Source organism: Cryobacterium cheniae, from assembly GCF_004403395.1.
GTDB classification, from domain to species: domain Bacteria; phylum Actinomycetota; class Actinomycetes; order Actinomycetales; family Microbacteriaceae; genus Cryobacterium; species Cryobacterium cheniae.
The window spans coordinates 113531-169222 of sequence record NZ_SOGN01000044.1; the positions used below are offsets into that span (position 1 = coordinate 113531).

56 protein-coding genes, 1 tRNA gene, 1 other RNA gene and 3 pseudogenes (2 of these 61 only partly in view) are annotated in these 55692 nt (G+C 66.6%); 24 read left to right on the forward strand and 37 right to left on the reverse strand.

What is annotated here, in order from left to right:
* Positions 1-529, reverse strand: the 5' end (the start) of a protein-coding gene (locus E3T23_RS09950) for a bifunctional [glutamine synthetase] adenylyltransferase/[glutamine synthetase]-adenylyl-L-tyrosine phosphorylase (protein ID WP_134370214.1). Its footprint begins 2507 nt before the window's first position; the window shows 529 of its 3036 coding nt (coding positions 1-529); the start codon lies at positions 527-529; its stop codon lies beyond the left edge, outside the window.
* A 20-nt stretch (positions 530-549) separates the two neighbouring features.
* Positions 550-1887, reverse strand: a complete 1338-nt coding sequence (locus E3T23_RS09955) for a glutamine synthetase family protein (RefSeq protein ID WP_134370215.1) — start codon at positions 1885-1887, stop codon at positions 550-552.
* 101 nt (positions 1888-1988) lie between these two features.
* On the opposite strand from E3T23_RS09955, the gene panB reads away from it, so the two are divergent.
* Positions 1989-2861, forward strand: coding sequence for a 3-methyl-2-oxobutanoate hydroxymethyltransferase (gene panB / locus E3T23_RS09960; RefSeq protein WP_134370216.1), 873 nt, complete (start codon positions 1989-1991; stop codon positions 2859-2861).
* A gap of 35 nt (positions 2862-2896) precedes the next feature.
* On the opposite strand, the gene E3T23_RS09965 is transcribed toward panB, so the two are convergent.
* A complete protein-coding gene (locus tag E3T23_RS09965; protein WP_134370217.1) occupies positions 2897-3085 on the reverse strand; it encodes an SPOR domain-containing protein in 189 nt (62 codons plus the stop codon).
* Between the two features lie 12 nt (positions 3086-3097).
* Here E3T23_RS09965 and map point away from each other — a divergent pair, with 12 nt between their 5' ends.
* Together map and ppgK are read left to right on the forward strand one after the other, a co-directional pair.
* Complete coding sequence (gene map / locus E3T23_RS09970; protein ID WP_134370218.1) at positions 3098-3964, forward strand: type I methionyl aminopeptidase; 867 nt, start codon at positions 3098-3100, stop codon at positions 3962-3964.
* A 31-nt stretch (positions 3965-3995) separates the two neighbouring features.
* Positions 3996-4748 carry a polyphosphate--glucose phosphotransferase gene (gene ppgK / locus E3T23_RS09975; protein WP_277612463.1) on the forward strand — a complete coding sequence of 251 codons (753 nt, stop codon included), beginning with the start codon at positions 3996-3998 and terminating at the stop codon, positions 4746-4748.
* A gap of 277 nt (positions 4749-5025) precedes the next feature.
* On the opposite strand, the gene rnpB is transcribed toward ppgK, so the two are convergent.
* The 6 genes from rnpB to E3T23_RS10005 form a co-directional block, all read right to left on the reverse strand.
* An RNA gene (gene rnpB, locus E3T23_RS09980) (RNase P RNA component class A) lies at positions 5026-5403 on the reverse strand.
* A 44-nt stretch (positions 5404-5447) separates the two neighbouring features.
* Positions 5448-6185, reverse strand: a complete 738-nt coding sequence (locus E3T23_RS09985) for a zinc ribbon domain-containing protein (protein ID WP_134370220.1) — start codon at positions 6183-6185, stop codon at positions 5448-5450.
* A 69-nt stretch (positions 6186-6254) separates the two neighbouring features.
* Positions 6255-7076, reverse strand: coding sequence for a Nif3-like dinuclear metal center hexameric protein (locus E3T23_RS09990; RefSeq protein ID WP_134370221.1), 822 nt, complete (start codon positions 7074-7076; stop codon positions 6255-6257).
* Positions 7077-7291: 215 nt separating this feature from the next.
* The gene (locus tag E3T23_RS09995) at positions 7292-7795 is read right to left on the reverse strand and encodes a DUF427 domain-containing protein (protein ID WP_134370222.1); all 504 of its coding nucleotides are present in this window, start codon (positions 7793-7795) and stop codon (positions 7292-7294) included.
* Positions 7792-8475 (reverse strand): response regulator, encoded by a 684-nt coding sequence (locus E3T23_RS10000; RefSeq protein ID WP_134370223.1) that lies wholly within the window; start codon positions 8473-8475, stop codon positions 7792-7794. The genes E3T23_RS09995 and E3T23_RS10000 overlap by 4 nt, the downstream gene beginning before the upstream one ends.
* Positions 8472-9734 (reverse strand): sensor histidine kinase, encoded by a 1263-nt coding sequence (locus E3T23_RS10005; protein ID WP_166806265.1) that lies wholly within the window; start codon positions 9732-9734, stop codon positions 8472-8474. Before E3T23_RS10005 ends, E3T23_RS10000 begins: the two co-directional genes overlap by 4 nt.
* Before the next feature lie 140 nt (positions 9735-9874).
* Between E3T23_RS10005 and E3T23_RS10010 the strand changes: the two genes are divergently transcribed.
* Both E3T23_RS10010 and E3T23_RS10015 read left to right on the forward strand, forming a co-directional pair.
* Positions 9875-10789, forward strand: a complete 915-nt coding sequence (locus E3T23_RS10010; protein ID WP_134370225.1) for a universal stress protein — start codon at positions 9875-9877, stop codon at positions 10787-10789.
* Positions 10786-11613 carry a universal stress protein gene (locus E3T23_RS10015; protein ID WP_134370226.1) on the forward strand — a complete coding sequence of 276 codons (828 nt, stop codon included), beginning with the start codon at positions 10786-10788 and terminating at the stop codon, positions 11611-11613. The genes E3T23_RS10010 and E3T23_RS10015 overlap by 4 nt, the downstream gene beginning before the upstream one ends.
* A 14-nt stretch (positions 11614-11627) precedes the next feature.
* On the opposite strand, the gene E3T23_RS10020 is transcribed toward E3T23_RS10015, so the two are convergent.
* The 8 genes from E3T23_RS10020 to E3T23_RS10055 form a co-directional block, all read right to left on the reverse strand.
* Positions 11628-12521 carry a universal stress protein gene (locus E3T23_RS10020; RefSeq protein ID WP_134370227.1) on the reverse strand — a complete coding sequence of 298 codons (894 nt, stop codon included), beginning with the start codon at positions 12519-12521 and terminating at the stop codon, positions 11628-11630.
* A 103-nt stretch (positions 12522-12624) separates the two neighbouring features.
* Complete coding sequence (locus E3T23_RS10025; RefSeq protein WP_134370228.1) at positions 12625-12963, reverse strand: hypothetical protein; 339 nt, start codon at positions 12961-12963, stop codon at positions 12625-12627.
* Positions 12964-13042: 79 nt separating this feature from the next.
* Positions 13043-13759, reverse strand: coding sequence for a GAF and ANTAR domain-containing protein (locus E3T23_RS10030; protein WP_134370229.1), 717 nt, complete (start codon positions 13757-13759; stop codon positions 13043-13045).
* A gap of 9 nt (positions 13760-13768) precedes the next feature.
* Complete coding sequence (locus E3T23_RS10035) at positions 13769-14479, reverse strand: GAF and ANTAR domain-containing protein (RefSeq protein WP_134370230.1); 711 nt, start codon at positions 14477-14479, stop codon at positions 13769-13771.
* A gap of 200 nt (positions 14480-14679) precedes the next feature.
* Positions 14680-15405: a 5'-methylthioadenosine/S-adenosylhomocysteine nucleosidase gene (gene mtnN / locus E3T23_RS10040; RefSeq protein WP_134370231.1), complete on the reverse strand. Its 726-nt coding sequence runs from the start codon at positions 15403-15405 to the stop codon at positions 14680-14682.
* Entirely contained in the window at positions 15402-15854 is a 453-nt protein-coding gene (locus E3T23_RS10045; protein ID WP_134370405.1) for an S-ribosylhomocysteine lyase, read from the reverse strand. The genes mtnN and E3T23_RS10045 overlap by 4 nt, the downstream gene beginning before the upstream one ends.
* An 89-nt stretch (positions 15855-15943) precedes the next feature.
* Positions 15944-16016: transfer RNA gene (locus tag E3T23_RS10050), tRNA-Val, on the reverse strand.
* Positions 16017-16089: 73 nt separating this feature from the next.
* Entirely contained in the window at positions 16090-16557 is a 468-nt protein-coding gene (locus E3T23_RS10055; RefSeq protein ID WP_134370232.1) for a peroxiredoxin, read from the reverse strand.
* Positions 16558-16812: 255 nt separating this feature from the next.
* Between E3T23_RS10055 and aceE the strand changes: the two genes are divergently transcribed.
* From aceE to E3T23_RS10085, 6 genes are all read left to right on the forward strand, one after another.
* A complete protein-coding gene (aceE, locus tag E3T23_RS10060; protein WP_134370233.1) occupies positions 16813-19539 on the forward strand; it encodes a pyruvate dehydrogenase (acetyl-transferring), homodimeric type in 2727 nt (908 codons plus the stop codon).
* A gap of 8 nt (positions 19540-19547) precedes the next feature.
* Positions 19548-20753, forward strand: a complete 1206-nt coding sequence (locus E3T23_RS10065; RefSeq protein ID WP_134370234.1) for a PucR family transcriptional regulator — start codon at positions 19548-19550, stop codon at positions 20751-20753.
* Between the two features lie 105 nt (positions 20754-20858).
* The gene (locus E3T23_RS10070) at positions 20859-21785 is read left to right on the forward strand and encodes an ACP S-malonyltransferase (protein ID WP_134370235.1); all 927 of its coding nucleotides are present in this window, start codon (positions 20859-20861) and stop codon (positions 21783-21785) included.
* 12 nt (positions 21786-21797) lie between these two features.
* Positions 21798-22802, forward strand: a complete 1005-nt coding sequence (locus tag E3T23_RS10075) for a beta-ketoacyl-ACP synthase III (RefSeq protein ID WP_134370236.1) — start codon at positions 21798-21800, stop codon at positions 22800-22802.
* A gap of 64 nt (positions 22803-22866) precedes the next feature.
* Entirely contained in the window at positions 22867-23118 is a 252-nt protein-coding gene (locus E3T23_RS10080) for an acyl carrier protein (RefSeq protein WP_134370237.1), read from the forward strand.
* A gap of 90 nt (positions 23119-23208) precedes the next feature.
* A complete protein-coding gene (locus tag E3T23_RS10085) occupies positions 23209-24444 on the forward strand; it encodes a beta-ketoacyl-[acyl-carrier-protein] synthase family protein (RefSeq protein WP_134370238.1) in 1236 nt (411 codons plus the stop codon).
* A 91-nt stretch (positions 24445-24535) separates the two neighbouring features.
* Here the strand turns inward: E3T23_RS10085 and E3T23_RS10090 are convergent, their stop codons facing one another.
* Positions 24536-25057 (reverse strand): DUF3145 domain-containing protein, encoded by a 522-nt coding sequence (locus E3T23_RS10090; protein ID WP_134370239.1) that lies wholly within the window; start codon positions 25055-25057, stop codon positions 24536-24538.
* Between the two features lie 220 nt (positions 25058-25277).
* Between E3T23_RS10090 and E3T23_RS10095 the strand changes: the two genes are divergently transcribed.
* Positions 25278-25892 carry a PadR family transcriptional regulator gene (locus E3T23_RS10095; RefSeq protein WP_166806266.1) on the forward strand — a complete coding sequence of 205 codons (615 nt, stop codon included), beginning with the start codon at positions 25278-25280 and terminating at the stop codon, positions 25890-25892.
* Positions 25893-25928: 36 nt separating this feature from the next.
* Here E3T23_RS10095 and E3T23_RS10100 read toward each other — a convergent pair whose 3' ends face one another.
* Both E3T23_RS10100 and E3T23_RS10105 read right to left on the reverse strand, forming a co-directional pair.
* Entirely contained in the window at positions 25929-27668 is a 1740-nt protein-coding gene (locus tag E3T23_RS10100) for a bifunctional 3'-5' exonuclease/DNA polymerase (RefSeq protein WP_241977819.1), read from the reverse strand.
* A 53-nt stretch (positions 27669-27721) separates the two neighbouring features.
* Positions 27722-28411: a phosphoribosyltransferase gene (locus tag E3T23_RS10105; RefSeq protein ID WP_134370242.1), complete on the reverse strand. Its 690-nt coding sequence runs from the start codon at positions 28409-28411 to the stop codon at positions 27722-27724.
* A 328-nt stretch (positions 28412-28739) separates the two neighbouring features.
* Between E3T23_RS10105 and E3T23_RS10110 the strand changes: the two genes are divergently transcribed.
* Positions 28740-29042 carry a hypothetical protein gene (locus E3T23_RS10110; RefSeq protein WP_134370243.1) on the forward strand — a complete coding sequence of 101 codons (303 nt, stop codon included), beginning with the start codon at positions 28740-28742 and terminating at the stop codon, positions 29040-29042.
* Positions 29043-29261: 219 nt separating this feature from the next.
* Here the strand turns inward: E3T23_RS10110 and E3T23_RS15250 are convergent, their stop codons facing one another.
* The gene (locus E3T23_RS15250; RefSeq protein WP_166806267.1) at positions 29262-29405 is read right to left on the reverse strand and encodes a hypothetical protein; all 144 of its coding nucleotides are present in this window, start codon (positions 29403-29405) and stop codon (positions 29262-29264) included.
* Between E3T23_RS15250 and E3T23_RS16090 the strand changes: the two are divergent.
* A pseudogene (locus E3T23_RS16090) lies at positions 29340-31182 on the forward strand (helix-hairpin-helix domain-containing protein); the annotation flags it as partial. The gene E3T23_RS15250 and the pseudogene E3T23_RS16090 sit on opposite strands and share 66 nt — an antisense overlap.
* A 190-nt stretch (positions 31183-31372) precedes the next feature.
* Here E3T23_RS16090 and E3T23_RS10130 read toward each other — a convergent pair.
* Positions 31373-32314 carry an aggregation-promoting factor C-terminal-like domain-containing protein gene (locus E3T23_RS10130; protein WP_134370247.1) on the reverse strand — a complete coding sequence of 314 codons (942 nt, stop codon included), beginning with the start codon at positions 32312-32314 and terminating at the stop codon, positions 31373-31375.
* Positions 32315-32514: 200 nt separating this feature from the next.
* Between E3T23_RS10130 and E3T23_RS10135 the strand changes: the two are divergent.
* Positions 32515-33176: pseudogene (locus E3T23_RS10135) on the forward strand (5'-3' exonuclease H3TH domain-containing protein).
* A 47-nt stretch (positions 33177-33223) separates the two neighbouring features.
* Here E3T23_RS10135 and E3T23_RS10140 read toward each other — a convergent pair.
* The 4 genes and pseudogenes from E3T23_RS10140 to E3T23_RS10160 form a co-directional block, all read right to left on the reverse strand.
* Positions 33224-33661 carry an SRPBCC family protein gene (locus E3T23_RS10140; protein WP_420898316.1) on the reverse strand — a complete coding sequence of 146 codons (438 nt, stop codon included), beginning with the start codon at positions 33659-33661 and terminating at the stop codon, positions 33224-33226.
* 14 nt (positions 33662-33675) lie between these two features.
* Positions 33676-35139: a phytoene desaturase family protein gene (locus E3T23_RS10145; RefSeq protein ID WP_134370407.1), complete on the reverse strand. Its 1464-nt coding sequence runs from the start codon at positions 35137-35139 to the stop codon at positions 33676-33678.
* 284 nt (positions 35140-35423) lie between these two features.
* On the reverse strand, positions 35424-35828 hold the full coding sequence (locus tag E3T23_RS10150) for a VOC family protein (RefSeq protein ID WP_134370248.1): 405 nt from the start codon (positions 35826-35828) through the stop codon (positions 35424-35426).
* Between the two features lie 387 nt (positions 35829-36215).
* Positions 36216-36389 (reverse strand): annotated as a pseudogene (locus tag E3T23_RS10160) (manganese catalase family protein); the annotation flags it as partial.
* Positions 36390-36766: 377 nt separating this feature from the next.
* Here E3T23_RS10160 and E3T23_RS10165 point away from each other — a divergent pair.
* Positions 36767-37747, forward strand: a complete 981-nt coding sequence (locus E3T23_RS10165) for a diacylglycerol/lipid kinase family protein (RefSeq protein WP_134370249.1) — start codon at positions 36767-36769, stop codon at positions 37745-37747.
* Between the two features lie 602 nt (positions 37748-38349).
* On the opposite strand, the gene E3T23_RS10170 is transcribed toward E3T23_RS10165, so the two are convergent.
* Together E3T23_RS10170 and E3T23_RS10175 are read right to left on the reverse strand one after the other, a co-directional pair.
* Positions 38350-38574, reverse strand: a complete 225-nt coding sequence (locus tag E3T23_RS10170) for a hypothetical protein (protein ID WP_134370250.1) — start codon at positions 38572-38574, stop codon at positions 38350-38352.
* A gap of 359 nt (positions 38575-38933) precedes the next feature.
* Positions 38934-39206, reverse strand: coding sequence for a hypothetical protein (locus tag E3T23_RS10175; RefSeq protein WP_134370251.1), 273 nt, complete (start codon positions 39204-39206; stop codon positions 38934-38936).
* A gap of 125 nt (positions 39207-39331) precedes the next feature.
* Between E3T23_RS10175 and E3T23_RS10180 the strand changes: the two genes are divergently transcribed.
* Together E3T23_RS10180 and E3T23_RS10185 are read left to right on the forward strand one after the other, a co-directional pair.
* Positions 39332-39880, forward strand: coding sequence for a hypothetical protein (locus E3T23_RS10180; RefSeq protein ID WP_134370252.1), 549 nt, complete (start codon positions 39332-39334; stop codon positions 39878-39880).
* An 85-nt stretch (positions 39881-39965) separates the two neighbouring features.
* Entirely contained in the window at positions 39966-40754 is a 789-nt protein-coding gene (locus E3T23_RS10185; RefSeq protein WP_134370253.1) for a hypothetical protein, read from the forward strand.
* A 73-nt stretch (positions 40755-40827) separates the two neighbouring features.
* On the opposite strand, the gene E3T23_RS10190 is transcribed toward E3T23_RS10185, so the two are convergent.
* The 5 genes from E3T23_RS10190 to pdhA form a co-directional block, all read right to left on the reverse strand.
* Positions 40828-41205 carry a transferase gene (locus tag E3T23_RS10190; RefSeq protein ID WP_166806270.1) on the reverse strand — a complete coding sequence of 126 codons (378 nt, stop codon included), beginning with the start codon at positions 41203-41205 and terminating at the stop codon, positions 40828-40830.
* A 150-nt stretch (positions 41206-41355) separates the two neighbouring features.
* Positions 41356-42141: a (S)-acetoin forming diacetyl reductase gene (locus tag E3T23_RS10195; protein WP_134370255.1), complete on the reverse strand. Its 786-nt coding sequence runs from the start codon at positions 42139-42141 to the stop codon at positions 41356-41358.
* A 65-nt stretch (positions 42142-42206) separates the two neighbouring features.
* The gene (locus E3T23_RS10200) at positions 42207-43535 is read right to left on the reverse strand and encodes a dihydrolipoamide acetyltransferase family protein (protein WP_134370256.1); all 1329 of its coding nucleotides are present in this window, start codon (positions 43533-43535) and stop codon (positions 42207-42209) included.
* A complete protein-coding gene (locus E3T23_RS10205) occupies positions 43532-44545 on the reverse strand; it encodes an alpha-ketoacid dehydrogenase subunit beta (protein ID WP_134370257.1) in 1014 nt (337 codons plus the stop codon). The genes E3T23_RS10200 and E3T23_RS10205 overlap by 4 nt, the downstream gene beginning before the upstream one ends.
* A complete protein-coding gene (gene pdhA / locus E3T23_RS10210) occupies positions 44542-45678 on the reverse strand; it encodes a pyruvate dehydrogenase (acetyl-transferring) E1 component subunit alpha (protein WP_134370258.1) in 1137 nt (378 codons plus the stop codon). Before pdhA ends, E3T23_RS10205 begins: the two co-directional genes overlap by 4 nt.
* 133 nt (positions 45679-45811) lie before the next feature.
* On the opposite strand from pdhA, the gene E3T23_RS10215 reads away from it, so the two are divergent.
* On the forward strand, positions 45812-46423 hold the full coding sequence (locus E3T23_RS10215) for a TetR/AcrR family transcriptional regulator (protein WP_134370259.1): 612 nt from the start codon (positions 45812-45814) through the stop codon (positions 46421-46423).
* A 3-nt stretch (positions 46424-46426) separates the two neighbouring features.
* Entirely contained in the window at positions 46427-46864 is a 438-nt protein-coding gene (locus E3T23_RS10220) for a DUF488 domain-containing protein (RefSeq protein ID WP_134370260.1), read from the forward strand.
* An 84-nt stretch (positions 46865-46948) separates the two neighbouring features.
* Here E3T23_RS10220 and E3T23_RS10225 read toward each other — a convergent pair whose 3' ends face one another.
* Positions 46949-48385, reverse strand: a complete 1437-nt coding sequence (locus E3T23_RS10225) for a DUF2252 domain-containing protein (RefSeq protein WP_134370261.1) — start codon at positions 48383-48385, stop codon at positions 46949-46951.
* A 287-nt stretch (positions 48386-48672) separates the two neighbouring features.
* Here E3T23_RS10225 and E3T23_RS10230 point away from each other — a divergent pair, with 287 nt between their 5' ends.
* Together E3T23_RS10230 and E3T23_RS10235 are read left to right on the forward strand one after the other, a co-directional pair.
* Positions 48673-49131: a DUF6325 family protein gene (locus E3T23_RS10230; protein WP_134370262.1), complete on the forward strand. Its 459-nt coding sequence runs from the start codon at positions 48673-48675 to the stop codon at positions 49129-49131.
* Positions 49132-49150: 19 nt separating this feature from the next.
* Positions 49151-49501 (forward strand): SHOCT domain-containing protein, encoded by a 351-nt coding sequence (locus tag E3T23_RS10235; protein ID WP_241977821.1) that lies wholly within the window; start codon positions 49151-49153, stop codon positions 49499-49501.
* 710 nt (positions 49502-50211) lie between these two features.
* Here E3T23_RS10235 and E3T23_RS10240 read toward each other — a convergent pair.
* Positions 50212-51219: an arsenic resistance protein gene (locus E3T23_RS10240; protein WP_134370264.1), complete on the reverse strand. Its 1008-nt coding sequence runs from the start codon at positions 51217-51219 to the stop codon at positions 50212-50214.
* 107 nt (positions 51220-51326) lie between these two features.
* On the opposite strand from E3T23_RS10240, the gene E3T23_RS10245 reads away from it, so the two are divergent.
* Both E3T23_RS10245 and E3T23_RS10250 read left to right on the forward strand, forming a co-directional pair.
* On the forward strand, positions 51327-51713 hold the full coding sequence (locus tag E3T23_RS10245) for an ArsR/SmtB family transcription factor (RefSeq protein ID WP_134370265.1): 387 nt from the start codon (positions 51327-51329) through the stop codon (positions 51711-51713).
* Positions 51710-53662 carry a heavy metal translocating P-type ATPase gene (locus E3T23_RS10250; RefSeq protein ID WP_134370266.1) on the forward strand — a complete coding sequence of 651 codons (1953 nt, stop codon included), beginning with the start codon at positions 51710-51712 and terminating at the stop codon, positions 53660-53662. Before E3T23_RS10245 ends, E3T23_RS10250 begins: the two co-directional genes overlap by 4 nt.
* Positions 53663-54085: 423 nt before the next feature.
* On the opposite strand, the gene E3T23_RS10255 is transcribed toward E3T23_RS10250, so the two are convergent.
* Positions 54086-55216 carry a sensor histidine kinase gene (locus E3T23_RS10255; RefSeq protein WP_134370267.1) on the reverse strand — a complete coding sequence of 377 codons (1131 nt, stop codon included), beginning with the start codon at positions 55214-55216 and terminating at the stop codon, positions 54086-54088.
* Positions 55213-55692, reverse strand: the 3' portion of a protein-coding gene (locus E3T23_RS10260; protein WP_134370268.1) for a response regulator. 213 nt of this gene lie beyond the right edge of the window; 480 of the gene's 693 nt are visible here — the last part of the coding sequence; its start codon lies off the right edge, out of view; its stop codon occupies positions 55213-55215. The genes E3T23_RS10255 and E3T23_RS10260 overlap by 4 nt, the downstream gene beginning before the upstream one ends.

Below are 55692 nucleotides of genomic sequence, written 5' to 3' on the forward strand. Positions count from 1 at the left end.
CGAGCGTGCGGGCGACGGCGTCGAGGCCCGCGACCGGGTCGGCCTGTTCGAGGTCGAAGGCGGCCAGCTGCGCCAGACGGCGTCGGTAGCGCACCCGCAGGGCGACCCAGCCCTCGTCGTCGACGAGGCGGGAGAAACCGTCCACGGCACCGACCGACTCGAGCAGGTCCTTCGTCAGTTCCGAAAGGGCGGGAAGGGTCGTGACGGGTTTGGCGAGAACCGTCAACTCCTCCGGATGACGCAGGAAGAAATCGGTCAGACCGCTCGACGCCCCGACGACCCGCAGCAGCCGCTGGGTCGGATCCGGGGCCTGCAACAAGGCCCGCACCTTGTTCGGCGCCTGGCGAAGCAACGACACGAGCGCCGCGAGGGCGGCATCCGGGTTGGCCGTTCTGGCGAGCATCGGGAGAAGCGCCGCCGGTTCTGGACCGCCCAGGTCATCGACTTCCGCCAGCCGGACCCGCACCTCTTGCAGCTCGACAAAGCCCGCCCGAGCGAGCTCGGTCAGGGTCAGCTGTTCCCGTGCCATCGGGTCTCGTCTTTCCGGTATCAGAGCATCTGGAGGTTCTTGTCGAGCTCGAAGGGAGTGACCTGCGAGCGGTACTCCTTCCACTCCTGGCGCTTGTTGAGCAACACATAGTTGAACACGTGCTCGCCCAGCGTCTCCGCGACCAGTTCGGACTCCTCCATGTACTGGATCGCGTGGTCGAGGCTCGCCGGAAGCTGCCGGTAGCCCAGAGCGCGACGTTCGGTGTCGCTCAGGCCCCACACATTGTCTTCGGCCTCCGGGGGGAGCTCGTAGCCCTCTTCGATCCCCTTGAGCCCGGCGGCCAGCATGAGCGAATACGCGAGATACGGATTCGCGGCCGAATCGATGGCCCGGTACTCGACGCGGGCGCTCTGGCCCTTGTTGGGCTTGTAGAGCGGCACTCGGATCAGGGCGGACCGGTTGTTGTGACCCCAGCAGACGAAGCTGGGTGCCTCGTCCCCGCCCCACAGCCGCTTGTAGGAGTTGACGAACTGGTTCGTGACGGCGGTGATCTCCGGGGCGTGCTTGAGCAGCCCGGCGATGAACTGGCGGCCGGTCTTGGAGAGCTGGTACTGGGCGCCCGCCTCGAAGAACGCGTTGGTGTCGCCCTCGAACAGGGACAGGTGAGTGTGCATGCCTGACCCGGGGTGCTCCGACATCGGCTTCGGCATGAACGTCGCGTAGACGCCCTGCTCGATGGCCACCTCTTTGATGACGGTGCGGAAGGTCATGATGTTGTCAGCCGTGGTCAGCGCATCCGCGTAGCGCAGGTCGATCTCGTTCTGACCGGGACCAGCCTCGTGGTGGCTGAATTCCACTGAAATGCCGAGGTCTTCGAGCATCCGCACCGACCGACGCCGGAAATCGTGGGCCGTGCCGCCGGGGACGTTGTCGAAGTAGCCGGCCTGGTCCACCGGGACGGGGCCGTTCTTGCCGTACTTGGAGGACTTGAGCAGGTAGAACTCGATCTCGGGGTGGGTGTAGAAAGTGAATCCGCGATCGGCCGCCTTGGCCAGCGTGCGCTTGAGCACATTTCGCGGATCGGCGACGGCCGGCTGGCCGTCGGGCGTCATGATGTCGCAGAACATGCGGGCGGTCGGGTCGATCTCTCCCCGCCAGGGCAGGATCTGGAACGTGGTCGGGTCCGGGTGCGCGAGCACATCCGCCTCGAACGACCGGGTGAGACCCTCGATCGCCGAGCCGTCGAAACCGAGCCCCTCAGCGAATGCGCCCTCAACCTCTGCGGGTGCGATGGCCACCGATTTGAGGGTGCCGACGACATCCGTGAACCAGAGTCGGATGAACTTGATTCCCCGTTCCTCGATGGTCCGAAGAACGAAGTCGCGCTGCTTGTCCATTCACGCCCTTTCTTGTCGCTCCCTAGGCTACTGTCTGACGTCGATTCTCGGGCGAAACCGGCCGCCGATCGGCGCGAACGCGCCTTGACTACACTTGAGGCATGCCAGAGTCGACCGTTCCGGATGCCCCCCAGCCCGTCAGCGAGCTGAATCCCTTCGTTCCCGTGCAGTCCGGACCCAAACGGGTGCGGACGCGCCATTTTCACAACGCCAAGCAGCAGGGCATCCCGATCACGGGACTCACCAGCTACGACATGCTCACGGCTCAGATCTTCGACCAGGCCGGCATCGATTTCCTGCTGGTGGGCGATTCCGCCGGAAACAACGTGTTCGGCTACGAGACCACCCTGCCGGTGACGGTCGACGAACTCATCCCGCTCACTCGGGCCGTCGCGCGCGCCGTCACCCGCGCGCTCGTCGTCGCGGATATGCCCTTCGGTTCATACGAGACCGGCCAGAGCGAGGCCCTGCACACCGCCGTGCGTTTCATGAAGGAAGCGCAGGCCCACGCGGTCAAGCTCGAGGGCGGGGTGCGCAGCCACAAGCAGATCAAACGCATCGTGTCTTCGGGGATCCCCGTGATGGGGCATGTCGGCTTCACCCCGCAGAGCGAGCACGGCCTCGGCGGGCACATGATCCAGGGGCGCGGCGAGGCCGCGGACCAGCTGATCGAAGACGCCCTCGCGGTGCAGGACGCCGGCGCGTTCGCGGTCGTCCTCGAGATGGTCCCGGCGACGGTGGCGGCACTGGTCACCGCACGCCTCGAAATCCCCACGATCGGCGTGGGCGCGGGACCCGACGTCGACGGCCAGCTGCTGGTGTGGACGGATTTCGCCGGCATGACCGAGGGGCGGGTGCCCCGGTTCGTGCGGCAGTACGCGAATCTGCGCGGCGTGCTGACGGATGCCGTGCACCGGTTCAAGGACGACGTCAGTTCCGGCGCCTACCCGGCGCCGGAACACAGCTACGAGTAGTCCCACAGCTACGGGCAGTCCCGCAGCGATCGGACCTAGCGCTCGTTCTCGGCCTCTTCGGCGGCCCATTTGGCGCTATTCGCGCGCAGTTTCGCCAAAGCGTGGACGGCCTCCTCCCGGGTGGTGAACGGCCCGACACGGTCCGTGGAGGGGGACTGCATCCCCTGCTCGACCGCGCCCGAGCGCATGTTGTACCAGAACTGGTGATCGATGTTTTCGGACATAAGCTTGATCTTATGCCTAAGGATTCTGTCGGTCACCTCCTCCCCGGAGCGGTTTCTCCGCTCCGGTCCGTTCCCCGCCACATCGTGCGCCCGGAGTACGTCGGGAAGGACATGCCGTCGCCCTTCACGGGATCGGATGTGTACTCCCCCGAGCGCATCCAGCTCATCCGCGAATCCGGCCGGATTGCCGCTTTGGCCATTGAGGCGGTCGGACGGGCCATCCGGCCCGGCGTGACGACGGAGGAACTCGACCGGATCGGCCACGAGTTCATGATCGAGCGAGACGCCTACCCGTCGACGCTCGGCTATCGCGGGTTTCCCAAATCGCTGTGCAGCTCCGTGAACGAGGTCATCTGCCACGGCATCCCCGATGACACCGTCCTCGAGAACGGGGACATCGTCAACATCGACATCACCGCCTATAAGAACGGCGTGCACGGCGACACGAACGCCACCTTCATCGTCGGGGAGGCCCGGGACGAGGTCAAACTCCTCGTCGAACGCACCCGGGAAGCCCTCGCCCGAGGTATCAAGGCCGTTGCTCCCGGGCGCCAGGTGAACGTGATCGGCCGCACCATCGAGTCCTACGCCAAGAGGTTCGGCTACGGCGTCGTGCGCGACTTCACCGGTCACGGCGTCGGCGAGGCCTTCCACTCCGGCCTGATCATCCCCCACTATGACTCCGCTCCCGTCTACGACACCGTGATGGAGGTCGGCATGGTCTTCACGATCGAACCGATGCTCACCCTCGGCGGCAGCGACTGGGACATGTGGGCGGATGACTGGACCGTGACGACCAGGGACAAGAGCATCACCGCCCAGTTCGAGCACACCCTCATGGTGACCGAGCGCGGCGCCGAGATTCTCACCCTCCCCTGACAACCGGTAGGTTTCTTCTATGAGTTCAACCATGGCTATCGGCATCGACATCGGCGGCACCGGCATCAAGGGAGCGGTGGTCGATCTGTCCACCGGCCAGCTCTTGTCCGCTCGGGTGAAGCTGCCCACGCCCAAAGGCGGCCGCCCGGCCGACATCATCGAGACGACCAGAAACCTGCTGGCCACGATTTCCGCTGAGGAGGGTGCCGGCGCGTTGCCGGTGGGCATCTGCTTCCCCGCGGTTGTGAAGAACGGCCACACCATGTCGGCCGCCAACGTGTCGGACAAGTGGATCGGCCTCGCTGCCGAGAAGCTCTTCGAGAAGGGTCTCGGCCACCCCATTCATTTCGTGAACGACGCGGATGCCGCCGGTTATGCGGAAGCGCAGTTCGGTGCGGCAAAGGGTGTGAGCGGGGTGGTCATCATGACCACCCTCGGCACCGGAATCGGTACGGCACTGCTCAACGACGGAGTGCTCGTGCCGAATACCGAACTCGGTCATTTGCAGATCGACGGCGTCGACTACGAGACGAAGGCTGCGTACTCCGCCAAGGAACGCGAAAACCTGAGCTGGGAGAAATGGGCCGGTCGGTTGCAGAAGTACTATTCGACCGTGGAAGCGCTGTTCTCGCCTGACCTCTTCATCGTCGGTGGCGGCGTGTCCAAGCACCACCAGGACTTCCTGCCACTGCTCCGGCTGAAAACGGCCATCATCCCGGCCGTGCACCGCAACAATGCGGGAATCCTCGGCGCCGCCGCCCTCGCCGTCAAGCACCGGGACTGACCCGGAGCGGCTCGAGTGGTCCGGCGAATCGTGGACCTTCCCGTTCTCGAACCGGCTGATCGGTACGAGGACGCCGTGGAAAAGGCCGTCTGCTTCGGCTGGTTCGACAGTGTCCCGCACCGCCTCGACGCGGACCTATTCCTGCGGCTCATGACCCCCCGCAAACCGGGAGGCGGCTGGGCCCCGAGCAACAAAGAACGTGTCGAGCGGTTGGGCAAGGCAGGCCTGCTTGCTCCGGCCGTGATCGGTGCGGCGCGGCGCCCTGAGGCTGGAAAGTGGAATGGGCCGGCTATTACGCCGGGTTCTGTCCCGGTGCCGAAGCACCCTGGACGGCCATCTATCTTGGGACTACGTTGCCGCAGCCCTCTAGCGGTCTACCCGGAAACTCGGCGAGCCGCCTTGGCGTTTCCTGTCTGACCTTGCTCCGGACGAGGTTTACCTAGCCGACCAGGTCACCCTGGTCTCTGGTGGTCTCTTACACCACCGTTTCACCCTTACCGCCGGCCGAAACCGGAGGCGGTTTACTTTCTGTGGCACTGTCTCGCGGGTTACCCCGGGTGGGTGTTACCCACCATCCTGCTCTGCGGAGCCCGGACGTTCCTCGGCATCCGCTGACCCGAGGGGCAACGGATGACGCGACCGTCTTGCCGACCCATTCCACAGTCCAGAATACAGGCCGCAGGCAGGGGCGGATTCCACCTAGATCCCGGATTCCTCCGTACGCACCAGGATCGCCCCGCAGTCCGGGCAGAACAGGACCTCGTCCGCCGGCGAGGAACGCACGGCGTCGAGGTCGCTGCCGGTGAGCGTCATCGTGCAGCCGCTGCAGGTGCGCGCCCGCAACAGCGCCGCGGCGTTGCCCCGGCCCGTCACGAATCGCTTCTCATAGAGGGCGGCGAGGTCCTCGGTGACGCTGCCGGCGACGGCGGCCCGGTCCCGGCGGATTTCGCCGAGCTGCCGGGTCAGATCGGCGAGGCTCGCGTCCCGCGACTGCTCGGCCTCGTGGATCCGGCCCGCGATGGCATCCCGCTCCGCCTCCACCGCTGCTACCGCCGCATCGCTCTCCTCGAGCCGCTCCATGACCGCGATCTCGATCTCCTCGAGCGCCAGAAGGCGCTTGCGCAACGCAGCGAGCTCAGTCTCCAGTGCCTGCACGTCTTTAACCGAAGACGTGTGCTGTACCCGGTCGCTGTCCCGAGCGATGCGCTTCTCGACCACGTCGACGTCGGATTCGATCCGCGCCAGCTCGGTGCGAACGTCATCGCGTTCACCGGCGCGGGTGCTCAGTGCCATCCGGGTGGTGTCGAACAACTGGGTGAGTTCCCGGAGCTCGGCGTGCTGGGGCAAGGCCTTCGACTGGTGCCCAACCTGCTGCAGTCTGATGTCGAGTGCCTGAAGCCGGAGAAGCTCCTTCTGTTCTACTGGGGATGCCTTCACGTTGTCCTGACCTTTGCGAATAGTGAATCTGAGCGTGCGGTGGGGGCGGATCTGAACTCCATCGGCAGGCTACTGCACGATCGCGAAGTCCCAGGGATCCGTGCGCAGGGAACTGCAGGTGATGCGCACACCGGGCAGGGCGGCCCGGAGCTGATCGGCGGCCGGCTCGATCCAGAGCCATTCACTGGCCCAGTGCGACACGTCGATCAGGGCGGGCGTGCCGCCGGTCAGTCCGGCCTGCTCGCGAGCTTCCGAGGCCGGGTGGTGCCGGAGATCGGCGGTGATGTAGACATCCGATCCCTGGACGGCGGGATGGCCGAGGAGAGAATCGCCGGCGCCGCCGCAGAGTGAGACGGTTTCGACGACGCTGCCGTACTCCCCCGAGACCCGCACGCCGCCGGCGGTGGCCGGCAGGAGCTGGGCGAGGCGGTGCGCCAGCTGGCCCAGGCTGGTCGGCTGCGCGAGCCGGCCGACCCGGCCGATTCCCGTTCCCGGCGCGGAGCCCGCAGTGATGGGTGCGGCGTCGACAAGGCCGAGGCGGGTGGCGAGGATGTCCGAGACCCCATCGACGACGACATCGGCGTTGGTGTGCGCCGCGAGAAGGGCGCAGTCCGCCCGGATCAGCCGACCGAGCAGGGCTCCCTTGTAGCGGTCTTCGGCGACCGACGTCACCCCGCGCAGTAACAGCGGATGATGCACCAGGAACAGGTCGGCGCCGTGTCCGACGGCCTCGTCCACGGTCGCGGAGACCGCGTCCACGGCCAGGTGGATCGATTCAACCGACCGGCCGGGGTTGCCGCACACCAGCCCCGGGGCGTCCCAGGATTCGGCACCGGACAACGGCCACAATTCATGGATGATCCGAGTTACATCGGCGAGCGAGACTGACACCTCGCAAGCCTACCGGTGCCGGAGCTGCGCCGACGTTAGCCAAAATGACACCCTGCCAGCCCGGCTGCCAGGTCGTCGCCGGGGCGTCCTGGGGTGTCGGAGCCGTCGAGGCCCGTCTGGTTCAGGTCGGGCAAGCCGCGAATCCAGCGAGAAATTCTCACCGTGGGTCCGAGGCGTGATGACCGGGCCGCCGAACGGTGGCGCGTGGAAGAGCCTCACCAGCCGAGACTGCCTGGAGCCCCCTTGAACGGTCCGACCACCCGGGAGGTGATCCAGCCGCCGTAGAAGTCGCCCGGCTGCGGCAGCACCCGTTCCCCATTCACGGTGACTTCGTCCATCCGTCCGGGGTACAGGGCGACGCGCTCGACAAGGTCTTCGAAGCCACGCGTCGGCGACGGGTAATACCATCCGGCCGCCACCTCCAGGCGTCCCGGGGCAAACACGCTCAGGTAAGACGCCGCACCCTTGAACTCGCAGTAGGACTGTCCGGGTGCCGGTTCGAGGCTTCCCGCGCGGAACGCGGAGCGCGGCAGGTAGTAGACCGGCGGATGGCTGGTCTCGAGCACCCGGACGGCGTCGTCCGTGTCGACGATGACCAGGCCGCCGATGGTGACGACGACCCGGTCGGTACTCTGCTCCACGCGGGGTGGTCGCGGGTAGTCCCAGACCGATTCCTGGCCCGGTCCGGGCACGACCCGGTTGACACGATGCGGTTTCATCCGGCCAGCGTACCGGGAGAGCCCGGTCGAAATCGAGCGGAGGGCTCGCCCTCGCGGCGGTGCAACTCCGCCCCGAAAACGGCGGCCTGGGTTCGGCGCTCCATGCCGAGTTTGCTGAGCACCCCCGACACGTAGTTCTTCACCGTTTTCTCGGCCAGGTCGAGGTGCACCCCGATCTGCCGGTTGGTGAGTCCCCGGGAGATCAGATCGAGGACCTGCCGTTCCCGCGTCGTCAGCGCGCGGGCGGCAGAGTCACCCCGGTCCAGCCCCAGCGAGGCTGCGACCCGGCCGTCCAGCAGCGGGGTGAGCAGCGACTCCCCCTGGGCCACCCGCCGGATTCCCGCCACCAGACGTTCGCCGCGGATGTCCTTCAGCACATACCCGGACGCCCCGGCGAGGACGGACGCGCGGCTTGCCTCGTCGTCGTCGAACGCGGTGAGCATCAAACACCGGATGCCGGGATCCCTCGAGCGAATGTCCCGGCAGGCGTCGATGCCGCTTCCATCAGGGAGCCGCACGTCGAGGACCACGACGTCCGGCCGGGTCGCGGCGACCCTGGCCAGGGCCTGCCGCTTCGTTGCCGCCTCCCCCACCACCTCCAGATCGCCTTCGGCGTTGATCAGCCCGGCCAGTCCGACGCGGACGATTTCGTGGTCGTCGACCACGAACACGCGCGTCATCGGTCGCTCCGTACCGGAACATCGGCCAGGCGGGCGGTCCAGCGAAGCAGGGCGCCGCGAGGCACCCGGTCGGTGAGGGACACCATCCCCTGCCAGCGTTCGGCACGGAAAGACAGATTGGCGACGCCGCTGCGACGCTCGGAGCCGCCCAGGCCGACCCCGTTGTCGCTGATCTCAATCGTGACGGTGTCGGCCGCGACGCAGACGCTCACCTCCGCATCCCGGGTCCGCGCGTGGCGGACCACGTTGGTCAACCCCTCCCGCACCACGGCGACCAGATCGTCGGCCAGCGGGGCGGTGACGAGCAGATCGATCGCACCGGAGAAGAGCATCTGCGGCGGGTGTTCGAAGAGAGGCCCGAGTTCGTCGAGCAGGTCGAGAATACGGCGCCGGACGGACGGACGGACGGGGTGCGCCTGGAACGACAACGCGAAGATCGCAGTGCGGATCTCGGTGATGACGGCGTCGAGGGCTCCCACCTCATCGGTCAACCGCTGCCCGAGCACCGGGTCCGTCGTCATCCCGCCGAGCGCCTGCACGGCGAGCCCCGCAGCGAAGACCCGCTGGATCACCCGGTCGTGCAGCTCACGTGCGATCCGGTCGCGGTCGGCGACCACCGCCAAGCGCGCACGGTCCGAGCCGTTCCGCTCGAGCTGGAGGCCCGCGTCTACCAGACGGGCGAAATCACCGGCCGATTCGAGGTCCCCAGCCGTGAACGGGGGTGCCCCGCACGACCGGGCGGCAGTCAGAGCCAGGGCGGGCCGACCGGATATCCCGGATCCCCCGACGGGGACGACCATCGTCGGCCCGCCGATCAGGAGCAACTCCGAGCCCGTAGCCTCGCGGTCTCCCCTGCCGACGAGGACGGGTCGGCCTGAGGCGATCGCCCGCCCGCACAGGCTCCCTCTCGCAGGGAAGGCCAGGCCCTGCAGTTCCCCGGCGGGCCCGTCGTTCACCGCGTGGACGACGACAACCTCCTCAGCGTCCGCGTCGCCGCCCGGAACGACAACCCCCGGAGCAACAACACGCGTCCCGACCAGACAGACCAGTTCGGCGTCCGCTGCCAACGCGAAAATATCTGTCAGCAATATCAGCGGGTCGTTGGTCGTCTCTCCGCGCAGACCCTCGATGAAATCCGCGGATGCGGCCGCCCACCGCGACGTCCGAGGGCCGTGCAGGCGCGCGCGGGGGTTGAACACCGTCCCCGGGGCAAGCTCTGGAGGTTCGTTCAGGGTGAGTGGGATACGTTCGTGGGACATGGCCGGGGATCGCCTCTCGTCTGGTAGCGGGGATACTACCCGCACGGGACCTTCGGCCCTGTCCCGGACACGCCCGCACTGCCACCCTGACGTGGATCGGACTGTCCGGTGCGATTCCATCCAGAGCAGGGGTCACCTCCATGGTCGAAAAAGTGATCGTCGCCATCGACGGCGGCGCAGCCAGCAAGACGGCCCTCGAGTGGGCCCTCGACAGGGTCGTGACGCTCGAACGGCTGCAGGGCACACCCGTCAGCCTGGAACTCACCACGGTGGTGGATCTGGGCTGGTACCCCGCCGAGGGATCGGACTACTCCAGTCAGCCGGCCTACGAGCGCGCGCTCGCGGAAGCCATTCGACGGGTCGAGCAGGTGGCCCCCACCTGCCGGAAGACGGGATACATCCGCCATGGCGTCCCGCTCGACGAACTGGCCCGGGCATCGGCGACCGCCGACCTCCTGGTCGTCGGCACCAGGAAGACCGGCGTCCTCGCCGGGACCGTCTTCGGCACCCTTCCCCTTCGCCTCGCAGCCCACTCCCGGTGCCCCGTCATCGTCGTCCCCGTCACCTGGCAGGCGCGTGGCGGCAGCATCGTCGTGGGGATGGAGGACGACGTGACGGCTCTCGTTGCCGTCGACTTCGCGGCTCGCGAGGCCGAGCGTTTCCATTCGCCTCTCGAGATCGTCCACTCCTGGACGATCCCCGCGACGGTGGCCGTCGAATTCGGCGCCGTCCTGCCCTATGAGGAGATGCGGGATGCCCACGCGCACATCCTCTCCGGGGCCACGCGGAGGGTTCGCGACACGCATCCCTCCTTGCATATCACCGAGGTGCTGGAGCAGGGCACCGCGGCATCCGTGCTCGTGGACGCGTCCCGGGCGGCCTCCCTCGTCGTCGTCGGCACGCACGGCCGCGGGGCCGTCGGCAGCCTCTTCCTCGGTTCGGTCAGCCACGACGTGCTGATGAACCTGCCGTGCCCGGTCGCGGTGGTGCCCCGCCCCGCCGGCGAACGCGCCGAGTCACAGCCGCATTCCGCGGAAGGCACGGAGAAGCGATGAGCACCTACTACATCGGTTTCGACGGCTCCGATCCGAGCCGGGCGGCCGTGCGCTGGGGTCTGGCCCGGGCGGAGGCGGCCGGGTCCCCCGTGGTGCTGGTGCACGTCGTCGACGACGAGTGGGGGCTGCTGGGTCCCGACTACGCGCGGGAAGCGGAGCGCCGGGCGGACAGCCTGCTCGTGCGGGAGGTCGACGCGGCGCGGACGCACGCCGGGCTGAACATCGGCGCGCTGGTCCTGCACGGGTCACCGGCCTGGACGCTCGCCGCCGTGCCGACATCCGGCGACGTCCTGGTCGTCGGAACCCACAAGACAGGCTCCCTGCGCGGACGCGTGCTCGGCTCGCGGAGCGTTCAAATCGCCGCGGCCGCCGGTTGCACGGTCGCCGTGGTGCCGGAAACCACCGGCGACGGTCGGCGCGGAGTCGTCGTGGGGGTCGACCGCTTCGAAGGGTCCACCTCGGCCGTCTGCCGCGGAGCCCGAGAGGCGCACCGGCTCGGCCAGGAGCTGATCCTCGTGCATGCGCCGTCAATTCTGGGTGCGGAGCCCGGATCCCCGGCCCTGCCCGAGTCCACCCGGGCGGCAGAGCACGTGCTCCAGGCCGCGGCGACACTGGCGGCCACGACCACCCCCGGCGTGCTCGTGCACCCCCGGCTGGTGCACCTTCCGCCGGCCGAGGCTCTGCTCGATGCCGCCGGCGAGGCGGCCCTGCTCGTGCTCGGAGTCTCACATCCGCGGCCCGCGACCCAGTCGGTGATCGGTTCGGTCACCCACGACGTTTTGATGAACATCAATCTGCCGGTGCTGATCGCCCGATCCGACTGACACGGACCGTTTGATTACCGGGGTTCGGGGCCCGGTCCCGCTTCGGTCGCGTCGGTGCCGGTCACGGCGGCCCTGATCACGGCGACCGGGCAGGGCATGGTCAGCACGATCACGTGGCTGACGGAACCCAACCAGAAACGGGCGAACCCCTGGCGACCGTGGCTGCCCACGACGAGGAGCCGGGCACCGGTCCCCGCCGTCACGAGAGCGTCCACCGGCAACCCGAGGTCGAGCCGCAGGTCGAGGTCCAGGTCCGGGTAGCGTTCGGCCAGTCCGGCCACCGCTTCGGCGAGGACGAGGCGGTCCGCCTCATCGGGCTCCATCGGCCAATCGATCATGGCACTGTCCTCGGTCCACGGCGCCGGTGCGCTCCAGCAGTACAGGGCCGTCAGCCGCTCGCCCAGTCTGTCCGCCTGCTCGGCGGCGAATCGTACGGCGGCGAGTGACGCCTCGGAGCCGTCCACTCCGACGACGACCCCGGCGCCGCCCTTTTCCTCCTGCTCGGGCACGACGACGACGGAACCGGCGGCGTGCGCGGCGATCTGCGCGGCATGGGTGCTGAAGACATAGTCGCGAAACCGACCCAGGGCATGCGAACCAACGACCAGGAGCTCAGCGCCGACGGCCCAGTCGGTGAGCGCGCCGGTGGGCGAGCCCTCCAGGACCGTCGTGTGGAAGGTCAGGGCTGGCGCGACGCTCAAGGCCTCCTCGGCTTCACGCGTGAGCAGAGAGTGGGCCTGATCGCGGGCCGAGTGCAGGAACCCGGCCGGTGTCGTGCCGAAGGTCGCATCGACGACGTGCACCAATTCGATCTCCAACCGCCGGGGACGCGCATAATCGATCGCCCAGTAAAGCGCAGCGCGGGCCGCCGGTCGGCCGCTGATCCCCACTACGACACGGTCGTCCATTCGGGCCTCCTCCAGTCCCCGGCACAGCGGGCAGAAAGGTACACGATGTCGCGCGCCGAGCCGTTGGACCAGTGCCGAAAGTCCCGGCCGCGGCCTTGCCCGATCAGTAGTCGAACTCGTCGAACTGGGGAGAGTCCAGGCCGTCACCCGTCCACGAGGCGCGACCCGAGGCCGTGCCGGCCCGAGCCTTGTGGCGGAGAGTGTCCACCGTGTCCGGCTCCAGCAGCTCCGAAAGACAGGATTCGACGGTGATGCAGCCCAGTCGGCCGGATCCACCGATCAGGATCTGGACCCGACCGACGAGGCCGGTGTCGTCGATGATCGGAAGGTCGACGACATCGACCTGGGGGCGGAGGCTCAGCGCCTCTGCGTAGTACATGACGGCGACCGCAAGGTCATCGCCCGTGACGACTGACCCGCCGGGGTGAAATATGCGCTTCATGGTAGGCCCCTGCTTGCTCACGGATAAGGCACGTGCAGCCGGGGTCCAGGGCCTTCCTTCATAGTAGTCCTTGCCGGGACTACAGGGTCAGAGCGCGCTTCACTACCTGTTCGGCAACCTCGACCAGCGGCCGGCCGTTGTTGCGGGCATACTGACGCAGGATCGCGAAGGCCCCGTCCATATCGACAATGTGCGTGAAGGCGACGACGCCTTTGGCCTGCTCGATCAGTACGCGGCTGCTGAGCGCGTGCTGCAATTGAGCCCGAGCCACGTCGCCCTCTCTGATGGCACGCTCCTGGAGGATGCCGATCGTGGCGGTGTCGGCCAGCGCCTGGACGGTGCGCAGGTCTTCCGTTCCCAGGCCACCGAGGCGATCCCAGAAGAGATTGAGCGATCCGATGGTCGTCGCGCGCAACCGCAGGGGAACCGAGTGCATCGATTTGAAGCCGAGTTCGAGGGCTCCCGCCCGGAACCGTGGCCACGCCGGGGCGAGGACATCGAGGTCGGGGATGGCCACCGGTTTACCCGTCGTGAAGCACTCGACGCAGGGCCCGTTGTCGGCCCGCAGCTGGAGGATCTCGATCAGCCGGCTGCGTTCGTTGGTCGAGGCCACGACCTCGAGATCGTTCTCGTTGCCGGCGCTCAGGATGATTCCGACCGCGGAAGCCTCGAAGAGGGTGGCGCACGTGTCCACGAGGGTCTGCAGCAGGTCAACGACGTCGTACCCGACGACGAGCGTGTCGGCCAGCGTGACGAAGGTCTCTACCAGCTGACCCTCGCGTGTTCTCGTCACCATAATTCCATCCTAGGACCCGTCGAATTCTGAAGTAAAATCAAGTTTTCGAGCCACCACATCGTCCGCCACCTCGCGGACGGTGCGAGCGTGGGAGAACGCATAGCCCTGGAGGAGCAGCAGGGCGTCTGAGGCTCCCAGGTTCAGTTGGGCCAGCACCATACCCGTCGCCTGGTGCACGACGCGTCGAGAGTAGCCCTCGTCGGCGTCAGGGTCCGGCTTCATCGTCTGCGCGAGCAGGACACGCCGAAGAACCTGGCGGGCCGCGATCCCGACCATCGTCGTGGCGTCGGCGATCTGCGGCCCGGTCAGGGTGCGGGGGCGGCGGGAGTAGAGATCGACTGCGCCGATGTCCAATGATCCAACGACCATGGGGAAGGCGAACACGCCTCCCACATCGGTCCCGTCGAGCGTCTGCACGAAAACCGGCCAGACCGGGTTGCCGTGCTGACGGATGTCGCCGGAGAGCACCGGGACGTGGGTCGCCAGGGCATCCCAGCACGGACCTTCGCCGAGGTCGAACTGCAGTTCGTCGAGCCGGGCGGCGGACGCATCGCTCGCGCACACAGTTTCGGTGCCGAAGGGACCTCCGAGGGTGGAGATCGCCACGCCCGTGACGGGCAGCACCCTCAGAAAAGGCGAACACAGATCCGTGCCGTTCAGGTGTGCGTTGGACAACTCCTCGACGGCGAGGCCGAAGGATCGACGATCAGGCAGCGACATGTCGCTGATCACCCCCTTCATGTTCCCGAGCGCTCGGCTCAGCGGGACAGCGATGCATCCCCTCGCGTGCAGCGACTTTCGATAGCCGCGCCCGTTTCAGGTTATCGCGCGGAACCCCGAAGCGTGCAGCGATCGGCGACCCTGCGCCGGGTCACCCCGCGGCGGCGGGACCACCGTCATGGTGGGGCTCCCGGCCGCGATCAGTCGACGAGCCGGCGCAGCGTCTCCAACACGACCGCGGCGGAGCGGTCGGCCGCGTCGTCGACGTGGGCCAGGTGGTCGTCGATCGGTCCGCACAGGTCGGAGATACCGCGAATGGCCACGAACGGCACCTTGTGTGCGAAACAGGTCTGGGCTGCGCCCACGGACTCCATGTCGGTGGCGAGGACCCCGGGGAACAGCACACGGAGGAGCTCGGCGCGCTCCTCGCTCACGAAAGCGTCGTTGGAGACCAGCAGCCCGCGATGCACGACGAGCACCGAACCATCGGGCATCCGGGCTGAGGGCACGGCGAGGCGGAGCGCCGCAGGCGCGCCCTCGTAGCGGGCCGGCATGCCGGGCACCTGGCCGAGCGCGTACCCGAAGACGCGTGCGTCAGCGTCGCTGTTCAGGTATTCGCTGCCGATGACCACCTCTCCCACCTGGACCTGCGCTCCGATCCCGCCGGCCGAACCCGCGCTGATCACCAGCGGCGTCGCCGCGGGGTCGTCGGAGCGTGCGAAGAGGAGTGCGGATGTTGTCGCACCGGCCGCGTTGACCAGCCCGATGCCGCTCTGCACCAGCAGCACCTCGCGCCCGGCCAGGGTGAGGCGGTGTCGGCGGGCCATGCCGACGGTGACCGGCGCGGTGACGGCGGTGGCGGCCGCCAGGAACGGAGCGGCCTCCTCCTCCATCGCGACCAGAATGATCGCGTCGACGGGGCTCATGCTGTGACGGTGGTCCAGCCGTCGCGGGCGGCCAGGAACGCCCTCACCGCGTCTTGGGCGGCCGTCAGCGAGTGGTTGGCTCCCCAGCCGCACTGCACCTCATTGGCGGCCGGCACCTCGGTGGCGCCGAGGATGTCGATCATGGTGGCCTCGATCAGCCCGAGAACCTCTGCGTACTCCGGCTGCCCCTGCAGGATGAGGTAGAACCCGGTCTGGCAGCCCATCGGCGAGAAGTCGATGACGCGGGTGGAATGGTTGCGGGAGTGCTCGGCGAAGAGGTGCTCGATCGAGTGCACCGCCGGCATCTCCAGGTGCAGCGCGTTGGGCTGCGTGAAACGCACGTCGTACTTCACGATGGTGTCGCCCTGCGGCAGCACCTTCGTGTCGGCCAGGCGCACGTAGGGCGCGACGACCGTGCGGTGGTCGAGGTTGAACGACTCGACGTTCATGCGTGGCTGGTTCACGTGGTCTCCCTGAAAACTGTCGTGGCACTCGGCTCGGGCTCATTCGCGACGCACGTGATCAGGGGTTTTATTTGTGGGCCCTACCGGGCTCGAACCGATGACATCCACGGTGTAAACGTGGCGCTCTACCAACTGAGCTAAAGGCCCCTGACACAACGGCCGGTGAAGGCCGTGCACCATCATACAGATTCTGCGCGCCGGATGAACTGCAGCCGGGGGTTCACACCGGCTGGAGCTCGCCGATCGCCGCCCGGTAGGCCTCCAGCGACCGAGGCTCACCCGGCGCGGTGATGAAGCTGGCCCGGATGATCCCCTCACGGTCGATCAGGAACGTGGCCCGGTTGGCGAAGCCCTTCTCCTCGAGGAAGACCCCGTATTCCTTCGCGACGGCACCGTGCGGCCAGAAGTCGGCCAGGAGATCGAAGGTGTACCTCTCCTGCTCCCCCCAGGCGCGCAGGGCGTGACGGGAATCGACCGAAATGCCGAGCAGTTCCACCTCGTTGGCGGCGAACAACGACAGGTTGTCCCGCAGCTCGCACAGCTCGCCGCTGCAGACCCCGGAGAAGGCGAGGGGGAAGAAAACCAGGGCGACCGACTTCTTTCCACGGAACTCGCTGAGCTGAACCCTCTCCCCGAACTGGTTGAAGAGCTCGAAATCAGGAGCCTGAGTGTCATTTTCCAACGCCATGGAGCGCTTCCTTTCGTGCGCCCACTGGAACAGTGCAAGGCGACGCCACAGCCTAGTCCCGCCACCTGCGGGATCCAAGATGACCGTTCCGGGACCCCCCGATTCCCGGCACGAACGGCGCTCACCGATCGTGCACAGACCGGAGGCATAATCTGTAGGCTTGCGTGGTGCCACCGGTCGTGTCCCGACCGCCACCCGGCACCGCTAACCCGGCAGATTCGTTCCTATGTTCTGCCCAACAGAGAGAGGTCGAGTGTGACTGTCAACGACCAGGACCCGTATTCGGTTAACAGCACGGATTCGGACCCGGAGGAAACGGCCGAATGGTCGGATTCGCTGGACGCGCTCGTATCGGCCCACGGCCACCAGCGTGGTCGGGAGATCATGCTCACGCTCCTGAAGCGCTCCAAGGAGCTCCACCTCGGCGTACCCATGGTGCCGACCACGGACTACATCAACACCATCGCCGCCGGCAATGAGCCCGACTTCCCCGGCGACGAAGACATCGAGCGCCGGTACCGCGCCTGGATCCGCTGGAATGCCGCCGTCCTGGTCCACCGCGCCCAGCGCCCCGGCATCTCCGTCGGCGGCCACATCTCGACCTACGCGTCATCCGCCGCCCTCTACGAGGTCGGCTTCAACCACTTCTTCCGCGGCCAGGACCATCCGGGCGGCGGAGACCAGATCTTCATCCAGGGACATGCCTCCCCCGGTACCTACGCTCGTGCTTACCTCGAGGGCCGCCTGACCGCCGACCAGCTCGACGGATTCCGTCAGGAAAAGTCACACGCCGCCAACGGCCTGTCCTCCTACCCGCACCCGCGTTTGATGCCCGAGTTCTGGCAGTTCCCGACCGTGTCCATGGGACTCGGACCGATCAACGCCATCTACCAGGCACAGACCAACCGGTACCTCACCAACCGCGGAATCAAGGACGCCAGTGACCAGCAGGTCTGGGCGTTCCTCGGCGACGGCGAGATGGACGAGGTCGAGAGCCGCGGGCAGCTGCAGGTTGCCGCCAACGAGGGGCTCGACAACCTCAACTTCATCGTCAACTGCAACCTCCAGCGCCTGGACGGCCCGGTGCGCGGCAACGGCAAGATCATCCAGGAACTGGAAAGCTTCTTCCGCGGTGCCGGTTGGAACGTCATCAAGGTCGTCTGGGGCCGCGAGTGGGACGAACTGCTCGCCCGCGACACCGACGGCGCCCTCCGCGACCTGATGAACGCCACGCCCGACGGCGACTACCAGACGTACAAGGCCGAAAGCGGAGCCTACGTGCGCGAACACTTCTTCGGCCGGGACCCCCGCGCGCTCAAGCTCGTCGAGGGCTACACCGACGACGACATCTGGAACCTCAAGCGCGGCGGCCACGACTACCGCAAGGTGTACGCGGCGTTCAAGGCGGCCTCCGAGCACAAGGGGCAGCCCACCGTCATCCTGGCCAAGACGGTCAAGGGTTACGCCCTCGGCCCGAGCTTCGAGGGCCGCAATGCGACCCACCAGATGAAGAAGTTCACCCTCGACAATCTCAAAACCTTCCGCGACAGCACACACATGCCGATTACGGATGCCCAGCTCGAGGAAAACCCCTACCTCCCGCCCTACTTCAAGCCCGACGAGAACGACGAGGCGATCCAGTACCTGCACGAGCGTCGCCGCGCGCTCGGCGGCTACGTGCCGGAGCGGCGCAGCAAGTACACGCAGATCAACCTGCCCGATGACGCGACCTACGCCCCCACCAAGAAGGGCTCCGGCACGCAGGAGATCGCGACCACGATGGCCTTCGTCCGGCTGCTCAAGGAGCTGCTGCGCGCGAAGGACTTCGGAAACCGCATCGTGCCGATCATTCCGGACGAGGCCCGTACCTTCGGCATCGACGCGTTCTTCCCCAACGCCAAGATCTACAACCCCAACGGGCAGCAGTACACCTCGGTCGACCACGCGCAGCTGCTGGCGTACAAGGAGAGCCCACAGGGTCAGATCCTGCACGTCGGGATCAACGAGGCCGGCGCGATGGCCGCCTTCACCAACGTGGGCACCGCCTACGCGACGCAGGGTGAACCGCTCATCCCGGTCTACGTGTTCTATTCGATGTTCGGTTTCCAGCGCACGGGTGACGCCATGTGGGCCGCGGGTGACCAGATGGCTCGCGGCTTCATGATCGGCGCCACTGCCGGCCGCACCACCCTCACCGGTGAAGGCCTGCAGCACGCCGACGGCCACTCACCGTTGCTGGCCTCGACGAACCCCGCCGTGGTCTCGTACGACCCGGCTTACGGCTACGAGATCGGGCACATTGTGCGCTCGGGGCTCGAGCGGATGTACGGCGGAACGCACACCGACCCCAACGTCATGTACTACATCACCGTCTACAACGAACCGCAGGTGCAGCCGCGCGAGCCCGACGACGTGGACGCGGACGGCATCGTGCGCGGCATCCACCGCGTCAGCGTGTCTGATCTGGCCGGTCCGAAGGCGCAGCTCCTGGCCTCGGGCGTTTCCGTGCCATGGGCCCTTGAGGCGCAGGCACTGCTCGCCGAGGACTGGGGGGTGTCCGCCGACGTCTGGTCGGTCACCTCATGGGCGGAGCTGCGTCGCGATGGCCTCGCAGCCGAGGAACACAACTTCCTCTACCCGGAGGACGCACCGCTCATCCCGTATGTGACCGAGAAGCTGGCCGGCACCACCGGCCCGTTCATCGCCGTCACCGACTTCATGCACGCGGTGCCGGACCAGATCCGACAGTTCGTGCCCGGTGACTTCGCGACCCTCGGTGCCGACGGGTTCGGTTTCTCCGACACCCGTCCCGCCGCCCGCCGCTTCTTCAAGATCGACGGCCCGTCGATGGTGGTGCGTGCACTCGAACTGCTCGCCCGCCGCGGCGACGTCGACCCCGGTGTCGTCGGCCAGGCCATCGCGAAGTACCGGTTGCACGACGTCACGGCGGGGACCACCGGTTCCGCCGGGGGCGAGAGCTAACCGCCCCCGTGGCCCCCACACCGAAGACGAAGGAACAGACGCTCAACTGGCTGCGAACGATATCCGGCGAGCTGTCCACGGCGACCCTGAAACGTCTCGAGGACACGCTGCCCTGGTACGGCGATATGCCGCCAGGGCGGCGGTCCGCCGTGGGCCTGGTCGCCCAGGCCGGGATCACGTCGTTCATCTCCTGGTTCGACGACCCTCGATCCACACCCTGGATCGCGGCCGACGTCTTCGGTGCCGCCCCACGTGAACTTCTGCGCTCGATCAGCCTGCAGCAGACCCTGCAGCTGATCCGCGTCACGGTCGAGGTGGTGGAGGAGCGGGTCAAGGACGGCGGAGAGATGCTGCGGGAGGCCATCCTGTTGTACTCCCGCGAAATCGCCTTCGGAGCGGCGGATGTCTACGCCCGGGCCGCCGAGGCGCGCGGTCTTTGGGACGTGCGCCTGGAAGCCCTCGTGGTGGACTCAATCCTGAGCGGCGAGTACGACGACGAACTGCCCAGCCGGATCGCCGCGCTCGGCTGGCACGGGCACGGCGAGGTCTGCGTGCTCGTGGGCACGACGCCCAAGATGCTGGACGTCGACCAGCTGCGTCGCTCGGCCCGCCACATGGCCGCCGACGTGCTGATCGGGGTGCAGGGCAACCGACTCGTCCTGGTCGTCGGCCGGGCCCACCCGACATCCACCGACACGGATGACGCGATCGGTACGGCATCCGCCCTCAGCTTCATGGAGATCGCGGTGCAGCTCGAACCGAGCTTCGGCGCCGGTCACCTGGTGCTCGGCCATGAGGTACCGAACCTGGTCGACGCGTCCAAAAGCGCCAAAGCCGCCCTAGCCGGCTTCGCCGTGGCCCGGTCCTGGCGCAATGCCCCCCGCCCGGTGCAGGCCGACGACCTGCTCCCCGAACGCGCCCTGGCCGGAGACCCGCTCGCCCGCGCGACCCTGATCCACCGCATATACCGCCCGCTGCAGGCACATTCGACCGAGCTGCTCACCACGCTTTGGTGCTACCTGGACAACGGCCGATCCCTGGAAGCAACGGCGCGGGAACTCTTCGTGCACCCGAATACCGTGCGCTACCGCCTGAAACGGGTGTCCGAGGTGATCGGCTACGACGCCACGGGGGCCCGCGAGGCCCTCATCCTGCAGGCCGCGCTCATCATCGGGTCGATCAGCGACCACGACGGCTCGACCCGCCGGCGGTAGCGGCGCCGCCAGAGACGGCAAACCTGCGGGATCCGACAAACGTTCCCCGAATAGTTGGTGGATCTCCGACACGCCGGTGACAACCGAGCTTGGGAGACTGGACCAATGATTGTTGTCGTCTGCCCCGGTCAGGGCTCGCAAACCCCCGGTTTTCTCGAACCATGGCTGCGGGACCCCACCTTCGCCGCCGGACTGGACGAGATCTCCGCGGCCTGCGGAATCGATCTGGTCCGGCACGGCACCGCGAGCGACGCCGACACCATCCGCGACACCCGGATCGCTCAGCCCCTCATCGTGGCCGCCGGTCTACTGACCCTGGACGCACTCCTCGCCGACGGGCGTCGTGACCGCATTGCCGGAATCGCCGGGCACTCGGTGGGCGAGATCACGGCTGCCGCCGGCGCCGGCATCCTCAGTGCGGCGGACGCCGTGCGTTTCGTGCGCGAGCGGGGTAACTCCATGGCGGAGGCCGCCGCTCTGGAACCATCCGGCATGAGCGCCGTGCTGGGCGGGGATGAAGCCGAAATCCTGACGCGTCTTGACGAGCTCGGTCTCGCGCCGGCCAACTTCAACGGCGGCGGCCAGATCGTCGTGGCCGGCTCCGCCCTGGCCCTGGCCGCCCTCGGTGAGAACCCGCCGTCACGAACCAGAGTGATTCCGCTGCAGGTGGCCGGTGCATTCCACACGCGGTATATGCAGCCGGCGGTGAGCCACCTCAGCCAGGTCGCCGCGCAACTCGTGCCCGCCGACCCGTCGCTTCCGATCTGGACGAATCATGACGGCAGCGTGATCTCCAACGGCGCCCGGTTCGTGGAGTTACTGGTTGACCAGGTGTCCTCGCCGGTACGGTGGGACATGTGCATGCGTTCATTCGCCGATGCCGGCGTGACCGGGATCATCGAGGTCGCACCGGCCGGCGCTCTTGTCGGCCTCGCCAAACGAGCACTCAAGGGTGTGCCCAGCGTCGCGATCAAGACGCCGGACGATCTGCCCGCTGCGTTCGACCTGATCGACCAGCAGAACCAAGTCTGACCGAAAGAGAATATGTCCAATCCAACACTCCAGCAGTCGCACGGTCCCCAGTACACCCGGATCCTCTCTGTCGGTGCCGCCCGCGGCGACCTCCTCGTGCCCAACGACGACCTGGTCGGACCGATCGATTCGTCCGATGAATGGATTCAGCAGCGCACCGGCATCATCACCCGCACCCGGGCAAGCCAGGACGTCGGGGCCGTCGACCTGGCGACGGATGCCGCCCGCGAGGCCATCGAGCGCTCCGGCATCGAGCCGCACCTGATCGACGCCGTCATCGTGGCCACCATCAGCAACAGCCGGCAGACGCCGTCCATTGCCGCCGTGGTCGCCGATCGGGTCGGCGCCAACCCCGCCGCCGCCTACGACGTCAACGCCGCCTGCGCCGGATACACCTACGCCGTGGCGCAGGCGGATTCACTGATTCGAACAGGCACAGCCCACTACGCCCTCGTCATCGGCGCGGAGAAGCTGTCCGACCTCGTCGATCCCACAGACCGCAGCATCTCGTTCCTCCTCGGCGATGGCGCGGGCGCCGTCGTCATCGGCCCGAGCGACTACCCGGGGATCGCCCCCACCGTGTGGGGCTCCGACGGGTCCAAGGCCGATGCCATCACCATGAATCACACCCTGCAGGAATACCGTCGTGGCGAATCCGAATGGCCCACCCTGCGCCAGGAAGGCCAGACGGTCTTCCGCTGGGCCGTCTGGAACATGGCGAAGGTGGCGAAGGAGGCTCTCCAGGTCGCAGGAGTCAGGAGCGACCAGCTCGCCGCCTTCATCCCACACCAGGCCAACATGCGCATCATCGACGAATTCGCCAAGCAGCTGAAGCTCCCCGACTCCGTCGTCATCGCCCGCGACGTCGCCACCACCGGCAACACCTCGTCGGCGTCGATCCCTCTGGCCACCCACCGCCTGCTCGAAGAGCACCCCGAACTCAGCGGAGGCCTCGCCCTTCAGATCGGCTTCGGCGCCGGACTGGTGTTCGGCGCGCAGGTCGTCGTGCTTCCCTAGATTTCACTCAACCCCCCTCTAAACTGAGTCTCGGTCATACGAGACACCCCCAAGGAGAAATAACATGGCACTGTTGTCCACCGAAGAAGTTCTTGCCGGCCTGGCCGAACTCATCAACGACGAGACTGGCATCGCGACCGACACGGTTGAGATGGGGAAGTCATTCACCGACGATCTGGACATCGATTCCATCTCGATGATGACCATCGTCGTCAACGCTGAAGAAAAGTTCGACGTCAAGATCCCCGACGAAGAGGTCAAGAACCTCAAGTCCGTCGGCGACGCCGTCGACTTCATCGTCAAGGCTCAGGTCTAATCCACAAACGAACAGGCCGGTCGGCGTTCGCCGACCGGCCTGATCTGTGGGTGATGCCCACGTTTGCACGCCTCACGGAGAGTTAACGTTATGACCAAAAAAATCGTCATCACCGGCATCGGTGCGACCTCCCCTCTCGGCGGCACGGCCGCCGACAGCTGGTCTGCCCTGCTCGCCGGCGAATCGGGGACGAGCACTCTCGACCACGAATGGGTGGCTCGAACCCAACTTCCGGTGACCTTCGCCGCGCAGGCCAGGGTTCCGTCCATCGACGTCCTGGCCCGTCACGAGACCAAGCGTCTCGACCCCTCCAGCCAGTTCGCGCTGATCGCCGGGCGTGAAGCCTGGGCGGATGCCGGCTCCCCCGAGGCAGACCCCGAACGGTTGGCCGTCGACTGGGCCACCGGCATCGGCGGAGTCTGGACTCTCCTCGACGCGTGGGACACCCTCCGCGAACGCGGTCCGCGTCGCGTCCTTCCGATGACCGTGCCCATGCTCATGCCGAACGGCCCCGGAGCGGCCATCGGCATGGACCTGCATGCCCGTGCCGGAATCACCACGGTCGTGTCGGCGTGCGCCTCGAGCACCGAGTCGCTCGTGAACGCTTACAACCGCCTGCAGGCCGGGCTCGCCGACATCGTCATCGCCGGTGGTTCCGAGGCCGCGATCCACCCGCTGCCGATCGCATCCTTCGCTGCCATGCAGGCTCTGTCCAAGCGCAACGACGACCCTGCCACGGCGTCGCGCCCCTATGACATCACCCGGGACGGCTTCGTCCTCGGCGAGGGCGCCGCGGCGCTCGTCGTCGAGACGGAAGACCATGCCAAGGCCCGCGGCGCGCGCATCTACGCCGAGCTTCTCGGCGGCGCCGTGACGAGTGACGCGTACCACATCACCGCTCCGGACCCCGAGGGTACGGCGGCGGCCCGCGCGATGATCACCGCGATAAGCAATGCCGGCGCGAGCCTCGCGGATGTTTCGCACATCAACGCGCACGCGACCAGCACGCCGGTCGGCGACATCGCCGAGTACAACGCCCTGCGCCGCGTCTTCGGCGACCTGCTCGACGGCATCCCGGTGTCGGCGACCAAGGCCTCCACCGGCCACCTCCTCGGCGGTGCCGGGGCGATCGAGGCCCTGTTCACGGTTCTCGCTCTGAACGAGCGCATGGCCCCGCCGACCATCAACCTGCAAAACCAGGACCCGAGCATCCCGCTCGACGTCGTGACCATGCCACGCACGCTGCCGGCCGGCGACCTGCTTGCCATCAGCAACTCGTTCGGTTTCGGCGGCCACAACGCCGTCGTCGCGTTCCGTTCGAACTAGTTCCGCCCGGCGGAACACCGTCGGAACCCGCACGACCCCGATCGGCAACGGTCGGGGTCGTCTGCGTTCGGGGCCGGTTGCGGCGCCGCCATCAGCCCACCTGGTGCAACCACACCACGGAGTTGAAATCGCTGGCCTGCCGGAACGGTTCGAGCTCGTCGTCCCAGGCCTGCCCGAGGGCAAGGCGCAACTGACGGTGCAGGTCGAGGGCATTCGTTCCGGCCAGTTCCATCGCGTGCCGCAGCCGGTCCTCGGGGATCACGACGTTCCCGGCTGTATCCGTCTGGGCGAAGAAGATCCCCAGGTCGGGGGTGTGCAGCCAGCGCCCCCCATCGGTGCCGGCACCGGCGTCCTCGGTGACCTCGAAGCGGAGATGATCCCAACCGTGGAGCGCCGAGGCGAGCCTCGCGCCGGTTCCCCGGGTGCCCTCCCAGAAGTACTCGGCGCGCTGCGACCCGCGGAGCACGGGCTGCTCGGACCAGTCGAATCTAACGGGCAGGCCCAGGGCATGACCCACCGCCCACTCCACATGGGGACTCAGCGCGCGCGGCGAAGAGTGCACGTAGATGAAACCCCGCGCAGTCGCTGCCTGCCGAGCTTGTGAAGCCACCATCGTTTCTCCCGTTCTGTCAGGTGCGTCTTCCCCAACGACCTGTGAACGAAACAATGCGGCGTGCTGTGAACTTGTCGAGACCAATCCCGTCAACGCGCAGCGCCAGGCGCTACTCCCCTGAATTATGCCTCAGCGACCCGTGCGATCACAAGGCGTGAGCCGGGACTGGCTCCCCGCTCGCTATACTCAGTATGGTTATTGCCCGACCACTGGAGGTCCCATGTCTGTACGCAGCTGCCTGTTGGCGATCCTGACGATCGGTCCGGCCTACGGCTTCCAGTTGCACGGCGAACTCGAGTCCAGAACCGCCGGCCGGAGAGCGGTCAACGTCGGGCAGATCTACGGCACCCTCGAACGGCTGGTGAAGCAGGGATCCGTCGAGTCAGCCGGCACCACCGAGGACGGCCTCCCCCTGTACCGGATCACCGCGCTGGGCCAGGCCGAAGCGCTGCACTGGCTGACCGTCACCGAGAGCGCCCCCGGCGACGAGTGGAACGACCTGGTCGACCGGGTCCTGATTGCCGCCTCCCTCCCTGACCCTCAGGCGTTGGGCATCGATGCGCGGAGCATCGTTGCCGGGTACCGTCGGAGCTGGCAGGCGGTCGCCGAGCGCGCGGTCGTCGGCTCGGTAAGCATGACCGCCGTCAGCACCGCCTCCGCACGCATCGGGGCGGAACGCCTGGCGAGCGAGGCCCGGGCGGCACTGGCGGCCGCCGCGCTGTCCTGGCTTCGGGACGTGGACGCGTTACTCGCCGACAGTCCCTCCGACGCCTTGCGGCACGGACTGAACGACGTGCGGCCGAGGCGCGGGCGACGACCGGCATCCGTCGCCTGACCCGGGGCGACCAGCAAACCAGTACTGTCGTGGCTGCTACTTCGCCTGTGCGTAGCTGTCCACCTTCGCTACGGTCAGCAGGAAGTCGACCGGGAAATCGCCGAACAGGTGCCGGCCGGCGGTGTGCGCCGCGCGCCGGATGATCTCCTCGACGGTATCGGCCAGCGCGGCAGGCGTGTGCACCATGACCTCGTCGTGCAGGAAGAAGACCAGGTGCGGGGCCCGGCCGAATTCCGCCCCGGCAACGGCCGCACCACCCAACGGCAGCATCCGCAGCTCTCGCCGCAGCTCCGCCATCCAGCACAGCGCCCATTCCGCCGCGCTGCCCTGGACGATGAAATTCCGGGTGAAACGGCCCCAGTCGCGCGCCTGGCTACGCGCCCGGCGTTCGTCGGCAGCCGTGGCCTGTGGGTCGTAGGCCTGCGCCTGGGTGGCCAGCCAGCGCTCCCCGGGCAGCGGGGAGGAGCGTCCGAGTCTGGTCGTGACGCTCTCGCCGCGTTCCCCGGCTCGAGCGGCCGTCTCGGTGAGCGCGAGCGCGCTCGGGAAGGCCTTCGCGAGCCGCGGCAGCAGCCGCCCGCTCTCCCCGCTGGTGGCGCCGTACATGGCCCCGAGCATGGCGACCTTCGCGTGGTCGCGGGTCTCCACGACACCCTCGGCCACGATCCCGGCGTAGAGGTCCGTGCCTCGGCCGGCCTGAGCCATGGCCGTGTCGGCCGACAATGCGGCGAGGATGCGCGGTTCCAGTTGTGCGGCATCCGCGACCACGAGTTTCCAGCCCTCATCGGCGACGACGGCCCCGCGCACCTGTTTGGGCAGCTGCAGGGCTCCCCCGCCTCGGGTGGCCCAGCGTCCGGTGACGACCCCGCCGGGGATGTACTCGGGGTGGAACCGACCGTCGACGATCCAGGTGTCCATCCAGTGCCAGCCGTTCGCGCTGAGCAGCCGGGCCAGCTTCTTGTACTCGAGCAGGGGCGCTATCACGGGGTGGGTGAGCTCCTTGAGCTCCCACGCTCGGGTGGACGCCACCCGCAGGCCGACCTGCTGCAGGGCCCGCATCAGGTCGGGCTGCGAGTCGGGGTTGAGGCCGGGCTCGCCGAGGCTGTCGCGGATGCGCCCGGCGAGGTGTTCGAGGCGCTCCGGCCGGATGCCCGGGGCCACGCGGGGGCCCAGTTCGCGGGTCAGCAGGGCCTCGTGCACGTCGGTTCGCCACGGCAGGCCCGCGAACCGCATCTCGGCGGCGATGAGCGCCCCGGCCGACTCCGCGGCGAGCAGCAGCCGGAGCCGTCCGGGTGCCCGGCAGCTGCGGACGGCGTCGAGCTGACGCCGGAATTCCGCCTGCGCGCCGGCCCCGGAGGCGCGGCCGGTGTCGCCGTCGGTTTCGCTGTCGCTGTCGCCGTCACTGTCGCCGTCGAACAGGTCGAAAAGGGTCACCCCGGATGCGGCCGCGTCCGGTTCTAAGGCAGGCGCCCGGTCCCAGCGGCTCGGCTCGGCCCGGGCCAGCGCGCTAGCCTGGGTGAGAGTCGACTGGCGCAGGATCGCATGGCACAGGCGTAGGTCGTGCGCCCGCTGCACCCTGACCCCGGCCGCCAGCAGTGGTGGGTACATACGAGCGGTGTCCTCCCACACCCACCGGGGCCGGTCGTGCTCCTGATCGCGCACGTAGCCCGGGAATTCGTGGACAGGCACACGGAGTGCGGGCCCGGCGAGGGTGCCGTCCGCGTCGAGCGGCAGCACGAGGATCTCCCCGTTGCCCGTTCGACTCGCCAAAAGGTGCACCTCCCCATTCTGCCGGGTCGGGGCGGGCGAGGCGGGCATCCGTCGCAAGGACCTCAGGTGCTCACGTCGTCCGGAGGGAGGGGGACATCCGCCTCGGCCCACGCCTCCTGGAGTAGCTGGACCGTCTCCTCGTCGGTGAGTTGGTGGAAGTCGGCGTAGAACGGGCCGATCGCCCAGAACTCCTGCGGGGCGTTCAGCACGACGACGACATCCGTGTACTGCCGCATCTGGCCGACCAGGTCCGCCGGCGCGACGGGGACCGCGAGCACCGTCAGCGCGGCACCCTGCCGTTTGAGTGCGGCGAGGGCTGCTTTGGCCGTGGCTCCCGTCGCGAGGCCGTCGTCCACGACCACGGCGACACGGCCCCGCGGGTCGATCGGCGGGCGGCCGCCGCGATAGAGACGGCGACGTCGTTCGATTTCGGCCAGCTCATGCCGGCGGGCCCGTGCCAGACCCACCGAGTCGCCCCCGGTGGCGGCGAACACATCCTCGTTGACGATCATCTGCGGACCTGCGTCGTCGACGACCGCCCCCAGCGCGACCTCCGGATAGCCCGGCGCCCCGATCTTGCGCACCAGGATGAGGTCTAGCGGTGCGCGCAGGCGCCGGGCGACCTCGACTGCCACCGGCACGCCGCCCCGCGGCAGGGCGTAGACCACCGGGTCATCGATCTCCAGCGCGGTCAGTCGTTCGGCCACCTGTTCGGCCAGCCGTCGGCCGGCCTCGCTCCGATTCGTGAACATCAGGCTCCCGCCCGGCGGATTGCTCGTGCAGCGTCCGCCACGCCCGATTCTGCCGCCGGGGCCGGCCTTTGTCGAGTGCGGCTCGATTGCACCGGACGTGGGGCGGTGCAGGCGAGCACAGGACCTGGTGGATCATAGTTCCATCCACTGGAAAGGCGTTCCAGCCGCCGGTGCGGTGACCGAAGCCTGCCGTTGTGTCGGGCGTCCGCCGCACCGCTGTCGACCACTGGACTCCTCCGGGTGCCGACGGCACACTCGATTGCACCAGAACACTGACGGCACCATCGAACGGGACCTGGATCAGCTTGCGTATCGACGACTCGCCACCTTGACTGCACGGACCGGCATGATGACCGGCATCGTCGTCCTGCTGTCGCTCGGCATCCTGTTACCGGGCACGGCCGGTGCCTCCGCCGAGGACTGCCCCGAGGGCATCGCGCCGATCGTCGACGTGAACGGGAATCCGCAGTGCGTGGCGGTGGATGGGACCGATCCCGAACCGACAGCACCGCCGACGACGCCGCCGACTCCCCCGCCGACCGACCTCCCAGAGCCGGAAGAGCCGGCTCCGCCGGAAACTGAGCGGAGCCCCCTGCCCCCGCTTCCATTCCGCCCACGGGGTCCCCGCTGAGCAGAAGGACACCGGCACATCGACGCCGGCGGTCGTGCCCCCGGAGCCGCCCACGAACGCCGGCACGACCGGGGTGATAGTGCTCTCGGTCCGGCCGTTCATCACCGTCCGCAGGCGGCCGAGAGCGCTCGGCTGACCCGCCCCCGGGGCAACCGGAGAAACCATGAACGCGACCACCGGATTCCCGCACCTGCACGTCGCCAGCGCCGACTCCACCCACTACGGGGTGACGATGCCGGTGCGCCTCGTCGACCAGGCCGCCGCGCAGGGCAGTTCGTTCCTGGCGGTGACCGAAACGGTCTGTCTGGCGCGGTCAAGCACCTGCGCGCCGGTTCCGGTGCCGTCGCCCTGGCGGCCGCACATGCCCGCCTGGCCCACGAAATGGCCACGGTGGAGAGACTCGGTTTCTCCGGCTACGTCCTCACCGCGGCGCGGGTCGCGGACCTCATCCGGAAGATGGGCATCCGGATTCAGGCGCGCGGGTCCGGGGTCGGCTCGGTGCTTCACTACGCCCTGCACACCTCCTCGGTGGAGCCGATCGCCAACGGGCTGCTCTTTGAGCGCTTCCTCTCCCCTGAGCGGCAGTACCTGCCCGACATCGACCTCGACGTCGAGTCGGCCCGGCGGCACGACATCTACCGGGCCGTCTTCGACTTCTTCGGTGCCGACCGGGTCAGCCTGATGTCAATGACGAACGCGTACCGCGGCCGGGGTGCCGTGCGGGACGCCGGCCTGGCCATGGGGTTGTCGGGCGACACGATCGATGCGATTCCCAAGCAGATGTGGCGCTTCAATGCACGCGATTTCCGCCGCGCCCTGGTCGAGAAGCCCGAGCTGGCTGAACTGGCCGCCGACGTGCGCCGGTCGGAGCACCTGGACCTGCTGGTCGACCTGACCGCGAAACTCGACCGGCTCCCCCACCATTTCTCCGTGCGCCCTGCGGGGTCATCCTCTCCGACGCATCGTTGCCGGACCGCACCCGGGTGCAGGCGTCCGGGATGGGGCTGCCCATGTCCCAGCTCGACAAACACGACATGGACCCGATGGGCCTGATCAACCTGGACATCCTGGGCGTGCGCATGCAGTCGGCCATGGCCCATGCAGTCGAGGAACACCGGCGCCTGTCGGGCGAGGGGATCGACCTCGACCGGATCCCGCTGGAAGACCCGGCGACCTTCGAACTGATCCGCTCCACCCGCTCTCTGGGCGTCTTCCAGCTGAGTCCCCCGGGCAGATGGAGCTGGTCGGGAAGCTGCAACCCGAGGTCTTCAACGACCTGACCGTGGAGATCTCCCTGTTCCGGCCAGGCCCGATGCAGAACAACATGCCCCTGCACTACCTGCAGGCCCGGCACGGGGAGGTTGCCCCCGACTTCCTGCACCCGAGATTCGAACTCATTTTGCGGGAGACGCGGGGCGTGGTCATCTTCCACGAGCGGGTGATGCGCCTCCTCGACGAACTCACCGGCTGCGGGCTCGGCCGAGCGGATGTGCTCCGTCGCCACCTCGGGAAACCCGGCGATCTGCCCCGCATCGAGGCGTTCGTGCGGGAGCGCGCCTTGGAGCGAGGGTTTCCGCCCGTCGTGGTGAGCCAGATCTGGCCGGTGCTCGCCGGGTTCGGCAGCTTCGGTTTCGCCAAGGCGCACGGGGCGGCGTTCGCCCTTCCGACTTCCCAGTCCGCCTGGCTGAAGGCGCATCACCCGGCGGAGTTCCTGGCCGGTCTGCTCACCCACGACCCCGGCATGTGGCCCAAGGACCTGATCGTGGCGGAGGCGCGGTTACTCGGCGTCCCCGTGCTGGCCCTGGACGTGCAGCGGAGTGCGCTCGGATACCAGGTGGAGGAACTCGTCGACGGGCGCCGCGGCAGCCGTCTGGCTCTCCCGGAATGGGCCGGGGGCACCGAGGCGGAACGAGCCCGGATCGTGCAACACCAGCCGTTCACGTCCTTGCAGGACTTCCAGGGTCGGTTGCGGCCGAAGCGGCGTACCTTCGAGGCCCTCGCCCGGCTGGGGGTGACGCCGGCCTCGCGGCTGCAGAACCTGCCGGGCGGCACCGAGGTGCTCATTGCCGGTGTACGCCGGGCGTCCAACACCCCCCCCGATGCGCAGTGGCCGCCGGGTGGTCTTCGTCAGTCTCGATGACGGCACCGGGCCGGTGTCGAACGTGGTCTTCTGCCCCGACGCGCAGCAACGCGTCGGCTGCTCGAAGTCGCTCGTCAGGGCCGGCACGGGAGGGCTGTCACGGTTTGCGGACCGCGCACGACGGCTGACGGGCGATGGGACGATCCCCAGATGCCCGGATGAGGGGAAATCCGATCGGATCAGTACCAGATCAGTACCAGTTGTTGGCCTCGGAATGGGCCCAGGCACCGCACGGGGTGCCGTACCCGGCCTCGATGTAACCGAGGCCCCAGGAAATCTGGGTGGTCGCGTTCGTCGCCCAGTCGGATCCCGCGGTCGCCATCTTGCTGCCGGGCAGGGCCTGCGGGATGCCGGTGGCTCCGCTCGGGTTGTACGCCGTGTACGACCAGCCGGATTCCCTGGTCCAGAGGTCCACGAGGCAGGAGAATTCCGACTCACCCCAGCCGTACTTCGAGGCGGCCATTGCCTGCGCCGTCGCTTTGGCTTCGGCGGGCGAGTTGCCGCCGGCGACGGGCTGGGTCGCCACTGCCACATCGGCAGCGCGCGCAGCAGCGCCGGCCTCAGCCCGGGCGGCAGCCTGGGCTTGGGCTTGGGCTTGGGCTTGGGCCTGGGCGGCAGCCTCGGCCTGGGCGCGAACGGCTTCTGCTGCTGCGGCCTCGGCAGCAGCGCGGTCTACCTCGGCCACCGCCGAGCGGGCCGCGACGGTCGCTTCCTTAGTCTGCCCGGTCAGCTCGATGACGGTGTCCGTCTCCAGCGACTTGTAGTCCCCGAGCGCGGCAACGGATGACGCCAACGGGGTCGGATCCACCTTGTTCGCCATGGTGGTGATCACCGTTCCGGCGTCAAGGAGGGTGCTCTCCGCATGGCTGTGGGCCGTCTTTGTGGCGATGGCGGAATAGACACTGAGCTGCTCGTGCCGAAGCCCCGTGCTCTCAGAGAGCTCCGCCGTGGCGGCGACGTTGGCGGAACTGGCCGCGGATGCCTGCGACACCGCGCCGATTCCCACGATCATTCCGAGGAGGCCGAGCGCCGCTCCGGTTCCGAGAGCGACGGACCTGGTGTGCGAACGTTTGCGTTTGGCGTTGATTTCGCGGCGGGCGGACAGAGGTGAACGGGGTGAAGCAAAGCGCATGACTTCCAAAAAGCGATGCGGCCGGGCTATGTGATCCTCGGCGCACCTGATCGGTGGACTCACGGCGAGAGGCAACCGTGCGGACGAAGTTTCCAGTGTGCACGCACTTCCTGAACAAATGCTCATTTAATGCTGGCAAACTCATCAGAGCTTCGGCGCTGTGGGAGGATGCCGCCGTGACCGAATCACGCCAGCGCCGGATGCTCCTCGACACCGCTGGTCTGTACTTCCGGGCGTTCCACACGGTTCCCGACACCGTGAACGCATCGAACGGGATGCCCATGAACGCTGTTCGGGGACTGCTCGATATGATCGCGCGGCTCGCCTCTGAGTTTCAACCGAGCGAAATCGTGGCCTGTTGGGACGACGACTGTTCCAGGTCGTCGACGACTCCCGCAACGTGCGGGTGATCTATACCGGCCGCGGCATGGCCCGGCTGGAGATCCTCACCGACGCCACCCTGACCGCCAAGACCGGGGCGGCCCCCGCGCAATACGCTGACTTCGCCGCCATGCGCGGCGATGCCTCCGTCGGACTGCCTGGCGTGGCCGGCCTGGGTGAGAAGACCGCGGCGACGCTACTGGCGGACTTCGGCGACCGGGACGGAATCCTGGCGGCCGCCGCCGATCCGGGTTGCCGGCTGGGCGCGGCCGTGCGCGCGAAGATTCTGGGAGCCGCGGACTACCTCACGGTGGCCCCGGCCGTGGTGAACGTGGTGCGCGACCTCACGCTGCCGGCGTTCGACGCCCGCATCCGCTCGCGCACGCCCGAACAGGTTGCCGAGCTGGAGCGACTGTCGACCGAAAGGGGGCTGGCGCCCTCGGTGAAGCGCATTCGAAGCGCCTTCGACAGACTGGCCTGACCGGTCTCGTGACCGCGGAGTGTCAGGCGGGCCGGTGGAGCACGCGGCTATGCGGTCCCGGCGCCGCCCTCGGCGAGGAACGCGAGCCGGCGCAGAGTCTCCACATTTCGCGTCCTGATGACCGAGTCGCGCAGGAACAGGGGCACGAACCGGCCGGGGCCGGCGGTGGCCTCCTCCGTGATGCGTACGACGCATCCGTCGCCTCGTGCCTTCACGTCCAGGGCCACATGGGCCTCACCGATCGGCCAGCCACGGGCCTTGAACAGCGCGTGCCGGGGTGGGTCCCACTCCAGAGCAGACGTGGAGTCGTCGATCAGGGCCGGCCAGACGCCCACCGAGTGATGGATGGCGCTTCCTGGTGTCGGCCACGCCGCGTCGACGTTGCGCATGCGGGATGCTCCGACGACCCAGCTCGGGTACAGCCAGCCGTCTGCCAGAACGGTGAATACGTTCTCGGGTGGGCAGTTCATGCTGCGGTAGTTCACGGCCACAGTGTCACCTATTTCTCGTTGGTCGGGGACAGATCGGGGACTGTGCGCACCCCGAGTTCGGATCGCAGTGCGCTCAGGGCCGCGTGCCAGCCGGCCAGTCCGTGCACGCCGGGGCCCGGCGGTGTGGACGATGAACACAGGTACACGCCGTGCAAGGGGGTGCGCCATGGGTCCGGGGAGAGAACCGGTCGACGCACGAGTTGGGTCAGACTAACCTCTCCGGCCGAGATGTCACCGCCGACATAGTTGGGATTGTGCTGTTCCAACTGCGTCGCGGTGCGCCCCGCGCTGGCCAGGATCGTGTCGCGGAAACCCGGGGCGTAGCGCTCGATCTGACGCACGATCGCTTCGGTCTGATCGATGGTGGAGCCGCGCGGAACATGCGTGTACGCCCAGAGGGTGTGCTGCCCGGCCGGAGCGCGACTGGGGTCGATCCCGCTGGGCTGGGACACGAGAACGTACGGCTCCTCGGCGTGCCGACCGCGAGCGACGGTGTTCTCGGCACGCCGGATCTGCGCCCGGGTACCGCCCACGTGCACCGTTCCCGCCGCCCGCAACCCGGTCGCCTGCCAGGGCACAGGATCCGACAGCGCGAAGTCGACCTTCGCGACGCCGTTGCCGTAGCGGAAGGCGCGCAGCCGTCTCGCGTAGGCGTCGGGCAGCTCACCCTCGGCGAGCCGCAGCAGCGCCCGAGGCGTGAGATCAAGCATCACCACGCGGGCCGGCGGCAGGTCGCTCAGCCGCCGCACCTCGGTCGACGTGACGATCTCGCCGCCGTGAGCGAGCAGGTCGTCGACCAGCGCGGTCACGATCGCGCCACTGCCGCCGACCGGGATCGGCCAGCCGCCCGCGTGCGCATACGTGGCGAGGGTGAGGCCCGCACCCGCGGTGGCGAGGCTCGGCAGCGCCCTGATCGTGTGTGCACTGACGCCGGTGAGCAGGGCGGGTGCGGTCTCCCCCGAGAAGCGCAGGTCCCAGAGCGGGCTGCTGCCCTGCTCGAGAACGCGCAGGCCGAAACGCAGGGCCGTGACCGGATGGTTCGGCAGCCGCAGAAGCTGCGCGCCGGTGAACTCCGCCACCCGCTCGGAATGAGCCACGAGGGGCGCGAAAAGCCGGTTCCAGGCCGCGCCGTCCCGGCCCAGCTCGGCGACGGTGCGCGTGAGGCTACGGTAGGCGAGGCCGGCGGTGCCGCCCGGCAGCGGGTGCCCGTAGGAGACCTCCGGAACGGCCAGTTCGATCCGGTCCGCGAGCCCGAATCGTTGGAAGAATTCCGAGGCCAGGGCGAGCGGATGCACGGCGGAGCAGACGTCATGGTGGAAGCCGGGCAGGGTGAGTTCCGCCGTGGCGGCACCACCACCGACGCGGGCGGACTTCTCGTAGACGCGCACCGAGAGCCCGGCCCGGGCCAGGGTAATCGCGGCGGCGAGGCCGTTGGGCCCGGAGCCGACCACGATCGCGTCGACCTCCGCCACTCCCCGCCGCACAGTCACCACGTCACTCTCCACTCGTCATGGGAACAGTCTCCCCCTGACTTGGCATCAGACCAATCAAGCGCCCCCGGGTGTTGAGTTCAGGTTGGTGACTTCTGGGTCGGTCGGCTCCACGATCGGTGATCGTCGGGTACTACGAGGATGGTCCGAACCTGGTGACCATGGCGATGAAGCCAGGGACTCCTCTCGTCGGCCACCATGGGCGGCAAAGCCCAGAGGGGTGCCTGGAGGGCGGCCATCTGCATGGTCTCACGAGCACGAGTCTGTTACTCACGCCCAGATTCGTATCCGATGAGCCAGTGGAGTCCATGACGGTCGATGACCTGTCCGTCCGAAGCGCCCCAGGGCTTTGGGGCAAGCTGGTCAACGATCTGGCCGCCGACTGCGAGTTTGTCGAACCACTCATGGAGAACTTCGGGTTCGGCGGTCCCCAGCAAGGAGAGCCTGATGCCTTCAAGCCGGACACTCTTCTCGCCTGCTGCCGCATCAGATCCCATCACCGCAACTACGCCGTCGAGCACGCCGTGAGCTATGGCATTCGGCGGGCCGTCGCTGCGACCGAAATCCTCGTAGGTGTGAAGGGAGAGCTCTCCACCGAAAACATCTGCATAGAAGCCGAGCGCTTCGCGCGCTGTACCGGGAAAAGTGACATAGATCTGTGGCGACGTCATGTGCAGAGCATACAGATCGACCAACCACGGATCTTCGTCTTGTTATTGAGGACATCAAGAGCGTGAGGCGATCCAGAAACGACCGTGGAATGGGGAGTTTGAAGGGTGGAGGGCCCCACACCAACGACAATGCCGGAACACCACTAGCTATGCCCGAAAGGACCTACCGTGGTCTACGAACGGGAGCGTGAGCGGCGAAACGATGCAGTGTTCGCCGAACACAAGAGCGCCGTCGCTGCCGGGGAGAAGCGTGTTTTCCGCACGACCAGCACCGGCGAGCTGCACAGCTATCCAGGTGATGAGATCGGGTTCAGCCCCGGCCGCGGCCAGGTTCAGGTCAGCACGTGGTGGGGTATGGGATCATCATGGTCTTCCTCGGAATCATGTTCGGTACGGCATCGCTGCCGCACCTCGAAAATTCATCGCCGGAAACAGGTAGTGCATCATGGTGCGCATCTCACCGAACTGGCCGCCCAAACCTTGCTGAATAGTATTCGCAGCCGCGAGATCAGGCTCATCCTGCTCGATGTCGTGAATATGGTGTTGCACGTGAAAATGCATATTCATCCCTGTGGATCGTCGACGAAAACACCGGACCGGAAAATCTGTCGTCCGGAAACCCGAAACTAGCTCCATACGGTGCCGCCGGATTTACACCCACGCTGACGCCGAGTTTCGCGCGACGGTATTGAAGTGCAATCGCGCCTGCCCGGCACGTCCCACCTCGAGGAACCGGATGACGAGAACGTGGCTGCGCGTGCACGCCAGGCTGTCCGAAGTCATGGCGTGACGAAGTTGACTTGATCCCCCGGTGGACAGCCGGAATTGTTCGCGTCTGCACTGATCCTGAGTTGCTCGTCCCAGAAGCGCACAGATTTAGGTCCGCGCCCTTGGTGACGGGCACGTCATACCGATCCGGCGTGACCTACACTGGCGCAATGAATGCTGTCACACCTCAGACCGCCGCTGTCATCTTCAACCCCGTCAAGGTTGATCTCGACGTGCTCAAGGGCGCCGTGAATGCGGAAGCTGCTGCCGCGGGGTGGGCTGAGAGTGTCTGGTTTGAAACGTCCGTCGACGACGTCGGCCAAGGCGTGACCGCTGAAGCGCTTCAGCTTGGCGTTGATTTGGTTATCGTCGCCGGCGGTGATGGCACCGTGCGCGCGGTCGTCGAGGCTGTTTGTGGGCATGACGTGCCCGTTGCGCTTGTGCCCTCAGGCACGGGCAACCTTCTCGCCCGCAATCTGAAGATGACGCTCAACAATCTTCCCGAAAGCGTGCGCATAGCCTTCTCCGGTGAGGATCGCGCCATTGATTTGGGCATGATTCGTATTGAGCGCGAAGACAAATCCCGTGATGAGCATGCTTTTGTGGTGATGGCCGGTTTGGGTCTCGATGCGAAGATGATCACGAACACCGACGAAGATTTGAAGAAGAAGGCAGGGTGGGCGGCGTACGTGCAAGCCATTGCCACGTCTTTGCGCGACCCGGATGAACTTCATCTGCGATTCAAAATCAACGATGACGCAGCCAAACGCGCGACGGTTCACACCCTTATTATCGGCAACTGCGGGTCACTGCCGGCCAACATTCTGCTGATGCCCGAAGCGGTGCTGGACGACGGATTGTTTGATGTGATGATGACCCGACCAGGCGGCGTTCTGGGATGGATTCGAGTATGGGTGAAAGTGGCCTGGACAAACGGCATTGTTCGTCGAACAAAGGCGGGCAGAGCCCTCGCCGGGGAACGAAAAAACGATGGCGACCTGCGCTATGAAACCGGCTCGCAGTTCACCGCCCGCTTCTCCCGACCGGAGGAAATCGAACTCGACGGCGACGGATTCGGCAAGGCGATCGCATTCAAAGCTTGGATCGAGCCCCGCACACTTCGCGTGCGTACATCTGTCACCAAGGATTGAACGCCGTCAGCGGTGTCCCGGTGCCACTTGAGGACCGCAAGAACCATCACAGGCAGCCAATTGAGCGATAGAGCTGCTTCGTTTCTTCGGCATGCGTACCCATCGGACGGTGCTGAACATCGTTTGGTTAGTGTGCGGATATTGCGGAAGTCTCGCCGCGGAACACGTAGTTTAGAAATCTCTCAGACTGACAACTCTTCTTCATCCGGTTATGCCCGATGTCGACAACTTACATAACGCTTCTGTCGAGTGCGGCTCGGTGGTACCGCGAGTCTGGCCTTGACCTCATGCGCGCCGCTGATCGGCGGGCAGGCAGGCTGGCCAGCACCTTCGAAAGTGCATCCGTTTGCAGGAGCGTTTCTACAACCTGAAACGGCCCGTTGTACCGAGTCTCGGGTGTGCTGTCAGCAAGCGGGATCGTAAGCGATAGCCGCAATCGCAGCCGAACCATGCTCTTGTTCCGCACGACCCGTCAAATTGATGCGTGTGAACGGCGTGGAGAGCCATCACGTCCTCGCCGACCGGGCTGCCCGTGGCAGCGTACGGCAACGCCGCCCGGTGATCGAAAACATTCATCGGATCTCGCACACGCGTGAACGCGGTCATGCGCTCACCAGCCGGGCGGATCCGGACTCTGCCCTTGATGACAAGTGCGTGACCACATCCCGAAGCGCTGTGAAGGTTGACCAGCGCATACCGCCGCCGATTTCCATCAACTCGAAACTCTCGTTTCGTTGCTCCACACAGCCGAGGAGTCCCCCCAAACTGCCTAGTCGAGGCTCGCGGCGCACCAGCCAACCGTACGCAAAAACCTGCGTGATGGACATGCCATGACTAGAGCAATAATTCGCCGCGTCTTCGGTTGGATCGGCAGACGTCGTGCTATCGGATGCACCCTCGGGGCCTGGGCAACGCCAACTCTCACGCACTTATGCTCCTCGGATCGTTGCGGATTAACCGCTGCCGAGGTCTGGGGCAACAATTTGACCCTAGCGCCCAGCTTTGAGCACCTGATGAAAGCAGGCGTTCTCGACGACGGTGGCAACCGTCGCATCGAAGCCACGGCGGGTGAGATTCGGGATGCTCCGGCAAACTTTATGGAGCAGGAGGTCCCCTGCGCGGAGCGCAGGGGACCTCCTGTATGGACGCCGCGTCAATGGCGGGTCCGGTATGCGCAACGAGTTAGCTAACGGCGGTCGTCGCGCTCGTCACGGTCATAGTTCTCGCGGCTTCCCGATTTGGCCAGGCCGCGGCTGATCATGTAACCGATGGTGAGGAGCGTTGCGAACAGCCACACGGAACTGGCGCCGAAGCCTTGTCCGTCGTCTCCGTTATCGACCATGGCGGATGCGATGAACATCGCGACGAGGAGCAGGATGTAAGCGATGAATTCGGTGGTCTTGAAAGCAGCCTTCGTCTCGGTTGAAACGCGAGCGATGCGCCATCGGTGACTGGGCAAGGCCAACTCTCACGCATTTATGCTCCCCCGATAGCTGCGGATATACCGCTGCCGAGGTCCGGGGCAACGATTAGACCTTAGGGCGGAGATGCCTGTGAGTCACTCTCGGTCATCATCAGGGACTGTTGATATTCCACAGCTTCGCAGAGTCTTCAGGGTTACCTGTTCCCTTCGGCTCCCTCGAGATTCCGGGAGGGCCGGTCAGCCCGAGCCGCGACGCTCTCGAGAGAGCTGAGATCGAATTCACGGATGCTCAGCTTCGCATCGGGCACTGTACCCAGCACCTCCGCAATCGCAACCTCGCCGTTGGCGGGATTGCGCACCGCCAGGACCTGCCGGGGCACGCCAGCAAAATCTTCGACGGCATCGAGAAGTATCCCGAGTTCGCACGATTCATCATCTGGTACCAGCTCGAAGGATCGGGCACTCCCAACCCTGCGCTGGTCGAGACCACCGCCAAGAAGATCGCGACGAAAATCGCAGGGATACGGGCGGCGCAGGCTGCAGGCATCGTCACCAGCAAGTTCGAGCCGATCGAATTGCTCGGCCTGGTGCTTCAGCTGGCCAGCAGCCGGAGTGATGGCACGCCGGAGTTCGTCGCGCGAGCCCCCACATATTCACGCACCAAGCGCAGGCAACTGTTCGTGGATGCCGTTACGGCCTTCGTGGAATAAGGGAATAGTGGATGTCGAAGCACACAAACCGATTCACAGGAGCATCGCCCGACTGCCAGCGCGGAGCGAACCAGAGGAGTGCACCATGCGTGCAACCAGCGAAAACAACAGCAGCAACGCGTCGGTGGAGACCGTCGCTGGGAACACCAGTCCGGCGGCGTTCCGTGCCGGTGGAATCGCGGTCGTCATTGCCGGGCTCGGAGGCCTCACATGGTTTGCGCTCGAGCTCCTGCCGCCAGTTCTCGGCTTCGACGACACCGACAACCCTGCGGTGAGCCTCGATTATCTGCGCCAGTATCCGCAGTTTTACCCCCTCGCCGGGGTTGTGCTCTTCACCATGGCAATCGCGTTCGTCGTGGCGAGTTTCGCCGTCTCAGATGCGCTTGCACCACGCACAAGCAGCATCACTCGCCGAAGCCTGAGCGCACTCGGTCTCATATCGGCTGCATTCCTCTTCATGCACGGGGTTTTGCGCGCATCGGTGGGGCCGTTGCTCTACATCGACGGGATGAACAGCCGATGGGGCGAGTCCGTCTACCTCACCATTCAGATGTTGGGAACCCACGGTTTCGCCCAAGCGAGCCTCCTCACACTCTGCGTCTGGGCCGTGGGCATCAGTGTCGCCGGGGCGCGCTCCCACGTCCTGCCGATCTGGCTATGCGTCCTGGGAATCGTCACCGGCCTCCGGATCGTGATGCTCATCGCCGGTCCTCTCCTGACGGCAACAAGTATCGACTTGCCCGAGGTTGTCTGGCTGTCCTCGGTGGCACTGATCCCGCTGGGAATGCTTTGGTGGCTCGGGCTCGGCGTTGTGCTGCTGGTCAAGTCCCGCCACAACCGCGAGCAGGGACCGGTCAATTCGGCAATGACATAGCACCCTGCCGAGAGGTTCCCCTAGTGACGTGCCACCCCAACTCCTGAGAGGCGACTCGAAGCTCCGGCGCCGATCAAGCTCGGCCGGTTGACCGTGCACTGACGTCGGTGAATTCCGGGACCTGAATTTCGTGGTCGATCACCGCGCCGTCGGCGATGAACGCCCCGCGGCCGATGTTCGTATGGCTAGCCAAACGCGCCGCGTTGCCAACGATCGCATCGGCGCCGACATGCACATTCGCCCCGACGAAGACCCGAGCGCCAATGATCGCCCCGTGTTCGATCCAGCTCCCCTGCCCGATCCACGATTCAGGCCCGATCTGGGCGTCACTCTCAACATAGGTGGCGCTCGACACGTAGGCACTCGGGTTCACCTTGGCACTCGGTGACACCAGTCCACGCCCATTCTCGTGCCGCCGATACTTCGATACTTCACCCTTCTCCAGTTCCACTTCTACGCTCATTCTTGCCAATTTCGGCCTCCTCGGCTGACGAATTGAATGGTTGTCTCCGGTTTGAATTATTTGTAAGGAAGGCTTTCGGCGCCGCCGAGTCCAGGGACGGGCAATGCTGACGGGAACCACATCAAGCACTCGGGGCGACTAGTTGAAGACCATCCCGCCGTCGACCAGAATCGACTGTCCGGTGACGTAATTGGAGTCGGGTCCGGCCAGGAACGATACGACGCCCGCGACGTCGGCCACCTCGGCGAGGCGGTCTAGGGCAATGCCCTTGGTGAACTGTTCCCAACCCCACGCCTCAGGCCTGCCGTTGTCGGCGGCCAACTTCTTCGCCAGGTTCTCCATCAGGGGCGTCCTCACGATGCCGGGAGCGAAGGTGTTGACCGTGATGCCCAGCGGAGCGAGGTCGCGAGCTGCGGTCTGGGACAGACCACGAATCGCGAACTTCGTCGACGAGTACAACGCCAGGCCGGGGTTGCCGATGTGGCCGGCCTGGGATGCTGCACTGATGATCTTTCCACCGTGTCCGAGTTCCGCGAACGCCTTGGTGGCGGCCTGGATTCCCCAGATCACGCTGTTGTAGTTGATGGAGAAGATCTTGCCGATGCTCTCCTCGGTGATCTCCTCGAGGGGAGAGGTCGGGGCGATGCCGGCGTTGTTGATGATCACGTCGAAGCCACCGAGTTCGGTCACGGTCTGTGCCACAGCGGCGAACACGCTGTTCTTGTCGGCAACATTGACGTGCACGGCGATTGCGCCGCCGGCCTTCCCGCCCAGCGACTCGGCGACGGCACCCGCGGTCTCGAGGTTGAGGTCGGCGATTGCGACCTTGAAGCCGTCAGCGTGGAGCCGCTCGGCGACTCCCCGCCCGATTCCTTGTCCGCCACCGGTGATGAGGGCGACTTTTCCATTATTTGTGCGTGCCATGGTCGTATTTCCTATCTTCTGTATTTGTTGGTTTGGGTGGAGTCGAGCAGGGTCGCCCCTGATCGTCAGGCCAGGATGGTCCACGGATTCTCGATCAGGCGGGTGAGCGTCTGCAGGAACTGCGCGGCCAACGCTCCGTCGATGATGCGGTGGTCTGCGGAGAGCGTGTAGCGCATCCGGTGCCGGGGCAGAATCTCCTCGCCCACGACTACGGCCTCGCGAGCCATGCCGCCGACGGCCAGGATCGCCCCTTCGGGTGGGTTGATGATGGCGGTGAACTGGTCGACGCCGAACATGCCGAGGTTGCTGATCGTGAACGTGCCACCCGACATCTGCGCCGGCGTGAGCTTCTTGGCGTTGGCCAGCGCCACCAGGGCCTTGGCCTCGGTGCCGAGCTGGCTGACCGTCTTCTGGTCCGCATCCTCGATCACCGGCACCACCAGGCCCACGGTGCCGGCAACGGCCACGCCCACGTTGATGCGGTGGTGCACGAGCATTTCGCCGCTGGCGTCGTCGATGTACGAGGCGTTCACCAGCGGATGCTCCCGCAACGCCAGTGCGCTCGCCCGGATGAGCAGGTCGTTGACGCTGACCTTCGGTCGGCCGGCCGCGACCAGCTGGGCGTTGAGGTCGGTGCGCAGCAGCACGAGGTTCTCGGCGTCCGCGGTCGCGGTGACGTAGAAGTGCGGGATGGTGCGGGCGCTCTCGCCGAGCCGGCGAGCGATGATCCGACGCATGCTGCTGAGCGGAACCCCCTCCGAGTCGCGCTTGTCGTTACCCGTGGCCACGGAGGCACCTTGCTCGCCCACCGGTGCGGTCACGACGGCACCAGCCGGCGCGGCGACGGCGTCCGCTTCCTGGACGAGAAGTCTGTCGGTGTCCGCACGGATGATCCGACCGCCGGGCCCGGTGCCGTGCACCTGGCTCAGGTCGAGGTGGTGCTCGCGAGCGAGCTTGCGCACGAGCGGGGACGCGAACAGTCGCTGGCCCTCCGCGGAGGTATCGTCGGCCTGCCCGGCCGGGGCCGCGGCATCCGTCACCGGCGCCGCCTTGAGAGCCGGAGCTGCGGCAGGCACCGGGACGGCCGACACGTCGACACCAGGCACAGCGGCAGCAGAGGCCGAAACAGCAGGCATCGGATCAGCCTCGGCGGTCGGCTTACCGTCATCCAGCAGCGCGATGGCGGCGCCGATCGCGACCTGCTCTCCCTCGGGCACGAGTTGCTTCGACAGAGTGCCGGCGTCGTAAGCCTCGTACTCCATGGTGGCCTTGTCGGTCTCGATCTCCACGAGGATGTCGCCCACCTCGACCCTGTCACCGGGCTGCTTGTGCCACATCGCGATCGCGCCTTCTGTCATGGTGTCGGACAGGCGTGGCATTGTGATTTCGATCATGACTTGTTCCCCCTCGGGTTGCGGCGGCCGACGGCGTCGAGTGTCTGCCGGATAGCGCCGATGACGTCGTCCGCAGACGGCAACGCGGCAGTCTCCAGTGGTTTCGAGTACGGCATCGGCACCTCGGCCATGGCAACGCGGCGAACCGGTGCGTCCAGATAGTCGAAGGCACCGTCTGAGATCGTGGCGGCGATCTCGGCACCGATTCCATAGGTGAGCCAGTCGTCCTCGAGGATGACTGCGGCGTGGGTCTTCATCACGGACTCCACCACGGTCTCGCGGTCGAGGGGACGCAGGCTCCGGAGATCGATGACCTCGATGTCGAGTCCATCGGACTCGGCGAGTTGCTCGGCGACCTGGGCGGCCACGTACGCCATGCGCGAGTAGCCGATCAGGGTGATGTCCCTGCCGTGTCGGGTGACGGCGGCCTTGCCGATCTCGGCCGGGATGTCCTCGTCGGGTACCTCGCCCTTGGTGTTGTACAGCGACAGGTTCTCGAGGAAGAGCACCGGGTCGTCGTCGCGGATGGCCGCGAGCATCATCGCCTTGGCATCGGCGGGGGTGCTCGGGGCGAGGACCTTCATACCGGGCACGAACGCGTAGAACAGTTCGATGTTCTGCGAGTGAGTGGCACCGAGCTGCTGGCCACCGCCGCCCGGGGTGCGGATGACGAGAGGCACGCGCGCCTGCCCGCCGAACATGCCGTAGATCTTGGCGGCGTGGTTCACGATCTGATCGAGCGCGAGCAGGCTGAAGTTGATCGTCATGATCTCCACGACCGGGCGGAGCCCCAGCATCGCGGCACCGATCGCGGCGCCGGTGAAGCCCTCTTCGGCGATCGCGGTGTCCCGCACCCGCTTCTCGCCGAATTCATCGAGCAGCCCGGCGGTGATCTTGTAGGCACCGTCGAAGAGGCCGATCTCCTCACCCATCAAGAAAACGTCGGCGTCGCGGTGCATCTCGGATCGCAGCGTGTCGTGCAGTGCCTGCCGATAGGTCATGATGCTCATCGGGTGATCTCCTGTTCCGGGAATGGTGCCGGCTCGAAGAGGCACTGCCCGGGCAACCTGTGGGAGTCGTTGGCCACAGGTGTGGCGTAGGTGTAGTCGAACAGGGTCGACACGTCAGGGAACGGACTCGCTTCCGCGAAGGCCGCGGCCGCGATGGCTCGCTCGATCGCGTCGTCGTTGATGACGGTGATCTCCGTTTCGGTCAGGAGGCCGTCGTCGACCAGGTGGGCGGCGAAGGTGACCAGGGGGTCGCGTTCCTTGGTGAGCGCAATCTCCTCGGCACCCCGGTACTTGCCGGGGTCGACCACGGAGTGCCCGCGCAGCCGTTCGGTCAGGACTTCGAGCAGGAACGGCTTACCGCCGCGCGCCACCGCAACCGCCCGCTGAGCGGCCTCGAACACGGCGACGGGGTCAAGGCCGTCCACCCGTTCGGCCGCCATCCGATAGGAGAATGCGCGTTTGTACAGCTCGGGCTCGGCCGAGGACTTGTCGACCGTTGTGGCCATTCCCAGCCGGTTGTTGATGACGACGTAGACGATGGGCAGATTCCAGAGCGCAGCGATGTTGAGCGACTCATGGAAGGCGCCGATGTTCGTGGTGCCGTCGCCCATGGTGCACATGACGATCTCATCCACGCCGCGGTAGTCGATGGCGAGTGCCGCTCCGGTGGCCAGCGGAATCTGGCCGCCGACGATTCCGTAACCGCCGAGCATTCGCTTCTCAAGGTCGAACATGTGCATCGAGCCTCCCCAGCCCTTGGAGACGCCGTCTGACCGGCCGAAGAGCTCGGCCATCACGCGATTGGGGTCGATTCCCCGCGTCAGCGCGTAGCCGTGTTCGCGGTAGTTGGTGAACAGGTAGTCGGTGGGCCGAAGGGCTGCCATCAGGCCGACGACGGCGGCTTCTTCGCCCAGGTTGAGGTGGCAATAGCCGCCGATCAAGGCCTGAGTGTAGGCGCGGGCCGCTCGCTCTTCGAAGCGACGGATGAACACCATCTGCCGGTAGAAATCGACGGCGCGCTCCCCGGCGACGGTGTCGGTCCCCGCGGGCTGCTCCGCCACAGCGGTGGGGGTCGTGCCCTGGTGGGCACCGGAGTTCGGGGGCGCCACGGTAGTTCGCTGTCGAGTAGACATAGCGGAACTCCCTTCTCGGCCTTCGTGAGGTCGCGGTTGAGGAGTCGAATCGACTTAATGATACGACGTCGTATCATTCTATAACGACGGGTACCGTGGATGTACAGCGTTATCGACAAACCGAAGGACACCAGTGGAAACCGCGCACCCAAGCCTCGAACGTAAGCGTGGCCGCCCCACCGAGGCCGGTCGCATCGAACGACAGGAGCAAATTCTCGACGCCGCCTTGCCGATATTTCTTGAGCACGGCTACGGCAATGCGACCGTGGACCGGATCGCCGAGGCCGCCCGTGTGACCAAACGCACGATCTACAGCTACTTCGGCAACAAGGACGGCGTCTTCACCGAGATGCAACGCCGCCTGGCTGCGACCGTCAGCGGCGAGGCACTCGATCCCGACAGCCTGGCGACGCTGGCCACACGCATCGTCCTCGCGCTGCACTCCCCACGGATGATCGGCCTGCATCGCCTGGTCATTGCCGAGTCCCTGCGGTTTCCCGATCTGGCCCGCACGTTGCACGACAACGGCGACATGCGGCACGTCGCCCGGCTCGCCGAGCACATCGAACTCGAACACGGCGAAGAGGCCGCCGATCGCGCCGAGGCGCTTTACTCGTTGCTGCTGGGCGAGGATTACCGGCGGCGCCTGCTCGGACTTTTGGAGCCGATTACGGCCGAGGCGGCCGCCACTCACGCCCGCTCCGCGCTTGAGCTCCTCGGGCTCGCGAACGCTGCGAAGCGATAGGCCGTGAACCTCCGAATCAAGCGCGTCTACGACGACGCTGCCGTGGACGATGGCTGCCGCATCCTCGTTGACCGACTCTGGCCGCGCGGGGTCACGAAAGAGCGGGCGCAGCTGGATGCCTGGCTCAAGGAGATCGCCCCGTCGCCGGACCTCCGCACTTGGTGGAACCACGACCCGGAGCGCCAGGACGAATTCGCCATCCGCTATCGGGCCGAGCTCGACGGCAACCCGGCAACGATGCAGGCCGTGATCGAGCTCCGCGAGTTTGCGGCGCAGGGCGGGACCTCGACCCTGCTCTACGGCGCCAAGGACCCCGAGGTCAATCACGCCCAGATCCTGGCCGACTACCTCGGAGCATCGACGCACATCGGAGACTCGGTAGCGGATCTCCGTTCAACTCGAATGCCGGACGGACCGCTGCCGTCGGTGCACGGGTCATAGCTGGCCTGTACCTGCACGCCGAGATACTCGGCGAATCCTCGGAGCCCCGGATCCTCATGTCGGCGAGTGGATGCTCGGCGGAGGTCACACCCCCTCGATCGCTTGCAGACGGCCGGACCGCACCGCCGTGGCGAACGCCTCGTAGTCCCGGTCGTTCTGGTCGGCGTAGCGCTCGGAGAAGTCGGTCACCGACTTGTCGAATTTGTCGCTCTTTCCGAGGTAGGCCGCGATCGCGATGGGGTCGCCTGAGCGGGCGTGTGCCCGCGCGAGGGTCCAACCGCAGACCCGGGCGTAGACGGACATCCCGAGCGGATGCATCTCCTCGACCACGGCCGACCCCTTCATATCGCGCAGCTGCCGCCAGTACAGGAAGCGGTTGGTGCCCTGCAGGCCTTTCGTCCAGCCGAGGTAGATGTCGCTGGAGGCCTGCATCATCCGTTGGCCCTGCACGACCCGTTCCCCCGGCTGCTTGTAGCGGCTCTTCGGCAGGTGGTCTTCCAGAACGGATGCCGTGGCCTCCTTGACCTGGAGGAACAGTGGGTCATGCTCGTCGCGTCCCTCGAGCAGAGCGATGAAGGCGCGGGTTCCGACGCTGCCCACGCCGACGACTTTGCGGGCCACGTCGACGACCCGGAAACGCTCGAGCAGGTGACGACGGTCCTCTTGCAGGGTGGCCCGATAGGAGCGCAACTGCGCGTTGAGCGCGTCCCAGGTCTCCTCGGCGGACATGCCGAACGTGTCGTAGAGTTCGCGGACGGGAACAACGACCGGCGGTTGGCTGACGATCCGGTATCGCCCGTCCACGTACTCGGCCAATTTGGAGAGCGCCTGCACGCTGTCCCGAGTGCGGGCCTTCTCGGCCCACCGTTGGGCGTTCGTTCCGATGGCCTTCGCGACTTTCCGCTGCTTGCCCTTCTGAGTTCTGACGGCCATCTCGGCGGCGGCGATCAGCTCGTCGTCGGACATTCGGGCGTACCAGATGCCCATGGTGCCCATGGTTGCGAACCCGGCCATGGCCTCGCGGTAGGCCCGCACTGCCGTGCGCGTCACATCAAGCGTGTCCGCCGCGCTGAAACCGTTGTTCCGGGCCGCGATCGTGAAGCTGGCGGACATCCGGAGCACGTCGTACTCGAAGGGCCCGGGGAGTGTTTCGTCGAAGTCGTTGAGATCGAACAGGAGCGACCTCTCGGGAGAGGCGAACACACCGAAGTTGGAGAGGTGGGCATCCCCGCAGAGCTGGGCGTTCAATCCAGCCCGTGCGGTGTCCTTCAGGTCCTGGGCCATGATCTTGGCCGTGCCGCGGTAGAAGGTGAAGGGAGAAGCCAGCATCCGGCCGTGCCGCACCGGGACCAGGTCCTGCTCCCTGGAGGCATCCTGTTCCTCCAAAAGTGTGACCGGGTCCGGCCGGTCGGCGGCGGGAACCCAGCCACGGAGACTGGTGAGGGGCGTTCGCTCACGCGCGCTCTTGCCGCGCGTCTTCCGTTCCTCGACGCTCAGGTGTTCGACGTTGCGTGGGGTCATGATCGGCGACCTTTCTGCGGCCGCGGCGGCGGCTGCGACTGCGGGAAGTGGATTCCATCACGATTGCGTGGCCGCGATCCGGAGTCAACGGCCAGCGGCGGCTGACCCGTTCGGGCGCGGTCCGGGGCAGATTGCAGCGCCGGTTCGGAGACCAGCCGTCACGGTTCGTCAGCTGGACGGTGACGTTTGGACCGCGACAGCGCGGGTTCCCGGATGACGGCTGGAGTGCTAGGTTCGACTCGTTTCAACCAGTTTGCCCGGGTGAGTGGTCGAGGAGGTTGTGAAGTATGACGGCAGAAACCCAGCAGGGATCAGGGGACGACGATCTGGGACCGATCGATTTTCTTGCCATCGAGTTTCCACAAGGCCGTCTCACGGCTTCGGGCTTTGAGAAGCTGCTCTCTCTAGCCGACCAGGGCATCGTTGGAATCCTGGACATGGAGTTCATCGCCAAGGATGCCGACGGCAAAAGCAAAAAGGTCGACGTCTGGCAGTTCGCAGTCCCCGCCGATGTCGACCTGGCTGCCTGGGCGGGGGCATCGTCTGGCCTGCTTGATGACTCAGACGTCGATGAGATAGCTGCGTCTATGCAGCCTGGAAGTGTCGCCGTAGTCGTGATCTACGAAAATCGTTGGGTCCTGGGTCTGGTGGATGCCTGGCGGCACGACGGCGCGAGGCTGATCGCCAATGGTGGGATACCCGCCGGCGACCTTGTGGCTGCCCTGGATGCGACTGAGCGCACCTGACCGACCTCAACGATTTCTTGTGACTGAACCCCGCGACGAAACCGACGACAAGGAGAGCATTGTGGGCCTTTTGAAGACCGCAGCTACGGCTGCTGTCGCCAGTTCCGTTCACGGACGGGTGCAGCGGCGGCAGCAAGCCCGGTGGGCTGCCCAAGACCAGTCCGCGGCGGGTGTGCCGGCCCCGGCACCGCCAGCTCAGTATGCGACGCCGGCACAGCCGCAGCAGACTTACGCCGACTCCACCCCGGCGCCGCCGGCGGGCGCGAGCGACCGACTCGCCCAGCTGAAACAGCTCGGTGAGCTGTTGTCGGCGGGACTGCTGACCACCGCTGAGTTCGAGCAGGAGAAAGCCCGCATCCTGAGCGTCTGAAATCGCCGACAGCCGCATGAACGAGTGCGGGTCGAGCCACTACCGAATCGGCCTACCCCCCCCTCCTGAACTCGGCGTCCTCCCTCGTCGTCATTGCCGTCTCAAGACCGGCCAACGACCCCAGTGAACGTCTCGACCCGAGCGTCTTGACTTCGGCCGATCCCGATCACTCGCAGGTGGCACCCAGCCCCCCGTTGACGATCGCGACGTGCACCACCCGTTGGAAACGCCGCTGGGACCGTCTGGGGCCATCTGAACAGTGCGGGTCTCCCAGCCATTCGGGAGGACCGCGGTCGTGACGTTGACACCCTGCGCGTAGAAACCGTGGTCCATGTGAGACTGCGACCACTCCCCCAGGTTGGCGTCGATGAGCGTCGCCAGCAGCAGGGACCCGAGGCTGTCGGTCCCGGAGAGGGCAAGCTCGACGTCGACTTCGCCGCCTGAATCGAGATGCACGGACACCTCATACGCGGAGCCACCGTCACATTGCGCTCAGCGGAGGTCAGTGTTCCTGTCCCCACCTCGGCGAGGGCGGCGTTGCTTGCGGGCCAGTTTCCGCACCGGGTGGGTGGGACTTGAACCCACGACCGGCGGTTTGCGACGACCCCATCGAACGTCTCGACCCAAACGTCTTGACCTCGACTGATCTCGATCTGACCGGGAGTTCCCTGCAATGTCGGATCCAATTCCATCGGGACACCTCGACCTACCTAGGTCGGTCTCGACGCAATAAACGTTGAACAAACGTGCGCGGCGCGGCCTTGACCGGTGAGCCGAGGTACGAGGCGCACGAGGACCACCATACCGACGAGCTCCACGAGTGTCTGGGTCACCACAGCCAGTGCGGCCAAGGAGAGGGTTTCAGGCAGCGCAAGTGCCAGCGGGAGGACTACCAGAGAATTCCGGGTGGATCCGCTGAAGACGAGCGCTCGGGTCGCCGGCACGTCCAGGTGAGCGAGTCGACTCGCGGTCAACCCGACGACGACCATGATGAGCAGGAAGGCGATGTACAGCGGGACGACCGGCAGAAGCGAGACAACCTGCGTGCCCACGGCTGCGATCTGGGATCCGATCACCACGGTCAGGGTGGTCATCATCAGCGGGACCATAAGAGCCTGCATGACGGCTTCGATCGCCCGCCCGAACCGGTGCCGACGGCACACCCATTGAACGGTGGCCGCCGCCAGCAGGGGAATCACGATCAGGCCGAGGAACGCCTGGAGGAACGGCTCAATCGCTATCATCGACACGGTGTCCGGGCCGGCGAACAGCAGCAGGTAGCCGGGGAGCAGAACAATCTGCAGCAGCATCAGCAGAGGTGTTGCCGCCAGGAGTCGATCCCGTGCCCCGCCGGCCAGACCGGTGAACACGATCACATAGTCAACACACGGTGTCAGCAGAACGAGCAGGGCGCCGAGGAGCAGAGCCCGGTCACCGGCAACGAATCGGGACAGGCCGAACGCGACCACCGGAACGACGACGAAATTGACGGCGACCACGGTGCCCAGAAAACGGATGTCCAGAAAGGCCCGGCCGATCTGAATCATCGGCACACCGAGGAACGTGGCGAACAGAAGCAGGCCGAGCACCGGATTGATGCTCAGGGCCAGACCGGGGGCAACCGTCGGTGCAAGCCAACCGACTACACCGCCGAGCAAGATCGCAGCGAGGTACAAAGCAATCTGCCGGCGCTCCATCCACTGCATTAGTCCGACCATCGACCAACCGTACAGCGCCCGCACGCTCGCGTCGTCTGGGTCGATGTCCTCCCCCGGTAACGACCAACGAACGATGAAGAATCTGCATTGAGCGCTATCATCGTCTTATGGCGATCAAATCTTCAGTTCCGGCCGATGCGTGCGGGCGACTCGATCCTGCAGCTGCACTGTTCCACTCCCTCAGCGACCCGACCCGGTTGAGCATCGTGAAGCGAATGACCGGCGGCGAGGTCCGGGTCAGTGACCTTACCGGTGAGCTGGGCCTGGCCCAATCCACGGTATCGGCGCACGTTGCGTGCCTGCGTGATTGCGGCCTGGTGGAAGGCCGCATGCAGGGCCGCAGCGTGTATTACTCGCTGTCCCGTCCGGAGTTGTTTGACATGCTCGCCCAGGCCGAGGTCCTCCTCGCCGCGACCGGCAACGCGGTCAGCCTGTGCCCGAACTACGGCACCGGCAGCACCGCCGCCGCCCCGAGGGAGGAGCACGCACGATGAGTGATGCCTGTGGTTGCAGCGACGAGAAGATCGGGACCGAGGAATCCGAAGAGGAGGAGGCCGTCAGTTTCTGGCAGGTGAGCGAAGTCCGGGCGGCGGCGGCCTCCGGCGTACTTCTCCTTGCCGCGTGGATCGTCTCGCTGGCCGGTGGCCCCCAGATACTGATACTGCCGCTGGAAATCACGGCGCTGCTGGTTGCCGCGTGGACGTTCGTTCCGTCCACCCTCCGGCGGCTGTTCACTGGCAGAATCGGGGTCGGCACGCTGATGACGATCGCCGCCGCAGGTGCGGTCGCGCTCGGGCAGGTCGAGGAAGCAGCCATGCTGGCCTTCCTCTACGCGATCTCCGAAGGGCTCGAGGAATACTCCTTGGCGAAAACCCGCCGGGGTCTGCGCGCTCTGCTGGACCTGGTCCCGGCCGAGGCGACGATCCTGCGGGACGGCGCCGAGGTCACTGTCTCCCCGTCAACACTCACCCCCGGGGACCGCATGGTCGTGCGGCCCGGGGAACGTCTGGCAACCGACGGCAGGATCATTATCGGCCGCACGTCCCTGGACACCTCTGCGCTCACCGGAGAATCCGTCCCGGTCGAGGCCGGACCAGGGGCCGAAGTCTATGCCGGGTCCATCAACGGCACAGGCCCGCTCGAGGTCGAGGTCACCAGCACCGCCGAGAACAACTCGCTGGCCAGGATCGTTCAGATCGTGGAGGCCGAGCAGTCCCGCAAGGGTCCCGGCCAGCGTCTGGCCGACTCCATCGCCAGCAAGCTGGTTCCGGGCATCCTGATCGTTGCGGTCCTCATCATCATCTTCGGATTCATCGTCGGCGAACCACTGTTGTGGTTCGAACGTGCGCTGGTCGTCCTCGTCGCCGCCTCGCCGTGCGCCCTGGCGATCTCCGTCCCGGTGACCGTGGTCGCCTCCGTCGGCGCGGCCAGCCGCATGGGGGTGCTCATCAAGGGTGGGGGCGCCCTGGAAACCCTGGGGAAGATCCGCACCATTGCGCTGGACAAGACCGGGACCCTCACCCGCAACAAACCGGCCGTGATCGACGTCGCCACCACCGGATCCGTTTCCAGGGACTACGTCCTCGTCCTCGCGGCCGGCCTGGAATCCCGCAGCGAACACCCGCTCGCCCGCGCCATTCTGGCCGCGGCCCCGAACCGGGCGGAGATCACTGACGTGGATACCGTCCCCGGCGCCGGCCTGGTGGGCCGGCTGGACGGGCGGCGTGTGCGTCTCGGCCGTCCGGGCTGGATCGACGCGGGCGCCCTGGCCGCCGACGTCCAGCGGATGCAACAGGCAGGCGCAACCGCTGTCCTCATTGAGGACGACGGGCAGGTCATCGGAGCCATCGCAGTCCGTGACGAGCTGCGTCCCGAAACCCGGCAGGTCATCGACCGGCTGAACGCATCCGGATACACCACGGTCATGCTCACCGGCGACAACCTGATCACCGCCACCGCCTTGGCGAACGCCGCGGGCATCACCGAAGTCCATGCCGACCTCCGCCCGGAGGACAAAGCGGAAATCATCCGCACCCTCAAGGCCCGCCAGCCCACGGCCATGGTCGGCGACGGCGTCAACGACGCACCCGCCCTCGCAACCGCCGACACCGGCATCGCCATGGGCGCCATGGGCACCGACGTCGCCATCGAAACCGCCGACATCGCGCTGATGGGCGAGGACCTGAACCACCTACCCCAGGTGCTCGACCACGCGCGGAGAACCCGGAACATCATGCTCCAAAACGTGGGCCTGTCCCTGCTGCTGATCACCGTGCTCATACCCTTGGCTCTTTTCGGTACGCTCGGCTTGGCTGCCGTGGTCCTGATCCACGAACTGGCCGAAATCGTCGTGATCGCCAACGGCGTCCGGGCGGGACGACTGAGCCGCACCACCGCGCCGAGAGCCGCGCAAACCGCGCCGGCCTTGGAACCGGCTGCATGAGCGCCGAAGCCATGCTTTCCAGCGGAGTTTCCACCGACCTGGTTGATTATTGCAGCCCTGGCCTTGACCTTCGCCGCGCAACCGGAACGGCGGCTGACTAGCGGGAGGTGACCCTCAGGGATCGCATATTTCGTTGGAGGATCACGCCGATGACCACGAGCGTCAAGAGTGTAGCGCTGAGCCCGCGCCAGGGAGCGCGTCGTGCTCGGATCATTCCTGGACAGCTGTGTCGGTGGCCCCGCGACGGTCCTCGAAGGTCGAGATCTCGAGCTTCTCCCCGTTGCGGAAGAACGTGGGTCCGGAAGTCTGCCGCTCGCGAGTCCGGCTGCTCTCCCCCTACGCTCTGCGTTTCGAAGATCGTCATCCGGCTCAGTCCCGAGATCGCCGCCATCTCCATGTCCGGCTCCAGTGTCATCGTCGCGGTCAACGCGTTGCTGCTCCTGATCTGGGGGCGGAACGCAGGGGCACCATGACCGTGAAGCTGGCTCCACGCGCGGTCCCTGCCGATGAGGCCGTCACGTCCCCGCCGTGTGCACGCGCTATTTCTCGGGCGATCGTGAGACCGATCCCCGATCCGGCGGAGCGGGGGGTCTGTCCTGGCACCCGGTAGAACCGCTCGAAGACACGGTCTGTGTCTTCCGCGACCAGGCCCACTCCCGTGTCGGTCACGACAACCTCACCACGACCGTCGGCGCCATGCGCCGTGATCGTGACGGCACCGCCCGCCGGGGTGGCGAGCAGGGCGTTGCCGAAAAGGTTGGTCAGCACCTGGGTGATCCGGTCCGGGTCCACGTGCACGAGCAGCGGCGTGTCGACGTTGAGTGTCAACGCCACGCCCGCATCGTCGAATTGCGGAGCGAGCCGGTTGGCCGTGCGACGAGCAAGATCGGCAAGGTCCGCATTAACTGGATGCAGGTCGAGTCGCTGTTCTTGAGCGCGCGACAAGCTGGACAGGTCATCGGAGAGGCGGTGCAAGCGGCGCAATTCGTCACTGAGGGAGGCAAACGTGTCGGGGCCGGCGGTGAACACGCCATCGATCAGCCCCTCGACGTAGCCGTCCAGGACGGTCAAGGGGGTTCGCATCTCATGCGCAACCTCACCGAGCAGCCGGGTGCGCCGGGACTCCGTATCGGCCAGGGCCTCAGCCAGCGTGTTGACGTCGGTGGCCAGCGCTGCCAGTTCCGGCTCGGAGGGGACGGGAACTCGACCCCCATACTTTCCGGCAGCGATCAGCTTCGTCGCGGCCCGCACCGCGTTGAGCGGGCGAAGTAGGCGCCCCGTGACTGCCGCGGCCACAAAACCTGCGGCGATGACGCTGGCCAGCACGCCGACGATCAGCGAGGTCGTGAGCGCGGACAGGAAGGCGGAGCGCACGCTGGTCGCATCCATGACCCCCATCGACATACCGGTGCCCTCACTGTCCATCATCATGCCCAGCCGGTCTTCGAACAGTCGGGGGGCAAGCAGGGAGATGGTCAGATAGGCCACCAGTCCGCCGACCACGGCAATGGCGGCATAGGAGATGAACAGGCGCAGCGAGAGACGCATCTTCATCGGGGCCCGGCCACGAACTTGTAGCCCACGCCCCGCACTGTGGCGATCAGGTGTGGATCGCCGGCATCGTCGCCGAGTCGAGCGCGCAAACTGCGGATGTGGACATCGACGACGCGCTCGTCGCCGTAAAAATCGTAGCCCCAGACTTTTTCAAGCAGTTGTGCCCGAGAGAACACTCGCCCGGGCTCGGTGGCGAGTGCGGCGAGAAGGTCGAACTCTAGGCTCGACAGCCCCACTGAGACTCCATTCGCCTCGACCTCGCGGTGAGCCGGTTTGATGGACAACCCGTCGAAACGAAGCAGGGCGTCTCCATCGGTCCGGTCCCCTCGATTGTCACGACGCAGCATCGCCTTCACTCGGGCCGTCACCTCGCGCGGGCTGAACGGCTTGGTCACATAATCATCCGCACCCACACCCAGCCCCACGAGCTTGTCGACCTCCTCCGCCCTGGCCGTGACGAGGATCACGTACGCGTC

Excerpts from the sequence above, each read along its gene's own strand:
- E3T23_RS09955 (WP_134370215.1), bottom strand. The coding sequence starts at position 1,887 with ATGGACAAGCAGCGCGACTTCGTTCTTCGGACCATCGAGGAACGGGGA.
- panB (WP_134370216.1), top strand. The coding sequence starts at position 1,989 with ATGCCAGAGTCGACCGTTCCGGATGCCCCCCAGCCCGTCAGCGAGCTG.
- E3T23_RS09965 (WP_134370217.1), bottom strand. The coding sequence starts at position 3,085 with ATGTCCGAAAACATCGATCACCAGTTCTGGTACAACATGCGCTCGGGC.
- map (WP_134370218.1), top strand. The coding sequence starts at position 3,098 with ATGCCTAAGGATTCTGTCGGTCACCTCCTCCCCGGAGCGGTTTCTCCG.
- ppgK (WP_277612463.1), top strand. The coding sequence starts at position 3,996 with ATGGCTATCGGCATCGACATCGGCGGCACCGGCATCAAGGGAGCGGTG.
- E3T23_RS09995 (WP_134370222.1), bottom strand. The coding sequence starts at position 7,795 with ATGAAACCGCATCGTGTCAACCGGGTCGTGCCCGGACCGGGCCAGGAA.
- E3T23_RS10000 (WP_134370223.1), bottom strand. The coding sequence starts at position 8,475 with ATGACGCGCGTGTTCGTGGTCGACGACCACGAAATCGTCCGCGTCGGA.
- E3T23_RS10005 (WP_166806265.1), bottom strand. The coding sequence starts at position 9,734 with ATGTCCCACGAACGTATCCCACTCACCCTGAACGAACCTCCAGAGCTT.
- E3T23_RS10010 (WP_134370225.1), top strand. The coding sequence starts at position 9,875 with ATGGTCGAAAAAGTGATCGTCGCCATCGACGGCGGCGCAGCCAGCAAG.
- E3T23_RS10015 (WP_134370226.1), top strand. The coding sequence starts at position 10,786 with ATGAGCACCTACTACATCGGTTTCGACGGCTCCGATCCGAGCCGGGCG.
- E3T23_RS10020 (WP_134370227.1), bottom strand. The coding sequence starts at position 12,521 with ATGGACGACCGTGTCGTAGTGGGGATCAGCGGCCGACCGGCGGCCCGC.
- E3T23_RS10025 (WP_134370228.1), bottom strand. The coding sequence starts at position 12,963 with ATGAAGCGCATATTTCACCCCGGCGGGTCAGTCGTCACGGGCGATGAC.
- E3T23_RS10030 (WP_134370229.1), bottom strand. The coding sequence starts at position 13,759 with ATGGTGACGAGAACACGCGAGGGTCAGCTGGTAGAGACCTTCGTCACG.
- E3T23_RS10035 (WP_134370230.1), bottom strand. The coding sequence starts at position 14,479 with ATGTCGCTGCCTGATCGTCGATCCTTCGGCCTCGCCGTCGAGGAGTTG.
- mtnN (WP_134370231.1), bottom strand. The coding sequence starts at position 15,405 with ATGAGCCCCGTCGACGCGATCATTCTGGTCGCGATGGAGGAGGAGGCC.
- E3T23_RS10045 (WP_134370405.1), bottom strand. The coding sequence starts at position 15,854 with ATGAACGTCGAGTCGTTCAACCTCGACCACCGCACGGTCGTCGCGCCC.
- E3T23_RS10055 (WP_134370232.1), bottom strand. The coding sequence starts at position 16,557 with ATGGCGTTGGAAAATGACACTCAGGCTCCTGATTTCGAGCTCTTCAAC.
- E3T23_RS10070 (WP_134370235.1), top strand. The coding sequence starts at position 20,859 with ATGATTGTTGTCGTCTGCCCCGGTCAGGGCTCGCAAACCCCCGGTTTT.
- E3T23_RS10075 (WP_134370236.1), top strand. The coding sequence starts at position 21,798 with ATGTCCAATCCAACACTCCAGCAGTCGCACGGTCCCCAGTACACCCGG.
- E3T23_RS10080 (WP_134370237.1), top strand. The coding sequence starts at position 22,867 with ATGGCACTGTTGTCCACCGAAGAAGTTCTTGCCGGCCTGGCCGAACTC.
- E3T23_RS10085 (WP_134370238.1), top strand. The coding sequence starts at position 23,209 with ATGACCAAAAAAATCGTCATCACCGGCATCGGTGCGACCTCCCCTCTC.
- E3T23_RS10090 (WP_134370239.1), bottom strand. The coding sequence starts at position 25,057 with ATGGTGGCTTCACAAGCTCGGCAGGCAGCGACTGCGCGGGGTTTCATC.
- E3T23_RS10095 (WP_166806266.1), top strand. The coding sequence starts at position 25,278 with ATGTCTGTACGCAGCTGCCTGTTGGCGATCCTGACGATCGGTCCGGCC.
- E3T23_RS10105 (WP_134370242.1), bottom strand. The coding sequence starts at position 28,411 with ATGTTCACGAATCGGAGCGAGGCCGGCCGACGGCTGGCCGAACAGGTG.
- E3T23_RS15250 (WP_166806267.1), bottom strand. The coding sequence starts at position 29,405 with ATGTGCGGCCGCCAGGGCGACGGCACCGGAACCGGCGCGCAGGTGCTT.
- E3T23_RS10130 (WP_134370247.1), bottom strand. The coding sequence starts at position 32,314 with ATGCGCTTTGCTTCACCCCGTTCACCTCTGTCCGCCCGCCGCGAAATC.
- E3T23_RS10150 (WP_134370248.1), bottom strand. The coding sequence starts at position 35,828 with ATGACGTCGCCACAGATCTATGTCACTTTTCCCGGTACAGCGCGCGAA.
- E3T23_RS10165 (WP_134370249.1), top strand. The coding sequence starts at position 36,767 with ATGAATGCTGTCACACCTCAGACCGCCGCTGTCATCTTCAACCCCGTC.
- E3T23_RS10170 (WP_134370250.1), bottom strand. The coding sequence starts at position 38,574 with ATGTCCATCACGCAGGTTTTTGCGTACGGTTGGCTGGTGCGCCGCGAG.
- E3T23_RS10185 (WP_134370253.1), top strand. The coding sequence starts at position 39,966 with ATGCGTGCAACCAGCGAAAACAACAGCAGCAACGCGTCGGTGGAGACC.
- E3T23_RS10195 (WP_134370255.1), bottom strand. The coding sequence starts at position 42,141 with ATGGCACGCACAAATAATGGAAAAGTCGCCCTCATCACCGGTGGCGGA.
- E3T23_RS10200 (WP_134370256.1), bottom strand. The coding sequence starts at position 43,535 with ATGATCGAAATCACAATGCCACGCCTGTCCGACACCATGACAGAAGGC.
- E3T23_RS10205 (WP_134370257.1), bottom strand. The coding sequence starts at position 44,545 with ATGAGCATCATGACCTATCGGCAGGCACTGCACGACACGCTGCGATCC.
- pdhA (WP_134370258.1), bottom strand. The coding sequence starts at position 45,678 with ATGTCTACTCGACAGCGAACTACCGTGGCGCCCCCGAACTCCGGTGCC.
- E3T23_RS10225 (WP_134370261.1), bottom strand. The coding sequence starts at position 48,385 with ATGACCCCACGCAACGTCGAACACCTGAGCGTCGAGGAACGGAAGACG.
- E3T23_RS10230 (WP_134370262.1), top strand. The coding sequence starts at position 48,673 with ATGACGGCAGAAACCCAGCAGGGATCAGGGGACGACGATCTGGGACCG.
- E3T23_RS10240 (WP_134370264.1), bottom strand. The coding sequence starts at position 51,219 with ATGGTCGGACTAATGCAGTGGATGGAGCGCCGGCAGATTGCTTTGTAC.
- E3T23_RS10245 (WP_134370265.1), top strand. The coding sequence starts at position 51,327 with ATGGCGATCAAATCTTCAGTTCCGGCCGATGCGTGCGGGCGACTCGAT.
- E3T23_RS10250 (WP_134370266.1), top strand. The coding sequence starts at position 51,710 with ATGAGTGATGCCTGTGGTTGCAGCGACGAGAAGATCGGGACCGAGGAA.
- E3T23_RS10255 (WP_134370267.1), bottom strand. The coding sequence starts at position 55,216 with ATGAAGATGCGTCTCTCGCTGCGCCTGTTCATCTCCTATGCCGCCATT.